Source organism: Actinoplanes sp. NPDC049681 (genome assembly GCF_044465265.1).
Taxonomy (GTDB): domain Bacteria; phylum Actinomycetota; class Actinomycetes; order Mycobacteriales; family Micromonosporaceae; genus Actinoplanes.
This window is the reverse complement of sequence record NZ_JBITLP010000001.1, coordinates 1-55,160: the sequence shown is the minus strand read 5'-3', so window position 1 is coordinate 55,160 and position 55,160 is coordinate 1. Positions and strand designations below refer to the sequence as shown.

The 55,160-nt window shown below is 70.7% G+C and carries 54 protein-coding genes, 3 tRNA genes and 2 pseudogenes (1 of these 59 running past the window's edge); 32 read left to right on the top strand and 27 right to left on the bottom strand.

The window, feature by feature from the left end; all coding sequences use genetic code 11:
• Positions 1-440, top strand: partial view of an ADP-ribosylglycohydrolase family protein gene (locus tag ACIBO8_RS00295; RefSeq protein WP_396112918.1) — the 3' portion only. 592 nt of this gene lie to the left of the window's left edge; the window shows 440 of its 1,032 coding nt (coding positions 593-1,032); the start codon falls outside the window, past its left edge; it ends in the stop codon at positions 438-440.
• Between the two features lie 16 nt (positions 441-456).
• The gene (locus ACIBO8_RS00290; RefSeq protein WP_396112917.1) at positions 457-879 is read left to right on the top strand and encodes a DUF3151 domain-containing protein; all 423 of its coding nucleotides are present in this window, start codon (positions 457-459) and stop codon (positions 877-879) included.
• 66 nt (positions 880-945) lie between these two features.
• On the opposite strand, the gene ACIBO8_RS00285 is transcribed toward ACIBO8_RS00290, so the two are convergent.
• The gene (locus ACIBO8_RS00285; RefSeq protein ID WP_396113838.1) at positions 946-2,793 is read right to left on the bottom strand and encodes a chromosome partitioning protein; all 1,848 of its coding nucleotides are present in this window, start codon (positions 2,791-2,793) and stop codon (positions 946-948) included.
• Between the two features lie 130 nt (positions 2,794-2,923).
• Here ACIBO8_RS00285 and ACIBO8_RS00280 point away from each other — a divergent pair, with 130 nt between their 5' ends.
• Entirely contained in the window at positions 2,924-3,229 is a 306-nt protein-coding gene (locus tag ACIBO8_RS00280; RefSeq protein WP_396113902.1) for a hypothetical protein, read from the top strand.
• 313 nt (positions 3,230-3,542) lie between these two features.
• On the opposite strand, the gene ACIBO8_RS00275 is transcribed toward ACIBO8_RS00280, so the two are convergent.
• Positions 3,543-4,616, bottom strand: coding sequence for a diacylglycerol kinase family protein (locus ACIBO8_RS00275; RefSeq protein ID WP_396112916.1), 1,074 nt, complete (start codon positions 4,614-4,616; stop codon positions 3,543-3,545).
• The gene (locus tag ACIBO8_RS00270) at positions 4,616-5,908 is read right to left on the bottom strand and encodes an adenylosuccinate synthase (RefSeq protein WP_396112915.1); all 1,293 of its coding nucleotides are present in this window, start codon (positions 5,906-5,908) and stop codon (positions 4,616-4,618) included. Before ACIBO8_RS00270 ends, ACIBO8_RS00275 begins: the two co-directional genes overlap by 1 nt.
• Before the next feature lie 227 nt (positions 5,909-6,135).
• Here ACIBO8_RS00270 and purD point away from each other — a divergent pair, with 227 nt between their 5' ends.
• Positions 6,136-7,377, top strand: a complete 1,242-nt coding sequence (purD, locus tag ACIBO8_RS00265; protein WP_396112914.1) for a phosphoribosylamine--glycine ligase — start codon at positions 6,136-6,138, stop codon at positions 7,375-7,377.
• Positions 7,378-7,490: 113 nt separating this feature from the next.
• On the opposite strand, the gene ACIBO8_RS00260 is transcribed toward purD, so the two are convergent.
• A complete protein-coding gene (locus ACIBO8_RS00260; RefSeq protein WP_396112913.1) occupies positions 7,491-7,943 on the bottom strand; it encodes an SCP2 sterol-binding domain-containing protein in 453 nt (150 codons plus the stop codon).
• Between the two features lie 130 nt (positions 7,944-8,073).
• Between ACIBO8_RS00260 and ACIBO8_RS00255 the strand changes: the two genes are divergently transcribed.
• From ACIBO8_RS00255 to purB, 3 genes are read left to right on the top strand one after another with little or no spacing between them, the layout of a single operon-like run.
• Positions 8,074-8,577 (top strand): ArsR/SmtB family transcription factor, encoded by a 504-nt coding sequence (locus ACIBO8_RS00255; protein WP_396112912.1) that lies wholly within the window; start codon positions 8,074-8,076, stop codon positions 8,575-8,577.
• A complete protein-coding gene (locus tag ACIBO8_RS00250; protein ID WP_396112911.1) occupies positions 8,574-9,803 on the top strand; it encodes an MFS transporter in 1,230 nt (409 codons plus the stop codon). The genes ACIBO8_RS00255 and ACIBO8_RS00250 overlap by 4 nt, the downstream gene beginning before the upstream one ends.
• Entirely contained in the window at positions 9,800-11,221 is a 1,422-nt protein-coding gene (gene purB, locus ACIBO8_RS00245) for an adenylosuccinate lyase (protein WP_396112910.1), read from the top strand. Before ACIBO8_RS00250 ends, purB begins: the two co-directional genes overlap by 4 nt.
• A gap of 56 nt (positions 11,222-11,277) precedes the next feature.
• Here purB and ACIBO8_RS00240 read toward each other — a convergent pair whose 3' ends face one another.
• Positions 11,278-11,961, bottom strand: a complete 684-nt coding sequence (locus ACIBO8_RS00240) for a S1 family peptidase (protein WP_396112909.1) — start codon at positions 11,959-11,961, stop codon at positions 11,278-11,280.
• Positions 11,962-12,284: 323 nt separating this feature from the next.
• Between ACIBO8_RS00240 and purS the strand changes: the two genes are divergently transcribed.
• The 3 genes and pseudogenes from purS to purL all read left to right on the top strand — a co-directional run.
• A complete protein-coding gene (purS, locus tag ACIBO8_RS00235) occupies positions 12,285-12,551 on the top strand; it encodes a phosphoribosylformylglycinamidine synthase subunit PurS (protein WP_396112908.1) in 267 nt (88 codons plus the stop codon).
• Positions 12,548-13,261, top strand: a complete 714-nt coding sequence (gene purQ, locus ACIBO8_RS00230; protein ID WP_396112907.1) for a phosphoribosylformylglycinamidine synthase subunit PurQ — start codon at positions 12,548-12,550, stop codon at positions 13,259-13,261. The genes purS and purQ overlap by 4 nt, the downstream gene beginning before the upstream one ends.
• A pseudogene (gene purL, locus ACIBO8_RS00225) lies at positions 13,258-15,699 on the top strand (phosphoribosylformylglycinamidine synthase subunit PurL); the annotation flags it as partial. The gene purQ and the pseudogene purL, both read left to right, overlap by 4 nt.
• Positions 15,700-16,751: 1,052 nt before the next feature.
• Here the strand turns inward: purL and ACIBO8_RS00220 are convergent.
• On the bottom strand, positions 16,752-19,025 hold the full coding sequence (locus ACIBO8_RS00220; RefSeq protein WP_396112906.1) for a carboxypeptidase-like regulatory domain-containing protein: 2,274 nt from the start codon (positions 19,023-19,025) through the stop codon (positions 16,752-16,754).
• Between the two features lie 160 nt (positions 19,026-19,185).
• Between ACIBO8_RS00220 and ACIBO8_RS00215 the strand changes: the two genes are divergently transcribed.
• From ACIBO8_RS00215 to amcA, 5 genes are all read left to right on the top strand, one after another.
• A complete protein-coding gene (locus tag ACIBO8_RS00215; protein WP_396112905.1) occupies positions 19,186-19,548 on the top strand; it encodes a sterol carrier family protein in 363 nt (120 codons plus the stop codon).
• Positions 19,549-19,643: 95 nt separating this feature from the next.
• Entirely contained in the window at positions 19,644-21,254 is a 1,611-nt protein-coding gene (gene purF / locus ACIBO8_RS00210; RefSeq protein WP_396112904.1) for an amidophosphoribosyltransferase, read from the top strand.
• Positions 21,255-21,332: 78 nt separating this feature from the next.
• Complete coding sequence (gene purM, locus ACIBO8_RS00205; RefSeq protein ID WP_396112903.1) at positions 21,333-22,484, top strand: phosphoribosylformylglycinamidine cyclo-ligase; 1,152 nt, start codon at positions 21,333-21,335, stop codon at positions 22,482-22,484.
• A gap of 212 nt (positions 22,485-22,696) precedes the next feature.
• Positions 22,697-23,800: a cyclophane-forming radical SAM peptide maturase AmcB gene (gene amcB, locus ACIBO8_RS00200; protein WP_396113837.1), complete on the top strand. Its 1,104-nt coding sequence runs from the start codon at positions 22,697-22,699 to the stop codon at positions 23,798-23,800.
• On the top strand, positions 23,769-23,993 hold the full coding sequence (gene amcA, locus ACIBO8_RS00195) for a multiple cyclophane-containing RiPP AmcA (RefSeq protein WP_396112902.1): 225 nt from the start codon (positions 23,769-23,771) through the stop codon (positions 23,991-23,993). The genes amcB and amcA overlap by 32 nt, the downstream gene beginning before the upstream one ends.
• Before the next feature lie 701 nt (positions 23,994-24,694).
• On the opposite strand, the gene ACIBO8_RS00190 is transcribed toward amcA, so the two are convergent.
• Both ACIBO8_RS00190 and ACIBO8_RS00185 read right to left on the bottom strand, forming a co-directional pair.
• On the bottom strand, positions 24,695-24,910 hold the full coding sequence (locus ACIBO8_RS00190; RefSeq protein ID WP_396112901.1) for a DUF3073 domain-containing protein: 216 nt from the start codon (positions 24,908-24,910) through the stop codon (positions 24,695-24,697).
• A gap of 179 nt (positions 24,911-25,089) precedes the next feature.
• Positions 25,090-26,172, bottom strand: a complete 1,083-nt coding sequence (locus ACIBO8_RS00185) for a Glu/Leu/Phe/Val dehydrogenase (RefSeq protein WP_396112900.1) — start codon at positions 26,170-26,172, stop codon at positions 25,090-25,092.
• 212 nt (positions 26,173-26,384) lie between these two features.
• Between ACIBO8_RS00185 and ACIBO8_RS00180 the strand changes: the two genes are divergently transcribed.
• Positions 26,385-27,224 carry a hypothetical protein gene (locus ACIBO8_RS00180; RefSeq protein ID WP_396112899.1) on the top strand — a complete coding sequence of 280 codons (840 nt, stop codon included), beginning with the start codon at positions 26,385-26,387 and terminating at the stop codon, positions 27,222-27,224.
• Between the two features lie 303 nt (positions 27,225-27,527).
• Positions 27,528-27,737, top strand: a complete 210-nt coding sequence (locus ACIBO8_RS00175; protein ID WP_014687221.1) for a BldC family transcriptional regulator — start codon at positions 27,528-27,530, stop codon at positions 27,735-27,737.
• Positions 27,738-27,810: 73 nt separating this feature from the next.
• Here the strand turns inward: ACIBO8_RS00175 and ACIBO8_RS00170 are convergent, their stop codons facing one another.
• Complete coding sequence (locus ACIBO8_RS00170) at positions 27,811-28,182, bottom strand: PPOX class F420-dependent oxidoreductase (RefSeq protein WP_396112898.1); 372 nt, start codon at positions 28,180-28,182, stop codon at positions 27,811-27,813.
• A 19-nt stretch (positions 28,183-28,201) separates the two neighbouring features.
• Here ACIBO8_RS00170 and ACIBO8_RS00165 point away from each other — a divergent pair, with 19 nt between their 5' ends.
• The 4 genes from ACIBO8_RS00165 to ACIBO8_RS00150 are packed head-to-tail and all read left to right on the top strand — an operon-like array spanning position 28,202 to position 31,453.
• Positions 28,202-28,978, top strand: a complete 777-nt coding sequence (locus ACIBO8_RS00165; protein ID WP_396112897.1) for a class I SAM-dependent methyltransferase — start codon at positions 28,202-28,204, stop codon at positions 28,976-28,978.
• Entirely contained in the window at positions 28,975-29,535 is a 561-nt protein-coding gene (locus tag ACIBO8_RS00160) for an RNA 2'-phosphotransferase (protein WP_396112896.1), read from the top strand. The genes ACIBO8_RS00165 and ACIBO8_RS00160 overlap by 4 nt, the downstream gene beginning before the upstream one ends.
• A 56-nt stretch (positions 29,536-29,591) precedes the next feature.
• The gene (locus tag ACIBO8_RS00155; protein WP_396112895.1) at positions 29,592-30,161 is read left to right on the top strand and encodes a hypothetical protein; all 570 of its coding nucleotides are present in this window, start codon (positions 29,592-29,594) and stop codon (positions 30,159-30,161) included.
• Positions 30,158-31,453 carry a PrsW family intramembrane metalloprotease gene (locus ACIBO8_RS00150; RefSeq protein ID WP_396112894.1) on the top strand — a complete coding sequence of 432 codons (1,296 nt, stop codon included), beginning with the start codon at positions 30,158-30,160 and terminating at the stop codon, positions 31,451-31,453. The genes ACIBO8_RS00155 and ACIBO8_RS00150 overlap by 4 nt, the downstream gene beginning before the upstream one ends.
• A gap of 10 nt (positions 31,454-31,463) precedes the next feature.
• Here ACIBO8_RS00150 and ACIBO8_RS00145 read toward each other — a convergent pair whose 3' ends face one another.
• Positions 31,464-31,712, bottom strand: a complete 249-nt coding sequence (locus tag ACIBO8_RS00145) for a hypothetical protein (RefSeq protein ID WP_396112893.1) — start codon at positions 31,710-31,712, stop codon at positions 31,464-31,466.
• Between the two features lie 99 nt (positions 31,713-31,811).
• On the opposite strand from ACIBO8_RS00145, the gene ACIBO8_RS00140 reads away from it, so the two are divergent.
• Genes ACIBO8_RS00140 through ACIBO8_RS00130 form a run of 3 tightly spaced genes read left to right on the top strand, consistent with a single transcriptional unit; the run spans position 31,812 to position 33,375 of the window.
• Entirely contained in the window at positions 31,812-32,210 is a 399-nt protein-coding gene (locus tag ACIBO8_RS00140; RefSeq protein WP_396113836.1) for a hotdog fold thioesterase, read from the top strand.
• Positions 32,211-32,247: 37 nt separating this feature from the next.
• Entirely contained in the window at positions 32,248-32,640 is a 393-nt protein-coding gene (locus ACIBO8_RS00135) for a hypothetical protein (protein WP_396112892.1), read from the top strand.
• A 54-nt stretch (positions 32,641-32,694) separates the two neighbouring features.
• The gene (locus ACIBO8_RS00130; RefSeq protein WP_396112891.1) at positions 32,695-33,375 is read left to right on the top strand and encodes a DUF2786 domain-containing protein; all 681 of its coding nucleotides are present in this window, start codon (positions 32,695-32,697) and stop codon (positions 33,373-33,375) included.
• Here the strand turns inward: ACIBO8_RS00130 and ACIBO8_RS00125 are convergent.
• Positions 33,353-33,667: a hypothetical protein gene (locus ACIBO8_RS00125; RefSeq protein ID WP_396112890.1), complete on the bottom strand. Its 315-nt coding sequence runs from the start codon at positions 33,665-33,667 to the stop codon at positions 33,353-33,355. The two genes, ACIBO8_RS00130 and ACIBO8_RS00125, sit on opposite strands and share 23 nt — an antisense overlap.
• A 134-nt stretch (positions 33,668-33,801) precedes the next feature.
• On the opposite strand from ACIBO8_RS00125, the gene ACIBO8_RS00120 reads away from it, so the two are divergent.
• Positions 33,802-34,230: an ATP-binding protein gene (locus ACIBO8_RS00120; protein ID WP_396112889.1), complete on the top strand. Its 429-nt coding sequence runs from the start codon at positions 33,802-33,804 to the stop codon at positions 34,228-34,230.
• A 15-nt stretch (positions 34,231-34,245) separates the two neighbouring features.
• Complete coding sequence (locus ACIBO8_RS00115) at positions 34,246-34,554, top strand: anti-sigma factor antagonist (protein WP_396112888.1); 309 nt, start codon at positions 34,246-34,248, stop codon at positions 34,552-34,554.
• Here ACIBO8_RS00115 and ACIBO8_RS00110 read toward each other — a convergent pair.
• The 3 genes from ACIBO8_RS00110 to ACIBO8_RS00100 all read right to left on the bottom strand — a co-directional run bounded on the left by ACIBO8_RS00110 (position 34,551) and on the right by ACIBO8_RS00100 (position 37,293).
• Positions 34,551-35,588, bottom strand: a complete 1,038-nt coding sequence (locus ACIBO8_RS00110; protein WP_396112887.1) for an SGNH/GDSL hydrolase family protein — start codon at positions 35,586-35,588, stop codon at positions 34,551-34,553. The genes ACIBO8_RS00115 and ACIBO8_RS00110 overlap by 4 nt on opposite strands.
• A gap of 140 nt (positions 35,589-35,728) precedes the next feature.
• On the bottom strand, positions 35,729-36,934 hold the full coding sequence (locus ACIBO8_RS00105) for an RNA polymerase sigma factor (protein WP_396112886.1): 1,206 nt from the start codon (positions 36,932-36,934) through the stop codon (positions 35,729-35,731).
• On the bottom strand, positions 36,922-37,293 hold the full coding sequence (locus tag ACIBO8_RS00100; protein WP_396112885.1) for a YciI family protein: 372 nt from the start codon (positions 37,291-37,293) through the stop codon (positions 36,922-36,924). The genes ACIBO8_RS00105 and ACIBO8_RS00100 overlap by 13 nt, the downstream gene beginning before the upstream one ends.
• 98 nt (positions 37,294-37,391) lie before the next feature.
• On the opposite strand from ACIBO8_RS00100, the gene ACIBO8_RS00095 reads away from it, so the two are divergent.
• Entirely contained in the window at positions 37,392-37,808 is a 417-nt protein-coding gene (locus tag ACIBO8_RS00095; protein ID WP_396112884.1) for a YybH family protein, read from the top strand.
• A 259-nt stretch (positions 37,809-38,067) separates the two neighbouring features.
• Here ACIBO8_RS00095 and ACIBO8_RS00090 read toward each other — a convergent pair whose 3' ends face one another.
• Positions 38,068-40,305, bottom strand: coding sequence for an ATP-binding protein (locus tag ACIBO8_RS00090; protein WP_396112883.1), 2,238 nt, complete (start codon positions 40,303-40,305; stop codon positions 38,068-38,070).
• A gap of 72 nt (positions 40,306-40,377) precedes the next feature.
• Between ACIBO8_RS00090 and ACIBO8_RS00085 the strand changes: the two genes are divergently transcribed.
• Entirely contained in the window at positions 40,378-40,557 is a 180-nt protein-coding gene (locus ACIBO8_RS00085) for a hypothetical protein (RefSeq protein WP_396112882.1), read from the top strand.
• A gap of 574 nt (positions 40,558-41,131) precedes the next feature.
• Here the strand turns inward: ACIBO8_RS00085 and ACIBO8_RS00080 are convergent.
• The 8 genes and pseudogenes from ACIBO8_RS00080 to ACIBO8_RS00045 form a co-directional block, all read right to left on the bottom strand.
• Positions 41,132-41,208 (bottom strand) — tRNA-Phe (locus ACIBO8_RS00080).
• Between the two features lie 31 nt (positions 41,209-41,239).
• Positions 41,240-41,316, bottom strand: a tRNA-Asp gene (locus tag ACIBO8_RS00075).
• Between the two features lie 49 nt (positions 41,317-41,365).
• Positions 41,366-41,438: transfer RNA gene (locus ACIBO8_RS00070), tRNA-Glu, on the bottom strand.
• Positions 41,439-41,704: 266 nt separating this feature from the next.
• Positions 41,705-42,448: a B12-binding domain-containing protein gene (locus ACIBO8_RS00065; RefSeq protein WP_396113835.1), complete on the bottom strand. Its 744-nt coding sequence runs from the start codon at positions 42,446-42,448 to the stop codon at positions 41,705-41,707.
• A 459-nt stretch (positions 42,449-42,907) separates the two neighbouring features.
• A pseudogene (locus ACIBO8_RS00060) lies at positions 42,908-43,075 on the bottom strand (MerR family transcriptional regulator); the annotation flags it as partial.
• 19 nt (positions 43,076-43,094) lie between these two features.
• Complete coding sequence (gene idi, locus ACIBO8_RS00055; RefSeq protein WP_396112881.1) at positions 43,095-43,670, bottom strand: isopentenyl-diphosphate Delta-isomerase; 576 nt, start codon at positions 43,668-43,670, stop codon at positions 43,095-43,097.
• Between the two features lie 19 nt (positions 43,671-43,689).
• Positions 43,690-45,201 carry a phytoene desaturase family protein gene (gene crtI / locus ACIBO8_RS00050; protein ID WP_396112880.1) on the bottom strand — a complete coding sequence of 504 codons (1,512 nt, stop codon included), beginning with the start codon at positions 45,199-45,201 and terminating at the stop codon, positions 43,690-43,692.
• A gap of 56 nt (positions 45,202-45,257) precedes the next feature.
• Positions 45,258-46,493 carry a polyprenyl synthetase family protein gene (locus ACIBO8_RS00045; RefSeq protein WP_396112879.1) on the bottom strand — a complete coding sequence of 412 codons (1,236 nt, stop codon included), beginning with the start codon at positions 46,491-46,493 and terminating at the stop codon, positions 45,258-45,260.
• Positions 46,494-46,561: 68 nt separating this feature from the next.
• Between ACIBO8_RS00045 and ACIBO8_RS00040 the strand changes: the two genes are divergently transcribed.
• Positions 46,562-47,467 carry a phytoene/squalene synthase family protein gene (locus ACIBO8_RS00040; RefSeq protein ID WP_396112878.1) on the top strand — a complete coding sequence of 302 codons (906 nt, stop codon included), beginning with the start codon at positions 46,562-46,564 and terminating at the stop codon, positions 47,465-47,467.
• Position 47,468: 1 nt separating this feature from the next.
• Positions 47,469-48,803, top strand: coding sequence for a cryptochrome/photolyase family protein (locus ACIBO8_RS00035; protein ID WP_396112877.1), 1,335 nt, complete (start codon positions 47,469-47,471; stop codon positions 48,801-48,803).
• Positions 48,804-48,916: 113 nt separating this feature from the next.
• Here the strand turns inward: ACIBO8_RS00035 and ACIBO8_RS00030 are convergent, their stop codons facing one another.
• Both ACIBO8_RS00030 and ACIBO8_RS00025 read right to left on the bottom strand, forming a co-directional pair.
• The gene (locus ACIBO8_RS00030) at positions 48,917-49,750 is read right to left on the bottom strand and encodes a hypothetical protein (protein WP_396112876.1); all 834 of its coding nucleotides are present in this window, start codon (positions 49,748-49,750) and stop codon (positions 48,917-48,919) included.
• Positions 49,751-49,838: 88 nt separating this feature from the next.
• Positions 49,839-50,936, bottom strand: coding sequence for a serine hydrolase domain-containing protein (locus ACIBO8_RS00025; protein WP_396112874.1), 1,098 nt, complete (start codon positions 50,934-50,936; stop codon positions 49,839-49,841).
• Positions 50,937-50,976: 40 nt separating this feature from the next.
• On the opposite strand from ACIBO8_RS00025, the gene ACIBO8_RS00020 reads away from it, so the two are divergent.
• Entirely contained in the window at positions 50,977-52,338 is a 1,362-nt protein-coding gene (locus tag ACIBO8_RS00020; protein ID WP_396112873.1) for a dihydrolipoyl dehydrogenase family protein, read from the top strand.
• Position 52,339: 1 nt separating this feature from the next.
• Here the strand turns inward: ACIBO8_RS00020 and ACIBO8_RS00015 are convergent, their stop codons facing one another.
• Positions 52,340-52,828 carry an ATP-binding protein gene (locus ACIBO8_RS00015; RefSeq protein WP_396112872.1) on the bottom strand — a complete coding sequence of 163 codons (489 nt, stop codon included), beginning with the start codon at positions 52,826-52,828 and terminating at the stop codon, positions 52,340-52,342.
• The gene (locus tag ACIBO8_RS00010) at positions 52,815-53,621 is read right to left on the bottom strand and encodes an MEDS domain-containing protein (RefSeq protein WP_396112871.1); all 807 of its coding nucleotides are present in this window, start codon (positions 53,619-53,621) and stop codon (positions 52,815-52,817) included. Before ACIBO8_RS00010 ends, ACIBO8_RS00015 begins: the two co-directional genes overlap by 14 nt.
• Positions 53,622-53,765: 144 nt before the next feature.
• On the opposite strand from ACIBO8_RS00010, the gene ACIBO8_RS00005 reads away from it, so the two are divergent.
• Entirely contained in the window at positions 53,766-54,620 is an 855-nt protein-coding gene (locus tag ACIBO8_RS00005; protein WP_396112870.1) for a Rieske 2Fe-2S domain-containing protein, read from the top strand.
• The last annotated feature ends 540 nt before the right edge of the window (positions 54,621-55,160 follow it).

The window sequence follows — 55,160 nt, the reverse complement described above, 5'->3', positions numbered from 1 at the left end:
CGTTGCGTGATCGGTGCGCCTCCCAGCGAGGGACATATCGCCAGGAGTGGCTCGGTGATCTATGGCAGCGGCCGGCCGTCGACAGCCCGTCGCAATTCATCGCTCGCGGCTGGGACGAAACCGACGCCGCCCTGGCCCGGGTCGAGCAGGCATTGCGTCGGGGCGACGTCGCAGGCGATCCCTGCCTGGTCACGGGAGCGGGCTGGATCGCGGAGGAAGCGCTGGCCACGGCCCTGTACTGCTACCTGATCTCGCCGGACGACCCGGTCGCGGTCCTCGGCCGGGGAGCGGCCTCGTCCGGTGACTCCGACTCGATCGCCTGCCTCGCCGGGGCGTTCGCGGGAGCGGCGCTGGGCATGGCGGCGTGGCCGGCCGAATGGCAGGAGCGGATCGAGTACGCACCGCGCCTGCGTGCCCTGGGCGACGCGTGGGATCTCTGAGGGGTTGAATGGCACCATGCAGAATCTCCTCCCCGAGCCCCCGGCGACGCGCCTGCCCGCCGACGAGGCGGCCGATGCGGCGCTGACCGAGGCGGCGAAGACCGGCACCGACGACGCGTACAAGGAGGTGGCGGCTCGGTTCCCGGCGTACAGCGGCGGCTGGGCGGCGCTCGCCGAGAACGCGCTGGCCGACAAGCAGCCGGTCACCGCGTACGCGTACGCCCGCACCGGTTACCACCGCGGCCTGGACGCACTGCGCCGCAACGGCTGGAAGGGACACGGCCCGGTGCCGTGGTCGCACGCGCCGAACCAGGGCTTCCTGCGCTGCCTGCACACCCTGTCGCTGGCCGCGGCGGAGATCGGCGAGGCGGACGAGGCCGCCCGCTGCGCCCAGTTCCTGCGCGACAGCGACCCGGCCGCCGCCGACGCCCTGTCCTGACGTTCCGAGGGCCAGGCCCGGCCTGGCCCTTCATACCCTCCTGCCCGGGCCAGGCGCGTCGGGCCTTTACAGCCCTTCCGCCACCGCCGCGGCGATCTTCAGCCACGAGTCGCGGGTGCCGTTCGAGAGCTGCCCGTACCGGAGCGGCTCGCCCGAGTCGATGAGCTTCTCGTACGGCGCCAGCAGCACCGCCCGGGTCCGGGCCGCGAAGTGGCGCTGGATCGCCGGCAGATCGATGTCCTTGCGGGTAGGCGGCATGGTGACCACGCTCACGGCCTGCCGCACCAGCCGCTGCCGTCCGCTCTGCTCCAGATGGTCGAGCATCCGCGCGGCCGTCTCGGCGGAGTCGTTCCGCGCCGACATTGTGATCACCAGCTGGTCGGTGGCATCCATCGCCGCCTGCCAGTTCTGCGCCCGCACGTTGTTACCGGTATCCACGAAGATCAGCTTGTAGAACCGGCTGACGATCTCCCGGATCTCCGCGAACGCGCTCGCCGTCAGCATCTCACCGGCGGTCGCGGACTCGTCGGACGCGAGCACGTCGAACATGCCCTCGCCCTGCGCCCGCACGTACTGCGACAGGTCCCCGACCCGCCCGTGCGACCCCCGGAACAGGTGCAGATCCCGCATCATGTCCCGCACCGTACGGGCGTGAAAGTCCTGCTGGGCCCGCATGCCGAGGGTGCCCTGGGTCTCGTTGTTGTCCCAGGCCAGCACATAGCCACCGCGCTTCTGCCCGAACGTCATGGCCAGCAGCAGCACGGCGACGGTCTTGCCGGCCCCGCCCTTCGGGTTGACCACGGTCACCTGCCGCAGCCCGCCGAAGTTGCGCCGGACCATCTCGACGTCCTGCTTGTACTCCTGCTCCCGCTTGCCGGGCGCGAGCCGGACCAGGCCCATCGTGCCCTTCTGCAGCATCGCCCGCGCGCCCATGGTCGCCACCGGCTCGGCCGGCTTCGCCAGCCGCCGTCGCGCGAACTCCTCGGCGGTCGGGGTGCCGTCGGAGACCCAGGGCAGCTGCTGGTACGGGTCGGCCGGCGGCGGATGGGGTCCGGGCGGCTGCTGAGCCTGATGCGGAGGGACGACAGCCGGCGGGTACGGGCCGGGCACCGGCGGGGTGGGCTGCCCGTTGGCGCTCCAGGGCGGCGGGGGGCCTGGCTGGGGCGCCACCGGGCGGGCCTGATGCGGCAGGGCGTGCTGTCCCGGGGATGCGGCCTGGTGTGGACCGGGCTGCGGTCCAGGAGGTGTGGCCTGGTGCGGCAGGGGCTGGGGTCCCGGGGTTGTGGCCTGGTGTGGACCGGGCTGCGGTCCAGGAGGTGCGGCCTGGTGTGCGCCGGGGAGTGTGGCCGGGTGTGCACCGGGCTGCGGTGCCGGCGGCGTGACCGGGTATGGGGCGGTTTGCGGTCCCGGGGCTGGGACGTAGTGTGCGCCGCCCTGCGGTCCCGGGGGCGTGACGTGGGGTGCGCTCGGTGGGGCAGCCGAGTGCGGCCCGAGCTGAACCGACTGAGGGTCCAAGGGTTCGGTCGGCGGGTTGGCAGCCTGGTGCCGGCCGGGAGTCTGCGCAGCCGGCCGGTACACCAGTCCTTGGCTGTTCGCCTCCGGGACGGTGTCGCTTTCGGAGCTCTGCCTCGGCGGTGGCGTCGCGTAGTAAGTAGGTGCGCCGGACACCGCGCTGGTGCTGGACAGAGGTGCGACTCTGCCCGGTCCCGGTGCGGAAGTCACCTCCACTCCGAACGTGGCGCCCGCTCCGGACGTCGGTGCGGTGCCCGGCAGGGAAGCAGCGCCGGAAACCGGCGTGGCGCCGGATCGGAGCCTCGTGGAACCGGATTCCGCTGCGCCGGGGCGCTGCGGTGGCTTGGCCCACGGGGAGTCGCCGCTCTGCGGCTGCCCGGCGTCCTCCCGTGTGCCGGGCATCGCGGAATCTTGACCCCGGTTTACTGAGCGAGCTGCTGCGTTCGGATCGACCGGGCTCCCACTCACCGGCGCTGTGGCCGGGCCGACGATGCCGCCGTCGCGGGCGGAAAGCGCGGAGAAGGGGCCAGGGTTGCCCGAAACGGGCGTGCTGGGCGAGAAGTGGCCGGGCTCGCCGGACACCGGCGCCGATGCGGAGAAGTGGCCGGGGGCCTCGGACATCGGCGTGGAGTGGCCGGGCTCGCCGGACACCGGCGTGGATGCGGAGAAGTGGCCGGGCTCGCCCGACACCGGTGCCGATGCCGAAAAGTGCGCGGATTCGCCGGACACCGGTGCGGCTTGCGGCCACGGCCGGCCGGAGTTGTCCGGGCCCGGCGGTTGGGCCGGCACGCGCGGTGCGGTGCTCGCGGAACCACCGAACGGCGGCGCCGCCGGCTGAGCGGTCGGCGGTGTCGTGGGGAGCGGCGCAACGCGGTCGGCCGGGCGGTACAGGCCCGGGTCACCCTGGTGCGGCGCCGGGGACGGAACCGGCGAAAGCGGGAATGCCGGCGGTGCCTGGTGCGGCACCGGTTTGCCGCCGTGCACCGGAGCGTTCAGCTCCTCCGGCGGCCAGAACGGCTCGACGTCCCGGTCGGGTGGTGAGCCGTTCGTGCCCGGGACGTAGACGCGGTCGGCGTTCTCGTCCTCCACGGATGCGACCTCCCCATACTGCGATTTCGTACCTGCGTACTACCTCAGACTGGCACAAGCGGTCATGGTGCGTACACCGCCCAGGCGCCCGGCTCGGTCCACCACGAGCGCTTGCGGGTCATGGTGCCCGCCACGCCGTCGTCGAGGAACTGGAGCTCGCCGTCGCGGGGGAGGACCGAGGTTGCGCGACCGCGGGCTCGGCGCACCTCTATACGTACCCTCGGCTTCTTGAAACGCTGCTTGACCACGACCGGGACCGCCACTGCCACCTCGACCCGGCCGTCGGTGGGGTCGCCGTCGGCGAGCAGCTGGAGGCCGTCGAACTCCGCGTAGCCGGCACCGTTGCCGATCGCGCAGGCCAGAACGCCCTCGCTGCCGTCGGACAACACGGTGTCGTCGACCTCGATGCGTCCCCGCCATGGCACCGCCCGGCCGGCGTCGTCGACGCCTCCCACCAGAGCACCGTCCACAGTCACCGAGCCGCCGTCGTTACGCAGTAGGTCGAGGCGGCGCACGTTGCCGGCGAGCACGGCCGCGGCCACCTCGGCGGGATCGCGTGGGAGACCCAGCTGGGCGGCCAGATCATCACGATTGCCGGGATCCAGCGGAAGAATCGCCACCGGCGGGAGATCGGGAACAGTACGGTCGTCCGCCAGGTCACCGGGGCGCTTGCTGGGCGGGGGCGCGTACCGCCGGACCAGCCGGCGCATGACGGCCCGCAGCTGACCATCGGTGGCTGTCGCAACGATCAGGCGCACCTTGCTGTCGGCATCGGGCCAGCTCAGCCCATCGGGACGCGGGGCGGCGTCGAACCGTGCGATGACGGCGTCGATGTCGGCGTCGGAGTGGGCTACGACGGTGTCGACCCTTGCGCCGGCTTCCGTGAGGGCTTCCGCGCATTTGAGCACCGGCACTCGGGGTTTGTCGCAGATGTCGCTCTCATCGGCACCACAGGCGCCGTCGCCCACTGGAGTCTCCGCCTGCGGCGGTGCGGTCACGTAGCTATCCGCGGCGCCCGAAGTGCCGGCCGTGCCCGGAACGGCGGCGGCCGAGCCGCAGCCTCCGCAGGCCGCGCCGCAGGCGCCGGCAGCCGAGCCGCCGCCCTCGGCGAGGCTGAGGACGATCACGTCGTACATCAGGCCTCGCTCAGCACCGAGTGCCGCTCGATGACCTCTTCGCGCCCCGGGCCGACGCCGACGACGGAGATGCGGGCGCCGATGCGGCTCTCCACGAACTCGACGAAGCGCTGCGCGTTCTCCGGCAGCTCCTCGAAGTGACGGCAGCCGCTGATGTCCTTCTTCCAGCCCGGGAGCGTCTCGTAGACCGGTACGGCGTGGTGGAAGTCGGACTGGCTCACCGGCATCTCGTCGTGGCGCACCCCGTTCACCTCGTACGCGACGCAGACCGGAATCTCGTCCAACCCGTCGTAATTGTCCAGTTTGGTCAGGACGAAGTCGGTCACGCCGTTGATGCGCTGGGCGTAGCGGCCCATGACGAGGTCGAGCCAGCCGATGCGGCGGGGGCGGCCGGTCGTGGTGCCGTACTCGTGACCGACCTCACGCAGGTAGTCGCCGGTCTCGTCGTGCAGCTCGGTGGGGAACGGACCCTCGCCGACCCGGCTGGTGAACGCCTTGAGGACCGCGACGACCCGGTCGACCCGCGTCGGCGGGATGCCCGAGCCGGTGCAGGCGCCGCCGGCGGTGGCGTTGGAGCTGGTCACGAACGGGTACGTGCCGTGGTCGACGTCCAGCAGCGTCGCCTGTCCGGCCTCGCAGAGCACGACCTTGCCCGCATCGAGAGCCTGGGACAGCTCCAGCGCGGTGTCGCCGACCATCGGGCGCAGCCGCTCCGTGTACGACAGCAGCTCCGCGATCACCTCGTCGGGCTTGATGGCGCTCCGGTTGTAGATCTTCGACAGCACCTGGTTCTTGAACGACAGCGCCGCCTCGACCTTCTGGCGCAGGATCGACTCGTCGAACAGGTCCTGGATGCGGACGCCGAGGCGGTTCATCTTGTCGGCGTACGTGGGGCCGATGCCGCGACCGGTCGTGCCGATTCGCCGGGCGCCGAGGAAACGCTCGCTCACCTTGTCGAGGGAGCGGTTGTACGACGCGATCACGTGGGCGTTGGCGCTGATCCGTAGCCGGGAGGTGTCGATGCCGCGCGCCTCGAGCACGTCGAGCTCCTGGAACAGCACGGCGAGGTCGACGACGACGCCGTTGCCGATCACGGGGGTGACGCCCGGGGTGAGGATGCCGCTCGGGAGCAGGTGCAGGGCGTACTTCTCGCCCTTGATCACCACGGTGTGGCCGGCGTTGTTGCCGCCGTTGAACTTGACCACGTAGTCCAGCCGGTCGCCCAGCAGGTCCGTCGCCTTGCCCTTGCCCTCGTCGCCCCACTGGGCGCCGACCAACACGATCACCGGCACTTGACTGACGCCTTCCGTTGAAACACGTCGTACACGGAGAGGCCCGGGTACTGCCGAAGTTTACGCGACCGCACCCCTGGCTGCTGCCGGGTTGTCCACAGGTCGGATCGGTTATCCACAGGCTCCGCGAGTTATCCACAGGGTGTCATGCCGCGGTCGCTGCACGTGCATTGTGGACCTGTGGACGACCGTGAGCGAGATCCTCGGCGGCCCGTAGGATCTGCCGAGTGCGCGTACTTCTGATCGGATCCGGTGGGCGTGAGCACGCCCTCGCCGTAGGCCTGGCCGCAGACCCTTCGGTGGAAGAGCTCATCGCGGCTCCGGGCAATCCCGGCATCGCGTCCGTCGCGACGCTTCGTGACGTTACAGCTACGGACCCGGCCGCGGTTGCCGCGCTGGCCGTCGAGGTCGGCGCGGACCTGGTCGTGGTCGGCCCGGAAGCCCCCCTGGTGGCGGGCGTGGCGGACGCCGTGCGCGCGAAGGGCATCGCCTGCTTCGGCCCCACCGCGGCCGCAGCCCAGCTGGAGGGCTCGAAAGCCTTCGCCAAGGACGTCATGACCGCGGCCGGCGTGCCGACAGGGCGCTCCTACACATGTACGTCCACCGCCGAAGTGACCGCCGCCCTCGAGGAGTTCGGCCCGCCGTACGTGGTCAAGAACGACGGTCTCGCCGCTGGCAAGGGTGTCGTGGTCACCGATTCGCTGGACGCCGCGCGGCAGCACGCGGCGGAGTGTGGCCGAGTCGTCATCGAGGAGTTCCTCGACGGTCCCGAGGTGTCGCTGTTCGTGGTCACCGACGGCACGGCGGCGGTGCCCCTGATGCCGGCGCAGGACTTCAAGCGCGTGGGCGACGGCGACGCCGGGCCGAACACGGGCGGGATGGGGGCCTACGCGCCCCTGCCCTGGGCGCCGGCCGACCTGGTCGAACGCGTGATGGCGGAGACTGTCGAGCCGACGCTGGCCGAGATGCGCAAGCGTGGCACCCCGTTCGCGGGCCTGCTCTACGTGGGGCTGGCGCTGACCGGCAAGGGCCCGCGGGTCATCGAGTTCAATGCGCGCTTCGGCGACCCCGAGACGCAGGTGGTGCTCGCGCTGCTGGCGTCGCCCCTGGGCGAACTGCTGCACGCCGCCTCGACCGGCACGCTCGCCGACTTCCCGCCGCTGCGCTGGCACGACGGCGCCGCGGTGACCGTGGTCGTGGCCGGCCACAACTATCCGGATACGCCGCGCACCGGCGACGTCATCGAGGGTGGCGAGCGGCCCGGCGTCATCCACGCCGGCACGGCCCGGCGGGAGGACGGCGCGCTGGTGTCGTCAGGAGGTCGCGTGCTGAGCGTCACCGCGACCGGGGCGGACCTCGCGGCGGCGCGCGCGGCGGCCTACGAGCTGGTCAAGGGCGTGCATCTCGACGGCTCCCACCACCGCACGGACATCGCCCTGGCCGCGGTCGAGGGCCGCATCACCGTCTGAGGAAGACGCCCTCGGCGGAAGCCCCGGCGGCGACGCCGTTTGAGGAAGACGGAGAAAGCGCAACGCCGGCCCGAGCCAGGAGGCCCGGACCGGCGTCAGCGACCGTCGGTCGGTCAGCCCTTGGGGATGTCGAAGAGCTTCGCCACCTGAGCCGCCAGGCCCAGGTCACCCTTCGCCTTGATCTTGCCGGTCATGAACATCATCATCGGGTTGCCGTCGCCGGAGACGACCTTCAGGAAGGTCACCGGGTCCATCGTCATGGCGAGCTTCGGCTCCCGTGCGGGCTGGTTGGTCACCGTGCAGGCGCCGTTCTCGATCACCGTCTCGTAGGTGTCGGTGCCTCCGCCGGGCCCACCGGTGATGTTCCAGTGGATGACCGCCTGGGTGGAACCGGCCCGGTCCGCCCGGAAGAGCGTGGGCATCCGGTTGAAGACCTCGTCCAGGACCTTGCTGCGGCTGTCGGAACCCATGACCTCCGCGATCTTGGAATCCGGGGTGGACTTCACCAGCGCGGCGAACTCCTTCGGACCGATAGCGGCGAGCGACTCAGGGTTGAATTCAGTCATCGGTGGACCTTTCGGAATGTGCGCCAGACCTACTCGCGAGTAACCCTAGCGATAACCGCGTCACTTGGCAGTCTCTCAACCGCCAAACAACTGTTGGACAGTGAGCCCCGTCTCTCGTAACTTTCGCACCATGCCTTCGGGAGATCGTCGCCAGGCCGTGTTCCGGGCGATGGCCCATCCCGTACGGCTGCAGATCCTCTCTCGGCTCGCGGGCGCCTCGCTGACCGCCGCGGATGTGGCCCGGGAGCTTCGCCTCACCCACGCCAACGCGAGCTACCACCTGCGCAACCTGCTCACCGCCGGCCTTGTCGTGCAGGACGGCGAGGAGCGGATCCGCGGCGGCGTGGCGAAGCGCTACCGCTACGACGCCGCCGGGGCGTTCCCGCACACCCGGCAAGCCCTGTTCGTGGCGGTCGCCAACGAGCTGATCCGGCGTACCGCGGAGGCCGACTGGTCCGTCGCCGGCACCGTGACCGACGCCGAGCTGTGGGTGGACCCCGCCGTCTTCCGCGAGGTCCGCGACCGCATCGCCCGGGCGAGCCGGGAGCTGCAAGAGGCGGCCCAGGCGCCGCGTACGCCCGGCACCGTGCGCACCAGCACGACCGTAGCGATGTTCCGGATGGCCGCGGAATGAGTGTTGCCTTCCGTTTCCTGCTCGCGGGCCGCACTGTCGCCGCGTTCGGCAACGCGATCGCCCCGGTCGCGCTCGCCTTCGCCGTCCTGGACCTGACCGGTTCGGCCGGCGACCTGGGCCTCGTCGTGGGCGCGCGGATGACCGCGAAGGTGCTGTTCCTCCTCTTCGGCGGCGCCTTCGCCGACCGCGTGCCGAAACACCTGCTCATGGTCGGGTCCGGGTTGGCCGCGGCGGTCACCCAGGGTGCGATCGCCGCTCTGGTTCTGACGGGTACGGCCACGGTGCCGCTGCTGATCACCCTGTCCGCGGTCAACGGCATGGTGGCGGCGCTGGCGCTGCCGGCGTCCTCGGCGATCCTGCCGCAGCTCGTGCCGGCGGAGCAGCGGCAGCGGGCGAACGCTCTCAACCGCCTGGTGTTCAACGGCGCCTACATCGTCGGCGCTCCCGTCGGCGGCGTCCTCGTGGCGACCGCCGGGCCGGGCTGGGGCATCGCGATCGACGCGTCGACCTTCCTGCTGTCCGCGGCCTGCTTCGCCGCCGTGGGGTCCGTGGCGACGCCGAGGAGCGGGAAGGCGGGCATCCTCACCGACCTGCGGGCCGGGTGGACCGAGTTCCGGTCGCGTACCTGGATCTGGGTGGTGGTGTCCGCCTTCGCGCTGATGAACGCGAGCCTGAGCGGCGGGTTCAACGTGCTCGGCCCGCTGGTAGCGCAACATTCGGTGGGCCGCCAGGCATGGGGCTTCGTGCTGGGCGCGCAGACCGCCGGCATGGTTCTCGGCGCCGTCGTCGCCATGCGGATCCGCGCGAGAAGGCTGCTGTTCGTCGGCGTGCTGTGCACCGGTTTCCAGGTTCTGCCGCTGCTTACTCTCGGCGTCGCCCCACGCCTGGGGTTGTTGCTGGCTGCGGCGTTCCTCGCCGGCTTCACGGTCGAGCAGTTCATCGTCGCCTGGGAGACGAGCATGCAGGAGCACGTTCCCGCCGACAAGCTCGCGCGCGTGTACTCGTACGACATGGTCGGGTCCTTCATCGCCATCCCCGTCGGTCAGGTCCTTGCCGGGCCGATCGCGGAGGCCGTCGGCGTCGAGCCGACGCTGATCGGCGCGGCCGGCCTCGTCGCTCTCGCGGTGCTCGGCATGCTCGCCAGCCGGGACGTGCGTCACCTGCGGCACAGGCGGCCCGACGGCGAAAAGGCCGACCTGCAGCCCATGGAAGAATTGGCCGCGTGAGCATCCCGAACGTCCTCGCCAGCCGTTACGCCTCCGCCGAACTCGCCGGGCTGTGGTCGCCCGAGGAGAAGATCCGGATGGAGCGCCGGTTGTGGCTCGCCGTCCTGCGCGCCCAGCGCGACCTCGGTGTCGCGGTGCCCGACGGGGTGGTGGAGGCGTACGAGCGGGTGGTCGACGACGTCGACCTGGCGAGCATCGCCGAGCGTGAGCGGGTGACCCGGCACGACGTCAAGGCGCGCATCGAAGAGTTCAGCGCCCTTGCCGGGCACGAGCACATTCACAAAGGCATGACGTCGCGCGACCTCACCGAGAACGTCGAGCAGCTTCAGGTACGCGCGTCGCTGGAGCTGATCCGTGGCCGCGTCGTCGCCACGCTCGCCCGGCTGACCGAGCGCGCGGTGGAGCACACCGACCTCGTCATGACCGGTCGCTCGCACAACGTCGCGGCGCAGGCCACCACGCTGGGCAAGCGGTTCGCGAGTGCGGCCGAGGAGCTGCTGATCGCGTACGAGCGGCTGGACGATCTCATCGGCCGCTACCCCCTGCGCGGCATCAAGGGACCGGTCGGTACGGCCGCGGACCAGCTCGACCTGCTCGACGGCGACGCGGAGAAGCTGGCTCAGCTGGAGGAGAAGGTCGCGCGGCACCTCGGGTTCGAGCGGGTGCTGACCAGCGTCGGCCAGGTCTACCCGCGCTCGCTGGACTTCGACGTGGTGTCGGCGCTTGCGCAGGTGGTCGCGGCGCCGTCGTCGCTGGCGACCACGATCCGGCTGATGGTGGGCCAGGAGCTGGTGACCGAGGGGTTCAAGCCGGGTCAGGTGGGCTCGTCGGCGATGCCGCACAAGATGAACACCCGCTCGTCGGAGCGGGTCAACGGGCTCGCCGTCATCGTCCGCGGCTACCTGTCGATGGTCGGTGAGCTGGCCGGCGACCAGTGGAACGAGGGCGACGTCTCCTGCTCGGTGGTGCGCCGGGTCGCCCTGCCGGACGCGTTCTTCGCCACCGACGGGCTGTTCCAGACGTTCCTGACCGTGCTCGACGAGTTCGGCGCGTACCCGGCGGTGATCGCCCGCGAGCTCGACCGCTTCCTGCCGTTCCTGGCGACCACGAAGATCCTGGTCGCGGCCGTCCGCAAGGGCGTGGGGCGCGAGGTGGCGCACGAGGTCATCAAGGAACACGCCGTGGGCGTGGCGCTCGCGATGCGCGAGAAGGGCGTCGCCGAGAACGACCTTTTCGACCGACTGGCCGCGGACGGGCGGCTGGGCCTGTCCCGCGCCGAGATCGATGCTCTGGTCGCGGACCGCGCCGCGTTCGTCGGCGCTGCTCCGGCCCAGGTGCGGGCGGTCGCCGACCGGGTCGCGCGGATCGTCGCGGCGCACCCGGAGGCCGCGGGCTACGCGCCCGCGCCGATCCTCTAGCAAGGCCCACCGGGGGTGGCGGAGCAGATCTCACGCCACCCCCGAGGGAATCTTCATCAGACGCCGGCGACGGACGTGATCCACGACCGGTTGTACGCGACGCTCGCGTAGTACTGGCGGCTCGTGCCGTCGGCGGTGGAGGCCACGCCGACCTGGGCGCCGTTGTAGACCTCCGGACCACCGGAGTCGCCGCGCCAGGCGTTGCCGTTGATCCCGGTGCTGCCGATCGCGCGGCCGCCGTACGCGTCGGTCTGGTTGGTCGACGTGACGCGGACGCTCGCGGTCTTGAGGACCGTGGACGCGTCGCAGTCGCTGTAACAGGTCATGCCCCAGCCGTAGAGCGAGTTCGTCGAGCCCACCGGCGGGTAGGAGCTGGACAGCGGCATGTAGGACGTGGAGACCGAGCTGCTCAGGCGCATCAGCGCGAGGTCGTTGCGGGTCGAGGTGGAGGTGACCGTACGGGTCACGCCGCCCGACGTACGGTTCACGCTGCCGACGCGTACCGACATCGAGCCGCTGATGCAGTGGCGGGCCGTGAGCACGTAGTTCGCGGAGATGATCGTGCCGGAGCAGGTGAAGTTGCCGTTGCTGAACACCGCGGCGGCCCACGGGGCCGAGGAGACGGTGCTGCCGCCGATGATGTGCTGCGGACCGTCGTCGGCGGCGTTGGCGGCGGCGGGCACGGCCAGCACGCCGGTCAGGGCGGTGGCCAGAGAGGCGACAGCGATGCGGATGCGCACGCCGGGCTCCTTCCGATTCCGTCGATGCGGGGACGGCATCGAGCTTGATCGACTGACCGTAGGGTGGCCCGCTGCCTGCGACAACACTCCAATTGACACCTATCACGGTGTGATGGCAGCGATGTCGCGGCAGGTCACCGCGCGGTTGCGGTGAGTTCCTACCTCCGTGGTGGAGATCACGGTCGAGATTGCCTGCTCAGCGCGCTATGCGTCAGCCTGCCGACACCGGCCGATGGGTCGATCGGCGGCCGTACAGGGTAGGCTTTGCCCGCTCGCCCCTTAGAGGGCCACCCAACTGCGCGCCTACACAGTCAGGAGTGCCCGTGGCTCGCGTCGTCGTCGACGTCATGCTCAAGCCGGAGATCCTCGATCCGCAGGGCCAGGCGGTCGCCAACGCGCTGCCGCGGCTCGGCGTCAGCGAGGTCTCCTCCGTACGCATCGGACGCCGGATCGAGATCGAGTTCGCCGGAGAACCGGATCTCGACACCGCCCGCGAGATCGCCGACAAGCTGCTCGCCAACCCCGTCATCGAGGACTTCACGATCCGCGTCGAGGAGCCGGCCGGTGACGCCGCGCAGGTGACCGCGTGAGCATGCGGATCGGAGTCGTCACCTTCCCGGGTTCGCTCGACGACGGGGACGCGGCCCGCGCGGTCCGGATCGCCGGTGGGGAGGCCGTGCGTCTCTGGCACGGCGACGAGAAGCTGCACGGCGTCGACGCCGTGGTCCTGCCCGGCGGATTCTCGTACGGCGACGCCCTGCGCTGCGGCGCGATCGCCCGGTTCGCCGCCGTGATGGAGACCGTCGCCGACGCCGCCCGCGGTGGCCTGCCGGTGCTCGGCATCTGCAACGGCTTCCAGATCCTCTGCGAGGCGCACCTGCTGCCCGGCGCTCTGACGCGCAACCAGCACCTGCACTTCCGCAACCGCGACCAGTACCTGCGCGTCGAGAGCACCTCGACGGCATGGACCAACACCTTCACCGCCGACCAGGAGATCCTGATCCCGGTGAAGAACGGCGAAGGCTGCTACGTGGCCGACCGGCGCACCCTCGACGAGCTGGAGGGGGAGGGCCGGATCGTCGCACGCTACATCCGCGGCAACCCGAACGGCTCGCAGCGCGACATCGCCGCGATCACCAACGCGGCCGGCAACGTGGTCGGCATCATGCCGCATCCGGAACACGCGGTGGAGGCGCTGACCGGCCCGTCCCTCGACGGCCTCGGCTTCTTCACCTCCGCCCTGCGGCACCTGGCCGGGACGGCCGCGGGCGGGCAGCTCACAGGGGGAGCCCACCGATGACCACCCAGCCCGACACCGCGACCGGCGGTGCGGCGGCCTCCCGCGGCGTGCCGAACCAGCAGCCCGCGGCCGCCCAGCCGGGGAAGCCCAGCGGTTTCGCCGCCACCGACGTGCTGGTCAACCAGTTCGACGGCGGACCCGACACCGTCGAGCGCGCCCGGAACACCCCCGAGGAGCTCCAGCCCCACACCGAGCTGGGCCTCAAGGACGACGAGTACGACCGCATCCGGCAGATCCTCGGGCGCCGCCCGACGGCGTCGGAGCTCGCGATGTATTCGATCATGTGGAGCGAGCACTGCTCGTACAAGTCGAGCAAGGTGCACCTGCGTCAGTTCGGCGAGAAGGCTCCCAAGAACACGCGGATGCTCGCGGGCATCGGTGAGAACGCCGGCGTGGTGCAGATCTCCGACGAGCTCGCCGTGACGTTCAAGGTCGAGTCGCACAACCACCCGAGCTACGTCGAGCCGTATCAGGGCGCGGCGACCGGTGTGGGCGGCATCGTCCGCGACATCCTCGCCATGGGCGCGCGCCCGATCGCGGTGATGGACCCGCTGCGCTTCGGCGCGGCGGACCACCCCGACACGGCCCGGGTCCTGCCCGGCGTCGTGGCCGGCATCGGCGGGTACGGCAACTGCCTCGGCCTGCCCAACATCGGCGGCGAGATCGTCTTCGACCCGTGCTACCAGGGCAACCCCTTGGTGAACGCGCTCTCCATCGGCGTGCTGCCGGTCGAACGGCTGCAGCGCAAGGAAGCGGCCGGCGTCGGCAACGTGGTCGTGCTGCTCGGTGCGCGTACGGGCCGGGACGGCATCGGCGGCGTGTCCGTGCTGGCGTCCGCGACCTTCGACGAGGGCGCCGAGCAGCGCCGGCCGTCGGTGCAGGTCGGCGACCCGTTCATGGAGAAGCTGCTCATCGAGAGCTGCCTCGAGCTCTACGACGCCGGCCTGGTCGTCGGCATCCAGGACCTCGGCGGTGCGGGCCTCACCTGCGCCCTCACCGAGACGGCCGCCGCGGCCGGCACCGGCATGCGGGTCTGGCTGGAGCGGGTGCCGCTGCGCGAGGCCTCGATGTCGCCGACCGAGATCCTGGCCAGCGAGTCGCAGGAGCGCATGCTGCTGATCGTCGCGCCGGAGAAGCTCGACCAGGTGCTCGCCGTCGCCGAGAAGTGGGGCGTCTGGGCCACCGCGATCGGCGAGGTGACGCCCCGCGACGCCGAGGGCCGCCCCGGCCGCCTCGTCATCAGCTGGAACGACCACATCGTCGTCGACGTGCCGCCCGGCTCGCTCGCCGACGACGGCCCGGTCTACGCCCGCCCGATAAGGGAACCGGCCGACCTCATCCTGCTGCAGGCCGACCGCGCCGAGACGCTGCCGCGTCCGGCCACTCCGGACGAACTGCGCGAAACCGTCCTGCGCATGATCGCGTCGCCGAACCTGTGCGACAAGACGTGGGTCACCGAGCAGTACGACCGGTACGTCCTGGGCAACACCGTCCTGGCCCAGCCCGAGGACTCGGGTGTGCTGCGCATCGACGAGCGCACCGGCCTGGGCGTCGCGCTCTCCGTCGACGGCAACGGACGGTATGCACGTCTCGACCCGTACGAGGGTGCGCGGCTGGGCCTGGCAGAGGCGTACCGGAACGTTGCGGTGACCGGCGCCGAGCCGATCGCCGTCACCGACTGCCTGAACTTCGGCTCCCCCGAGGACCCGGCAGTGATGTGGCAGTTCGCGGAGGCCGTCCGCGGCCTCGCCGACGGCTGCCAGGAGCTCGGCATCCCGGTCACCGGCGGCAACGTCAGCTTCTACAACCAGACCGGCGCCGCCGCCATCCACCCCACCCCGGTGGTGGGCGTGCTCGGCATCCTCGAGGACGTCGCCCGTCGGGTGCCGATGGGCTTCCCGCCGCCCCCAAGCGCGGACGGCGACCTGCTCTTCCTGCTCGGCAGCACATCCTGCGAGCTCTCCGGCTCCGAATGGGCGTGGGTCACCCACGGCCACCTCGGCGGCCGCCCGCCCAAGGTGGACCTGGCCCACGAGCAGCGGCTCGGCCGGCTCCTGGCCCAGGCAGCCGAGCGCGAGCACGTGGTGGCGGCACACGACCTCTCGGACGGCGGCCTCTCGCAGGTGCTGGTCGAATCCTGCCTCCGCCGCAACGTCGGCGCCCGCATCACGCTCCCGGAGCAGGACGCGACCACGACACCGTTCGTCTGGCTCTTCAGCGAGTCCGCCGGCCGGGTTCTCGTCGCAGTCCCGCGCGGCCACGACAAGGCCTTCATGGCCCTGGCGTCGGAGCACGGCGTGCCGTGCACCGCGATCGGTGTCACGTCGCGGGAACCGGTGCTCGAGATCCAGGACCAGTTCTCGATCGGCCTGGAGGAGCTGCGCGAGGCCTTCACGTCGACGATGCGCAACCTCTTCGGCAGCCCGGCGGAGCTGGGCCCGCGCCCGGCAGCCGTGTCCCCGGTGGCGGAGCCCGCGGCGGCCTCGTCCCTGGTGGCTCAGCCCGCCGACAATCCCTCGGCAACGTCGCCCGCCGCTTCCGCGGCAGGTTCGTCGGCCGGTTCCGCCGCGGCCTCGGCCGCCGGTTCCTCGGTAGCCTCGTCGGCGAGTTCCTCGTCGGCGAGTTCCTTGGAGGCCGAGCCGCCGGTCGGCGAGTCGGATGAGCGGCAGAGCTCCGGGGCGGCGCAGACCTCTGACCAGGCGCAGGCCTTCGGGGAATTGCAAGCCTCGGGCGCGGCGCAGGCCTTCGAAGCGGAGTCGACGGGATCCACCGGCGCGACGGCTTCCTCCAACGAGGCTCCGGCGCAGAGTGCGACAGGCGACGAAGCGCGGTCGGTGACGCTCGAGATCAGCGACCCGCAGGCCGCGGGACCGGCGGCGGAGATCGCCGAGGTGCCCGCAGCGGACGAGGAACCAGCCGACCGGACAGAGCCGGCCGCATCGCATCCCGGCGGTCCGGTCGACGCGGCCCCGGCGGAGGCGCCGGCGCCCGCGGCGAAGGCCGACGACGCCGAGTCCGGTGAGCCGGAGACGAAGCCCTGACCCTCAGCGCAATGTGAGAACGCCACGGCAGCTTCTGCCGTGGCGTTCTGCTTTGCGTCCCTGCACCGAAACGGCTCGCGGGCGCCGGGACGCGGTTTCCCATACCGACCGGTTCCCCTGGGCAACGAGGCGCGGTTTCTCACACCGAAGCGGCTCCCCGGTTGCCGAGACGCGGTTTCTCACACCGAAGCGGCTCCCCGGTTGCCGAGACGCGGCTTCTCACACCGAAACGGCTCCCCGGTTGGCAAGACGCGGCTTCACACACCGAAGTGGCTTCCACGCGCCGGGACGCGGTTTCCGACCCTGAGACGGGGGCGTCGGGCGCCGGGACGCGGCTTCCGAGCCCCGACGCCCCTTCCGACGCTGCCACGGGGCTCGCGGCGCCCCGAGCGCGACAACGGGACAAAAAGAAGAGCCGGCCCAGCGGGCCGGCTCTTCTCACAGGTACTTCAGTCGTCCATCCAGTCCAGCGACCGGCGCTGACCCGGATGCGAACCCTCCGGCTGTTGCCGTGGCGCGCCGCCGTAGGTACCGCCGCGCTGGTCATAGCCGTCCTGCTCGCCGCCGTAGCCGCCACCGGCCGGCCCGCCGCCGTAGGTACCGCCGCCCTGCGGGCCACCGCCCTGCGGGCCACCGCCCTGCGGGCCACCGCCCTGCGGGCCACCGCCCTGCGGGCCACCGCCCTGCGGGCCACCCGGCCCGGCGCCGCCCCGCACGCCGCCGCCGTAGGTGCCGCCACCCGGCGCACCCCCGCCCTGCGGACCCCGCGGGGGACCGCTCGGGCCGCCCGGAGCGCCGCCGTAGGTGGCACCGCCCTGCGGACCGCCGTACGCACCGCCGCCGCCGTACGTGCCACCGCGCTGGTCACCGCCGCCGTAGCCGCCACGCTGGTCGTAGCCGCCCTGGTCCGCGTAGCCGTCCTGCTCGCCGCCGTAGCCGCCACCGGCCGGAGCGCCATACGTGCCGGCCGGCGCACCGCCGCCGTACGTCCCGCCGCCCTGGCCGCCACCGTACGCACCACCGCCGCCGGCCGTGCCACCGTAGGCGTCGCCCTGCGCAGCGCCGTACGCGCCGCCGCCCTGCGCGCCGCCGTACGTGCCGCCGCCGTAGCCGTTCCCGGCGCCCTGCGGGCCGTACGCGTTGCCGCTGTCGATGCCGCCGCCGGGACCGTCCCAGCCGCCGTAGCCCTGGTCGCCCTGCTCCTGGCCATAGCCGCCCGCCGGGTAGGCGCCGCCGTAACCGTCGTCGTAGCCGCCCTGGTCGGCGTACCCGGCGCGATCGTCGAAGGCTTCCTGGTCCGGGTGGTACATGCCGGTAGGCTCGTCGTAGCGCTGCGGTGCCGCTTGCTCTTCGTAGCCGCCGCGGTCGTCGTACGCCCCGTAGCCGTTGGCGTCGTCGTAGCCGGCGCTCTGGGCCGGCACCACCGGCGCGCCACCGAACTGGGTCGCCGTGCCGTATGCGCCCGCCGCTCCCGCGGCAGCGCCGGCAGCGGGCCAGGCCGCAGGTGCGTTGTACGTGCCGTTCTGCGGCAGAGGCGCACCGTACGGGTCCGGGAACTCGTCGACCGGCTCCGCCAGCGGCGCGCGCTGGATCATCGTCGGAGCGTCCCCGATGGACGGTGCGCCGGACCGTGGCGCGATCATCGTCGCGTCGTTGGTGCGGGCGGCGACCGGCGTTCCCGCGAGGCGCGTCTGGTCCGCTCCGGCGTAGGCGCCGGCGGCCGGCGGCACGACGGCGCCCTTGGCGTCCGCGTCCTCGAAGTCGTCCGGGTTGCTCTTGCGGCGCATCATGACCAGCACGATCGCGCCGATGCCGGCGGCGACCAGGAGGCCGCCGAGGATGATGAACAGCAGGGAGCCGGAGCCCTCGTCCTCGCCCGACGTCTTGGTGGCCGCCGGTGCGGCGGCCGCGCTCTGCTCGTCGGCCGGGGCCTGCGACGTGTCGTCCGCCGCTTCCTCGCTCGGCGTGGCGCTCGGGCTGACCGAGGTCGACGGGGTGGGTGACGTGGTGGCCGCGAGGGCCTTGATCGTCAGCGGGACGTTGATGGACTTGTCGGCGCCGCCCTGCGCGGTGACCGGGTCACCCTTGTAGCCCTGCTTGCCGGCGATGACGAGCAGCGAGCCCACCGCGATGGGCGCGCCGTCGGTCGACCGGAACGAGTAGCCGCCGTCGTTGCCCGAGGTGGCGTTGAACGTGCGCCCCGCGCTGTCGCGCAGGGCCACCGACGCACCGGGTACGGCCTTGCCGTCCTGGTCCTTCACCTTGCCGCTGACCTGGCGTACGGCCTGGGGCTTGTCCGGACCGCGCACCGTGATGTTGCGGGCGGCGTTGCCGGTCTCGTCCCCGATCTTCGCCGTGATCTGGACCTGGATGGTCTTGGTCTGTCCCGCGTCGACGGTGCCGGCGGTCAGCACGGCCTCGAACGGCTTGCTCTGCCCGGCCGGGATGGTGTCGTCGAAGTTGCAGTTGCTGCAGCTCATCCCGTCGGCCTTGATGACCACCGTGACGCCGGTCTCGGCGTTCGGGGCGGGCACATTCCGGTTCGTGATGGTGTACTTCAGCGTGGTCTTGCCCCCGGAGGGAAGGTCTCCCGAGGACAGGCTGGTGATCGAAACCTGTGGTTCCGCCGCCAGAGCCGCCGAGGGGACGGCGGCGAGGACGCCACCGATCACCGCCAGGAACGCACCGGCCTGGACAGCCCGGGCTCGTAGGTGCGTTGTCACGTCCACCGCCTTCCGGTCGCGCGGTCCCCGGGGTGCCTTGGAGTTACCCCCTGGATTCCGCGACGAGTACACACCGTCGGCCACTATGCCCTGTCGGATGACGTCTGCGCGAGTCAGGGCCGCCGAGTTCTGTTCATTTGCCGGGTCGTATTGTCCCGACGTGTCTTCTGCGCACAATAAATCCGAGTCGGTCGGCGTGGCGTTGGACGCGCTGGACGCGGGTGACGAACCGGACCGTTCCGTGCTCCGTGACGCTGTGCGAGCGCTGCTGGCCGAGCTCGCCCGTACCGCTCCGGGCCGATCGGTGGAGGTCCGTATTCCACCTTTCGGTGCGATTCAGTGTGTCGCCGGCCCCCGGCACACCCGCGGCACACCGCCCAATGTGGTCGAGACCGATCCGATGACCTGGCTCCTCGTCGCAACGGGCCGCTTGAACTGGGCCGATGCGGTCAATTCCGGGCGCGTAAGGGCCAGCGGGATACGCACCGATCTCGCTCCGTACCTCCCTGTGCACCCGAGCTGAAGATCCGCTTCCTCGCGTACACTGGTCGGTCGGTACAGACCTGCAAGTCCGAGCAGCCTGCAAGTCCGAGCAGATCAGCATGAGGGAGCAAGCGAGTGCCCCGAGGCGACGGCCTGTTGACCGACGATCTCGACCCCCAGGACCGCGGACCCCAGGATGCCTGCGGCGTCTTCGGCGTCTGGGCCCCCGAGGAAGAGGTCGCCAAACTTACCTACTTCGGCCTCTTCGCCCTGCAGCACCGCGGCCAGGAGGCGGCCGGCATCGCCGTGAGTGACGGCTCCGGTGTCGTCGTCTACAAGGATCTCGGCCTGGTCTCCCAGGTCTTCGACGAGCCGACGCTGGCCAGCCTGCGCGGCCATCTCGCCATCGGTCACACCCGTTACTCCACCACCGGTGGTTCCAACTGGGAGAACGCCCAGCCCACGATCCGCGCCACCACGGCGGGCACGACGATCGCGCTGGCGCACAACGGCAACCTCGTCAACACCGCCGAGCTCGCCCGGGAAGTCGCCGAGCGCGGCCTCGAGGCCGACGCCGCCACCTCCGACACCGCCCTGGTGACGACCCTGCTCGCCAGCCGCCCGGATCTGTCCGTCGAGGCCGCGGCCATGGAGGTGCTCCCGCGCCTGCGGGGCGCGTTCAGCTTCGTCTTCATGGACGAGGGCACCCTGTACGCGGCCCGCGACGCCCAGGGGGTGCGCCCGCTGGTGCTCGGCCGCATGGAGCGCGGCTGGGCCGTGGCCAGTGAGACCGCGGCCCTGGACATCGTCGGCGCGAGCTTCGTCCGTGAGGTGGAGCCGGGCGAGATCCTCGCGATCGACGAGCACGGCCTGCGTTCGACGCGGTTCGCGGTGCCGGAGCCTAAGGGCTGTCTTTTCGAGTACGTGTACCTTGCGCGCCCCGACACCACGATCGCCGGCCGCAACATCTACGCCGCCCGCGTCGAGGTCGGCCGCCGCCTGGCCAAGGAGCATCCGGTCGAGGCGGACCTGGTGATCGGCGTTCCGGAGTCCGGCATCCCGGCGGCCATCGGATATGCGGAAGAGTCCGGCATTCCGTACAGCGCGGGCTTCATGAAGAACGCGTACGTGGGCCGCACCTTCATCCAGCCCTCGCAGACGATCCGGCAGCTGGGCATCCGGCTGAAGCTGAACCCGCTGCGGGAGGTGGTCCGCGGCAAGCGCATCGTGGTCATCGACGACTCGATCGTGCGCGGCAACACCCAGCGCGCGCAGATCCGCATGCTGCGCGAGGCCGGCGCGCTCGAGGTGCACGTCCGCATCTCCTCGCCGCCGGTCAAGTGGCCGTGTTTCTACGGCATCGACTTCGCGACCCGGGCCGAGCTGATCGCCAACGGCCTGGAGATCGACGGCATCCGCCGCTCGATCGGTGCCGACTCCCTGGGGTACGTTTCGCTGGACGGCCTGGTCCAGGCGACCGAGCAGCCGAAGACACGGCTCTGCATGGCCTGCTTCGATGGGCAGTACCCGATCGAGCTGCCGGCCGGTCACCTGATCGGCAAGCACCTGCTCGAGAGCGTCGGCAAGCGGGCATCGATGCCCGACGCCTCGCCGGAGGCGGCCACCGCAGCGGTGGCCGAACTCGAGCAGGAGTACGAGGATGAGCAGTACGCCGAGGGCGAACGCGAGCGGTCACAGCCGCTGGTCGGCAGCCCAGGCGGCACGGACGCCCTGCACCGCCCGTAACCTGCGGAACCACCGAGTACCTTCCGACGTCGAAGCAAGCGGCACAGCCGAGCAGCACCACCACCAAAGGGGAGAACCGTGACGCACGTGTCCGAGCGCAACAGTGCCGGATCCAACGGCGCCGAGGGTGCCGACCGCCAGCCGTGGTCGGCCGGGGCCGGCCGCAGCGTTCGGAAGCGCACCGTGACGTACGCCGACGCCGGCGTCTCCATCCACGCCGGCGAGCGCGCGGTCGAGCTGCTCAAGAGCAAGGTCAAGAAGACCACGCGCCCCGAGGTGATGGGTGATCTCGGTGGCTTCGCCGGCCTCTTCAAGCTGAACACCCAGAAGTACAAGAGCCCGATCCTCGCCTCGTCGACGGACGGCGTGGGCACCAAGCTGGTGATCGCGCAGCAGCTCGACATCCACGACACGATCGGCATCGACCTCGTCGCCATGGTGGTGGACGACCTGGTCGCCTGCGGTGCGGAGCCGCTGTTCCTGCTCGACTACATCGCCTGCGGCGAGGTGGTGCCGGACAAGGTCGCCGAGATCGGCGCCGGCATCGCGGACGGCTGCCGGTACGCGGGCTGCGCGCTCCTCGGCGGCGAGACGGCGGAGCACCCCGGCGTGCTGCGCCCCGACGAGTACGACGTGTCGGCGACCGGTGTCGGTGTGGTGGAGGAGAGCGAGATCCTCGGCGCGCACCGCGTGGAGATCGGCGACGCGGTCATCGCGATGCGCTCGTCCGGCCTGCACTCGAACGGCTATTCGCTGGTCCGCCACGTCCTCCTCGGTGCGGGCCGCATGCGGCTCGACACCGTCGTGGAGGACTTCGGCAAGCAGCGCACCCTGGGCGAGGAGCTGCTCACGCCCACCAAGATCTACGCCAAGGACTGCCTCGGGCTGATCGAGGAGACCGAGGTACGCGCCTTCTGCCACGTCACGGGCGGCGGCATCCCGGGCAACCTGGTCCGCATCCTCCCGGAGCACGTCGACGCGGTGGTCGACCGCTCGTCCTGGCGCCCTCAGTCGATCTTCGACCTGATCCAGGCGAAGGGCCGCATCGAGGACACCGAGATGGAAGCCACGTTCAACATGGGCGTCGGCATGTTCGCGATCGTGTCCGCCGACGACGCCGACCGCGCGATGGCCTACCTGACCGGCCGCGGCGTGGAGGCGTGGCAGGTGGGCGAGGTCATCGAGGGCAGCGGCCAGGTGCAGATGATGGGCCAGTACACCCGCGGTTGATCCGCCGGCCGGGATCTTGCGGGCTTACGACTTCGGCGCTTTCTCGCGCTTCGTATGAAATGATCCGCGTGTGTCGATGGGATGGCACACGCGGATCTTTTGGTCATAGATGGGAGCAGCGAGGCACACTCGGGTGGACGTCGGTTCTTAGCCTGGCCTGAGCCGACGACGACGCGGACGGGGAGGTGGCGGTGGGAGATCGCTGGAGCGGTATGCGCGGCATCGCCACGGTACCCACCTACGTGGTCATGCAGCCCACCACGCTCTGCAACCTCGACTGCTCCTACTGCTACCTTCCGTTGCGGCGTGCGGACCGGAAGATGCCCGTCGAGGTCGCCGGCGCCGTCGCTGCTTCTGTGAACGCCTGGGCCCGTACGGGAAGATTCTCGGTCGTCTGGCACGGGGGTGAGCCGCTCGCAGCGGGACGGGCCCACCTGGCCGACCTGATGCGGCCCTTCGCCGAAGGCGTCGAGCACCACATTCAGACGAACGCGACGCTGATCGACGACGCATGGTGCGAGTTCTTCGCCGAGCGCGGCATCCGCGTCAGCGTGAGCGTCGACGGCCCCGAAGCGCGTAACGGCGATCGGGTCACCGCGGGTGACAAGCCGGCGTACACGCGGATCGTGCGCGGCATCGAGGCGCTCAAGCGGCACGAGATCCCGTTCTCCGCCCTGTGCGTGGTCGGCCGGCCGCTGCCGGGGCTGGCCACCGAGCTGTACGACTACTTCCTCGACCTCGGCTGCGACGTGCTGGGGATCAACGTCGAGGAGCTGGAGGGCGTGAACGTCCGCGCGAACCGGCACCCGGAGGAGGACGTGACCGCCTTCTGGGCCGAGCTGGTCGGCGCCTGGCGGCGCGATCCGCGGATCCACCTGCGCGAAATCGAATGGTCGCTGCGCTACACGGCGGCGGTCCTCGACGGTACGGCGGACGACGTGCTGCCCCGGCGCCTCGATCCGATCCCGACCGTGGCGCACGACGGCAGCGTGGTCCTGCTCTCGCCCGAGCTCGCCGGCTTCTCCGACGCCCGGTACGGCGACTTCAGCAGCGGTAACGTGCTCGCCACCCCGCTCGCGGAGATCCTCGCCGCGGCGACGGGGACGCCGTGGATCCGCGAGTTCCTGAACGGTGTGGAGGCGTGCCGGGCCCAGTGCCCCTATTTCGGTTTCTGCGGGGGCGCCCACGCGGCCAACCGCTATTTCGAGCGCGGCCGGTTCGATGTCACGATCACGGACCACTGCCGCAACAGCAAGATTCGCCTACTGGAGGGAGTGCTGGACCATGCCCGAGATCACGAGCCCACGGCCGTCTGACCGCGTGGAGACGGATCCCGTGACGGCGCGGGTGCGCGACACCCGTACGGGTCTGGCCGCCCTCATCCAGGAGGCGGACGAGGCGCGGCGGCAGCGCGAGGAGACGGCGGCCGGGGAAGGGTCGGCGGTCTGCGCCTGGAACCACTTCGAGAACATCCCGACGTTCTACAACTGGAACAACCGGCCCCGCTGAGCGGGCCCGGCGGCGACGGCGGCCGGGGGCGGGCGCCGTCGCTGACCGAATCTGGACATGCGAGAGCCGCCACCCGCGCCCGGGATCGGAGGCGCCATCGTGCGGCCGAGGCCGGACATGCCTGAAGGCGCTGTCGGCGGCCGAATCACCACCGTGATGCCGCCCGGGATGACCAGCTGCGCCGCAGAGGAGCAAGGGTCGTCAGGGCATGCCATGGCAGCTCAGGCCCCGACCGGTGCCCGCGATGGCGGCCGGCATCCAGGCGCCCGCGATGGCGGCCGGCATCCAGGCGCCCGCGATGGCGGCCGCACCCACGCGCCCGCGATGGCGGCCCGCACCCAGGCGCCCGCGATGGCGGCCCGCACCCACAAAGTGGCGCCAGCATCCACGAAGCGCGGCCCGCACCAGCCAGGGCCATCCCGGCCTCGCGTTCCAGCGTCCTACGAAGCGCGGCCCGCACCCAAGAGAGCACCGGGCCCGCGATAGGGCGCCGCGACCACGGGGGACACCCGCGCTCGCGAAAGGCACCCGGGGCCTGCGAAGGGCATCCGGAGGGCCACGCCGTCGGCGCGGTGGAGGGGTGAAGGACTACGAGCAGAACATGATGCCCGCGCGATCACGCTGCGTGGGCATCATGAACTGCCGGAACGACCGCGACACACGGAAGCACGCGGGAAGCCGCGTGCTCTGTGCAATACGGGTCAGCGCCTCGAAGGCGACCAACGGTCGGGCTCGTCGTCCAGATCGTCGTCATCCTCGTCGTCGACGAAGTTGTCGTCGTCGTCGTCGAAGTGATGGTCGGACTTACCAGCACCCGCCAGTTCGCGCTGCAAGGCGGTGAGGTCGGTGTTCGGGGAGTGGTACTTCAACTCCCGGGCCACCTTTGTCTGCTTGGCCTTAGCACGGCCGCGCCCCATGGCTCGACCCCCTCGCACAGAATTCGGGGCAGCCCGAAGGCGGGCCCCGATGACGTCAGGCATCTCTCGTGGGTCTTACGGTACATGGACGATGCCGCCTTCGGCACCTCGGGTTACGTGTACCACCGTCGCGCGTCGCGACTCGTCGGGGACGCGACGCACGACGGTGTACAAAAGCCTCAACCCAGGTAGATGCTGCGGAGCCGTCCGACTTCGGCCATCCGGCGCTCGGCGAGACGGTCGGCGGCCACCGCCGGCGGCACGCCCTCGTCGTCGGCGAGACGCAGGATCTGGCTCGTGGTGTCGAAGATCTTGGTGGCACGGAGCTTGGCGCGCTCGAAGTTGAAGCCCTCGATCTCGTCGGCCACCTGGATGACGCCGCCGGCGTTCACCACGTAGTCCGGCGTGTAGAGGATGCCGCGCTCCTCGAGCAGCTTCTCGATGCCGGGGTGGGCGAGCTGGTTGTTCGCCCCGCCGGTCACGATCTTGGCGCGCAGCGCCGGCACCGTGTCGTCGTCGAGGGCACCGCCCAGCGCGCACGGGGCGTACACGTCGATGTCGCTGGTGATCAGGGTCTGGGTGTCCGCGACGAGATCGATCTGCGGGTACGTCGTGCGGGCCCACTCGAGCGCGGCAGGGCTGACGTCAGTGGCGACCACGGCAGCGCCGTCCTCGATCAGGTGACCCGCGAGGTACTTGCCGACCTTGCCGAGGCCCGCAATGCCGACCCGGCGCCCGGCCAGCGTCGGGCTGCCCCAGGTGTGCTCGGCGGCCGCGCGCATGCCCTGGAAGACACCCCAGGCGGTCAGCACCGAGGAGTCACCGGCGCCGCCGTGCTGGACGCTGCGGCCGGTCACGTAGCGGGTCTCGCGCGCGATGACGTCCATGTCCGGCACGTACGTGCCGACGTCACAGGCGGTGTAGTAACGGCCGCGGAGCGACTCCACGAAGCGTCCGTACGCCCGCAGCAGCCCCTCCGACTTGTCCTGCACCGGGTCGCCCCAGATCACTGCCTTGCCGCCGCCGAGGTCGAGGCCGGCCAGGGCGTTCTTGTACGCCATGCCGCGCGAAAGGTTCAGCACGTCGGTGACGGCCGCCTCCTCGCTCTCGTACGGGTAGAACCGGGTGCCGCCCAGCGCGGGCCCGAGGGCCGTGGAGTAGATACCGATGATCGCCTTCAGACCGGTGTGCCGGTCCTGGCAGAAGACGACCTGCTCGTGCCCGGCGGCGTCGGTGCCGTCGCTGCTTACGAACACGCCCATGACTGCTCTCTCCTGAGTGTGTGCGGTGTACGCCCTTGTGGGGCGCGCTGCCTGCTCCGGCGGGGTGTGCCGGACATGAGCGAGCTTAGGCCCTCCGGGGTCGCTTCATGACGGCTCACGACGAGCCGCGCCCACGACAGGCGTGCCCCGAGCCACCCGATTGGCTGCGCGCGGAGGGGCAATCGACCGCGGTTTCGTGAAAGGATCGCGCCGTGCCGTCACTGTTCGCGTCGTACCTGCGCGTTTACGAGCCGCTGACCGCCTTCGACCGGGACCGTCAGGTTTTCTGGCGCCGTTATGCCCGGGAGGGGCGGGCCCTGGGCCCCGCCGAGGGGCCGGTCCGGCAGCGCACCGCCGTGCTCGAGGCGCTCGGTGCGGGCTGGACCCGGCTGCCCGACCTGCCCGACGAGGCCTACGTCCTGGAGTGGGGCGACACCCTGCTCGTCTGCCCGTGGAACCTGCGGCTGCGCGTCGCCGAGGCGGCGCTGAACGCCCGGGACGGGGTGCCGAGCGTGCTCGCCGACGCGTTCGTGCCGCCGGTGCTCGCCGGGCAGGCCAAGGCGATCGTGGAGGACTGGCGCAGCGGCGCCAAGGTGCTGGAGCGCGGCGTGCCCCGGGTGCACGAGCAGATCGCCACCTGGGGTGTGCCACTGCGCTGGTTCGTCTTCGTGGATCTGGACGAGCGGGAGATCGACCTCACCGGCGAGCGGCGTACTTTGCGCTACCGCACGGAGATCTCCAAAGCTCGCCGCCGGGCGCACCGCGGCGTCTCGGTGCTGCGCAAGTCGCTGGGGGACGCCCCGATCACCGAGGCGGTCGAGGAGGGCACGCGCTGGCTGGAGGAGTTCCACCCGCGCTCGATCGTCGAGCTGGACTACGGCGGCCTCACCGGTCTTCTTCCGGACGACGCCCTGCAGGGTGACGATTCACCCGGACTGGTGGCGGCCGGCCTGACGGCACTCTCCCGGGGTGACGCCGACGCGGCCACGGAGGCGTACGAGAAGCTCGTCGCGCGCTGGCGGGCGGTGCAGTTGCTCGAGCGCTGCAATTGATCGACACTGGTGACGCTGTTGACCAGCGAAAATAGGACGAACGGGCACGGATCGGCACCTCGGGAACCGCTTCCAAGGCGAATACTCTTCGTAATCAGCGACTGCCGAAGCGTGATTTTCGGTCCAAACAAGACACTTTCTGGCGTATAAAACCGGGATAAATCGGGCATGCTTCAACCGTCTATCTAGGGACGTTCGGCCGTTCGGCCCATGTCGGACATCGGGGACTAGCCGGACCATGAGAGACGCACCGGCCGGCGGGACCCCGGCCGTTGTCTTTAGGTACCTGTGGAGGAGTGACCGATGGCATCGCGTACGCACGATCCTGAGCCGCTACTAACACCGGCCGAGGTGGCGTCGATGTTCCGTGTCGACCCGAAGACCGTCACCCGGTGGGCCAAGGCGGGCAAGCTCAGCGCAATTCGCACCCTGGGCGGGCACCGTCGCTACCGGGAGTCGGAGGTTCGCGCCCTGCTGCAGGGACAGATTCCCACGCAGCGGCAGGGCGACTGAACGAACCGCAGTCGACCGAAAGATCGAATGAAGGGGCGAGCGCCGGGGAAGGCGATCGCCCCTTTTTCGTCTCTCAGGACACCAGGATCGTCGTCGTGCCGTGCTCACCCCGGCGGATCCGGCTGCCGATGAGCGAGAGGCGGCCGATCAGGCCGTACTTGCGTTTGAGCAGCTCTCCGACCCGTACCCGATCGGCCTCGGCACCGATGCGCGCGGTCGCCTCGATCGCCTCGCCCTTCACGTTGCCGCGGACATCGCAGGCCGCGACCGTGACCCGGCCGCTGTTGCGGATGCGCTTCAGCTTGCCCGTGCCCTTCGGCGTCCAGAACGCCAGGCCCGCACCGTCGGGCACGACCCACAGCGGGGTCGGCACGGCGCGCCCGTCCTTCCGGAACGTCGTCAGCAGGACGTATTTCTCGGCACCGAGTTGCTCGAGCGTCGGCATGTCCTCAAGAGTAGTGACAATGGATCAGCCACCCATCGGCGACGTGTTCGGCGAGTTGATCCGGGACGCGTACGCCGTGCGGACCGGAATCGGCCCGCGCCCCCTGGCGGGCGGCCGGGTGCCGCGTCCGGTCATCGAGATCATCGAGCGCGACGACGGCCTGATCAACGGCGCTCCCGCCGACCACTACCTCGCCGAGCCCGCCGAATGGCAGCCGCACGACGTACGCGCTCTGCGACTCTGCCGGGGTGCCGTGCTCGACGTCGGGTGCGGGGCCGGGCGTACGGCGCTCGAGCTGCAGCGCCGGGGCATGGCCGTGACCGGGCTGGACATCTCACCCGGCGCAGTCCAAATCGCACGCGAGCGGGGGCTGCGGGACACCGTCATCGCCACCGTCGACGATTACGCCCGTACGACCACCCGCTACGACACGTTCCTGCTGCTCGGCAACAACCTCGGCCTGCTCGAAGGGCCGGAGCGCGCCCCGGGATTCCTCGCGGCGCTCGCGGCCCTGGCCCGGCCGGGCGCGCGAATCGTGGCGCAGGGCTCGGACCCGTACGGGACGACGGACCCGGTGCACGTGGCCTATCACCGGCGCAATCGCGAGCGAGGCCGGCTCGGCGGCCAGCTGCGCCTGCGCCTGCGGTATCGCCTGCTGGCGACGGAGTGGTTCGACTACCTGAACTGCTCGGTGGACGAGCTGGAGAAGCTGCTCGAGGGCACCCCGTGGCGTCTGAAATCCGTCGACACCCAGGACCGGCCTTACTACCTTGCGGTCATGGAGTTGCATCCGTGAGCGAGCTGACCCGGGATCAGGTACGCCTCAGCAGGCGCATGTCGCTCGTGCTGCGGCACCGGCCCGAGGTCGCCGGCCTGGCCCTGGACCCCGCCGGCTGGGTCCCCGTCACCGACCTGCTCGCCGCCCTCGAGATCACCCGGGCCGAGCTCGACGTCGTCGTCGCCGGTAACGACAAGTCCCGTTTCGCGGTCGCCACCGGCGCCGACGGGGTGGACCGCATCCGCGCCAGCCAGGGGCATTCCCGGCGCGTGAACGTCGACCTCGACCTGCCGCCGGCGGATCCGCCCGCGACCCTGTATCACGGCACCCCGCGCGCCAACCTGCCCTCGATCATGCGCGAGGGCCTCCGGCCGCGGAGCCGTCACCATGTCCATCTCTCGCCGGACGTGCTCACGGCCCTGCGCGTCGGTCGCCGCCGGTCCGCGGACGTCGCGGTTCTCGAGGTGGATGCCGCCGCCATGACCGCGTCCGGGCACGTCTTCCACCTCAGCGCCAACGGCGTGTGGCTCACCGCCGTCGTGCCGCCGGGACATTTCCGCGAACGTTCCGAGTAAACGGACAAAACACTCTCCATCCGAAGCCCGTCGGCGCGGACCGTTAGCGTATGGGGATGGGGAGGGTTACCGGGAGTCAGCGAACGAATCTCCTGGGTGCGATCGCCCTCGTCGCGGCCCTCGGTGGCCTCGCCTTCGGGCTGCCGGCGATCAACCGGATGCTGCCCGCCGATCGCGCGGTACGCATGGACCGCCCGTACGAAATCGGTGGTGGGGTGACCGTCGTGCCGCCGCCCGGCGCGCGGATCGACGTCACGGAGACCAGGCCCGCCGAGGACGCGGGAACCGTGCTGTTCCGGCTCGGGCCCGTTCGCTACCTCGTCACCGTCCAGCCCTTCGACGGCACCCTGCAGACGGCCGTCCTGCGGCTGCGCCAGCGCATCACCGGCACGTCCGGCTACCAGGTCACCGGCACCGAGCTGACCGTCGCGACGGCCGGCGGCCTGGCCGGTGTCCAGGGCGGCTACAGCGCCCCCGGTCGCGGCGGGCGGTACGCGGTCTTCGTCGCCGACGGCCACACCATCGAGGTCACGGTCAGCGGCGACGACCTGGACCTGGGCCGCACCCTGCCGGCCATCGACGCCAGCACCAGAACCCTCCGGTACGCGCCGGAGCGGACCGGATGACGGCGGAGCCCCGGTTGCGCAGCGCCCGGTCCGCGCCCGTACAACCGGGCCCCGACCCCGACCTCGGGCTGGTGCGCCGCCCCGCGTTCTGGATCGTGCTCGCCGTGCTCCTCGCCGGCGCCTGGCGGATGACGACGATCACGGCGCAGTTCGCCGCTGCGTACCCCTGGGCGCTGGTCACGGCGACCACCCTTTTCGCCGTGCTGGCCGTGCCGTTCTGGTTCGTGGTCTCGGAGCTCGACTTCCTCGAGCGGGAACCGCCCGCCCTGATGGTCCTGGCGTTCGCCTGGGGCGGCCTGGTGGCCACGACCGTCTCCATCCCCGGCAGCGCGGCACTCGACGACATCATCGCCAAGCTCGGATCGCCGCACCTGGCCGCCGACTGGGGCGCCGCGCTAGCCGGCCCGACCGTCGAGGAGGTCGCCAAGACGCTCGGCGTGGTCGCCGTCGTGCTGATCGCCCGCGAGCAGGTCAACAGCGTGCTCGACGGCGTCGTCTACGGCGCGATGGTCGGCCTGGGCTTCCAGATCGTCGAGGACATCGTGTACGCGATGGGCGCCGTCGCGCTGGCCGGACGCGGCGACCACGTCGAGCCGGTCATCACCACGTTCCTGCTCCGCGGGTTCCTGTCCGGGGTGTGGAGCCACACCCTGTTCGGCGCGCTCGCCGGGGCCGGGATCGGATATCTGGTCGTGCGCGGTGACCGTACGCTGCGCACCCGGCTCGGCGTCGCCATGCTCGCCGTCCTGGGCGCCTGGGCGTCCCACGTGCTGTGGAACTCACCGTTGCTGCGCGACGGGCTCGGCAACGGCGCCGTCGCGCTGCTGGCCGTCCTCGTCCTCAAGGGGCTACCGCCGCTGCTGCTGATCTGGCTGCTCGTGCGGGCGGCGCACGACCGCGAGGCCGACTACTACACCGCGCAGCTCGCGACGCTCGACGACCCGGAGCTGGTCACGCCGGCCGAGCTCGAAGCACTGAAATTCGGGTCGCGCCGGGCCAGCGCCCGCTGGCACGCCCGGGTCCGGGCGGGATTCCGCGCCCGGGCAGCGGTACGCCGGCTGCAACGCGCGCAGGCCCGGCTGGCGGTCGAGATCAGCCGCGGTACGCCGGACCTGAGCCGCTGGTGTCACGAGGTACGCCGGCAGCGCCGCACCCTCACCCGGCTCGGGCACCCGGAGGCGGTCGTGCCCGACGGCAAGGGGCCGTGGCGGCGTACCGCCTCGGCGGCCTTCTCCACGGCCCTCGCCGTCGCGGTGCTCTGGGCGGCGATCAGCGCGCTCGGCGGCGGCTGACCCGCGGGCGTCAGACGGCCGGCGGCAGCCCTCCGTCGCCGTCGACGATGGTGTCCGGGGTGCCGTCCTGGTCCAGGTCGACCATCGTGATGTCGACCTTGCCGTCGTTGTCGGTGTCGAACTGGAACAGGTCGGCCTTGCCGTCACCGTCGGTGTCCGAGACCCAGACGTCCGGCCTTCCGTCGCCGTTGGTGTCGGAGGCGAGCAGGTCGACGCGGTCGTCCCCGCGGGTCTCCACGATCTCCTGGGGCTCGCTCATGGTTGTCTCCTCGCTGAGCTGCGGACGTGATCCGTTCAACGTAGGACCCCGGTCAACCCCCCGGTAACGTTGCCCGACGTGAGTACAGCGGCGGACGGCATGCAGGCCCTCCTCGGCAGCGGGGGCGCGGGCGCCCTCGGCGAGCGGATGGGCATCGAGATCACCGAGGCGACCCCGGAACGCGTGGTCGCCACGATGCCCGTGGAGGGCAACACCCAGCCGTACGGCCTGCTGCACGGCGGCGCCTCGTGCGTGCTCGCGGAAACCCTCGGTTCGGTGGGTGCGGTGATGCACGGCGCGACCGTCGACCGTCCGTTCGCCGTCGGGGTGGACATCAACGCCACCCACCACAAGGCCGTCCGGTCGGGAGTCGTCACCGGTGTCGCGACCCCGGTGCACCGCGGCCGCACGGCGGTCACCTACGAGGTCGTCATCACCGACGAAGACGGCGACCGGGTCTGCACCGCGCGGCTCACGTGCCTCCTGCGGGGCGCTTGAGCGGCGTCGGTTGACGAATCCGCGTACCTTTCTTGACGTGACCGACGTACCACAGCACGCACTGGACGACGCGGCGCAGGTGCTCCACTGCGCGCTCAGCGGCGACAGCGACGCTGTGGTCGGCACGTTCGACGCGGTCGTGGACCGGTCGGGTGTCGTGGGGGCGTACGACGTGGCGTGGTGCCTCGCCGCGACCATGGTGGGACGGAACGTACCGACCGGCGGCGCGTGGACCCTCGACTTCCCCGGGATCGACGACGCGCGCTACGACAAGCGCTGGGTGGCCCGGTTCGTGAGCGCGTACGTGAACGGTGACATCCCGACCGGCGAGGCGCTCTTCGGCGCCGCCATCGCCGACGGCCAGCTTCCCGACTGCCTGCTCGCCCTCGCCGGTTCGACGATCGCCACCCTGCGGCATCGGGCGGCATGACCGACCGCACCGCGGCGAAGCAGGGCCAGGAGGGCGTGCCCTTGGCGGCTCAGCATGACGGAAGATCCGCTGCTCGCCCGCGTTCGTAAGCTGCTCGCCAAGGCCGAGGACCCCGCCTGCACGCCGCCCGAGGCCGAGGCGTTCATGGCGAAGGCCGCCGAGCTCATCGCCAAGTACGGCATCGACCAGGCGTTGCTCGCCGGCGCCGATCCCGCCCTGGACCCGGTCGGTGATCGCGTGCTGACCGTCGAGCCGCCGTACTCCCGCGACAAGGCCTCGTTGCTCGGCGCCGTCGCCATCGCGCTGCGCTGCAAGGTCGTGCACCTCGACCGGCGCGGCACCGCCCGGGTGCATCTCTTCGGGCACGGCGCCGACCTGGAACGCGTGGAGCTGCTCTTCACCTCGCTGCTGATCCAGGCGGCGCACGGCCTGGCCGCGGCCGCGGTGCCCAGCTACGACCATCCGGCCGCGTTCCGCCGGTCCTGGCTGGCCGGCTTCACCGAGGCCATCCGGGCCCGCCTCACCGCCGCGGAGCAGGAAGCGGCCGCCGCGGCCCCGGGTGCGGAGCTCGTCCTCGTGGACCGCACCGAGCTGGTCGAGCGCCGGCGCGACGAGACGTACCCGAAGCTGACCCGCCTCGGCCCCCGCCGGCTGGCGGGGACCGGCCGTCGCCACGGTTACGCGGCCGGCCGTGCCGCGGACCTGGGTGGCGCTAGAGGTCTTCGCAATTCTTGAGGTAGAGCGCCTTCGCGTACTGGGCGGCGGCCGCCTCGTTGTACATGGTCGCCTGCGACATGTACCAGCCGTTGTCGGCTAGCGCCTTCTTGGCCTGCGTCATCCCCGACCAGCGGATGTCGGCGTCCACCTCGGACAGCCCCCGGGCCTTGAAGTTGCGCCGCATCTGCATCTTGCCGAGGCGGAAGTTCTCGGCGGCCTGCTCCGCCTCCCGCATGCACCCCATCCCCTTCTCACTGAGCGCCTCGGCGAGCTTCCAGGCGGCCTGCTCCTCGGCGTTGGTGAATTTCAACGTCGTTCCTCCCGCGAACTTGGTTCCCGGATAGAGGTACGGAAGACATGCCGGTTGCGCTAGGTCCCTGCAAGAAAGGTCAAACCGTCCGGCGCGCGTACATGATCGGCGTACGCGGCGGGCATTAACCCTGCATGGCCAACATCAGCGCGCAGAGTCCGCCGAGCATGACCGAGCTGCAGCACTGGGTGCTGGACAGTCCTCGGCAGCTGAAGATCTTGAGGGCGAACCTGCACCGCGCCCTCACCGGCGAGGTGCTGGCGGAGGGCGCCGCCCTGGACGAGGTGCCCGAGAAGGTCGTCCTGGTCGCGACCGAACTGGCCACCAACGCGTTGCGGCACGGCCTGCCGCCGACGATCGTGCGTCTCGGGCGGGCCGGCGACCGGTTCTACCTCGACGTCGCCGACCACTCGCCGGATTCGGTGCCCGAGTACGCCGAGGGCCGGCCGCTCGGCCAGGGCGGGCTGGGACTGCAGCTGGCCCAGAAGTTCTCGCTGGAGATGGGCTGGTACGTGGAGGGCAACACCAAGCACGTCTGGGCGGAGTTTCCCGTACCCGGCTGACCTATGATCACGTCGATGACCAACGCCTACCATCGGATCACCCGGAACGCCGGTGTCGTCCGCCTGTCCGGGGACTTCGACATCAACGCCCGGGACGAGCTGCGCTCCGTGCTGGTGGCGGCGATCGAGCAGGACGGCTCCGGGGGGATCGTCGTCGACTTCGACCAGGTCGAGTTCCTGGACAGCGAGGCCCTGGGAGCGCTGATCGACGGGTACGTCGCCGCGCGCGCTGCCGGCGTGAAGCTGTCCGTCGTCAACGCGCGCGGGATCGTCCTGCGGGTTCTCGAGGTGTCCGGCGTCCTCGAAATGGTGTCGGACGGTTAGACGTTCAGCAGGTTTCCGGCGCCGGTCCAGCGCCGGACGATGCGGCCGTTCTCCTTGTACTCCCGAAGCGTCTGCCAGACGCGAACCTGGCGGTTGACGCCGTCGACCTTGACCGTCGCGGTGCGCAGCGTCCAGGCGCGGCACTCCGTGCGGTGGTGCGGCGCACCGTTGACGGTGACCTTGGTAGCCAGGCAGCGGACGGTGTTCCGCATCAGGTACGGGTTGAGGCCGGTGTCGCCCGAGGTGCCGAACACCCGAGACATGGCCTGGTACCAGTTCCACGCCATCTTCGAGTAGCCGAAGTCGTTCGGGTGGTGCAGGTCGTGCAGGTCGATGCCGGCGACCGAGGACTGGTCGACCACCGTGATCCGGGCGTCGTTCTTCTTCGCGACGAGCTGGGGGATCAGCCGGTTGTAGACGCGGTCCCGGGCGGCCTCCACCGGCACCCGCGACGTGATGATCTTCGCGACGAAGATGTACGCCTCCGGCCGCGCCGTGCGGATCTGGTCGATCATCGCCGACAGCTTGCGGGCCGTGGCGGACGGGCTGTCGCCCTGGGTGATGTTGTTCGTGCCGGCGTGCACCAGCACGACGTCCGGGCGGTACGCCGCGAGCCAGCCGTCCAGCTCGGCGGAGAGCTCGTCGATGGTCCAGCCGCCGTGGCCCTCGTGACTGGTGTCCGAGCCGGTGCCGTTGTTCTGCGACCCCACGTAGTTGATCTGCATCCCGCCCTTGAGCAGGCGCTCGGCGAGGGCCATTCGGTAGGAGCTCACGGTCGGGGAACCGGTGCCGCGGGTGATCGAGTCACCCAGGGGCATGACCCGGGTGGCCTCGAACGACTGGATCCGCGGCGCCGCGCCCTGCACCACGGCGGGAGCGGGGGCGGCGGGGGTTTCCGCGGAGGCGATCCGAGGTGCGCCGAAGCCCACCACCAGGCCCGCGGCGAGCACACCGGTCATGGTCTTGATGCCCAGCCGGCGCGCGCCGGTCCACCGCTGCCCGGAAATCCCCACGACGTACCCCCCGATCGCCATCTGCTCAGACGTCTGGAAGATCGGCCGGGGCCGCCGCGACACGATTTCCGCCCGGTAGCCGTGAGTTGTGATAGAGGTGCATGTCACCAGGAGAACAGCGAGCCGGGCCGGCGTGGAGGACAGGAAGTCCGACCCCGGCCTCAACCGAGCGCGGCCGCCCGGGCCGTCAGATAGCGTTGCTCGGGTGCGCTCAGGGTGCGGCGGGCCGCCTCCAGGTAGGCGGCCCGCGCCGCGACCCGATCGCCCGACTTCTCCAGCAGGTGGGCGCGCACCGCTGCCACCCGGTGATGGGCGCGCAGCGCCGGCTCGCCGGCCACGGTGGTGAGCTGCTCCAGCGCCGTCCCGGGCCCGTGCACCTCGGCTACGGCGACGAGCCGGTTCAGCGTGACCATCGGCCCCGGTGCCAGGGCCTCGAGGATCTCGTACAGGCGCAGGATCTGCGGCCAGTCGGTGTCCTCGGCCCGCGGGGCCTCGTCGTGGATCGCCGCGATGGCGGCCTGGATCTGGTACGGCCCGATCGGCGCCCGCGCCAGCGTCTCCGTGATCAGAGAGACGCCCTCGGCGATCGCGGCGTGGTCCCACACCGACCGGTCCTGCTCGGCGAGCGGCACGAGGGCACCGTCCGGTCGGCTCCGCGCCGGCCGCCGCGCATCCGTCAGAAGCATCAACGCGAGCAACCCGGCCGTCTCACCGTCGTCGGGAAGCCGGGCCCGCAACTGCCGGGTCAACCGTACGGCCTCAGCGGTCAGCTCGACCCGCTGCAGCCGGGCCCCGGAGCTGGCGGTGTATCCCTCGTTGAAAATCAGATACAGCACCTGCCGTACGGCGACCAGCCGCGCTTCGCGCTCCTCCGGAGGCGGGAGGCGGAACGTGGCCCCGGCGTCCCGGATCCGCTGCTTGGCCCGGCTGATCCGCTGCCCGACGGTGGCCTCGGGCACCAGCAACGCCCGGGCGATCTCCCCGGTCGTGAGCCCGCCGACGGCCCGCAACGTCAGCGCGACCTGCGAGGCGACGGTCAACGCCGGATGGCAGCACAACAGCAGCAGCGTCAGCGAGTCGTCGACGGACGACACCGGCGCGGCGGGCGGCTCGTACCGCACGGCGTCCTCCCGCCGCCGCCGCGCGACCTCGCTCCGCACGACCTCGACCCGCCGCCGCGCCGCAACAGTGATCAGCCAATTCTTCGGCCGCTCCGGCACCCCCTCGACCGGCCACTGCTGGGCGGCGGCGAGCAGCGCCTCCTGCACGGCGTCCTCACAAGCGTCGAAGTCCCCGTACCGCCGCACCACAGCGGCCAGCACCTGCGGCGCGCACTCGCGCAGCAGGTCCTCGATCAGAACTCCCACCCGCTCATGTCGAGCACGGGCCGCACCTCCACCTGCGTGTACGCGGCATCCGGCACCTTGGCAGCCCACCCGACGGCCTCGTCCTGCTCGGCGCAATCGATCAGATAGAACCCGGCCAGATGCTCCTTGACCTCGGCAAACGGCCCGTCGGAAGCGACCGTACGCCCGTCCCGCACGGAAACCCACTTGGCGAGCGAGGGATCGGCGAGCCCCTCGGACGCGACGAGCACCCCGGCCTCGGCCATCTCCTCGGTCAGCTTCAGATGCCCGACCCCGAAGTCGGTGCGCTGCTGATCGGTGAGCGTCTCCCACACGGCGAGGGACCGCTCGTTCGACTGGATCAGGATCAGGTACTTCATGACGCCTCCTCGGCTTCCGGTCATCTTTCCCCGACACGTCGAAACCACGAACCCGGCTTCGACATCCTGAACGACAAACACTTCCTCAAGGAGGAACCATGGAAGAGATCCGCAGCCTCGTCCTGAACCGCGCCGCGGCCGTGGCAGCCAAGGACCCCGAGGCGATGCTGAAGGACAACGCCCCGGACATCGTCGAATACTCGCTGGCGCCGCCGCTGCGCCAGTCGGCCAGCACGACCGAGGGGGTCACGGCATGGCTGGGGACGTTCCAGGGGCCGATGAGCATGGAGGTCACGGACCTGGCGATCACGGTGGGCGGGGATGTCGCGTACTGCACCAGTCTCAACTGCCTGACGGCTACGCCGGCGGGGCAGGCGGAGAGCTTCAGTCTGTGGTTCCGGGCGACGCTGGGGTTGTGCAAGCGGGAGGGCCGGTGGCTGGTGACCCACGAGCACCTGTCGGTGCCGTTCGAGATGGACGGCTCGTTCCGGGCATCGATCGACCTGAAGCCGTAACGGCCGGCCGATCGGGTCCTCCCGCCGGAGCGGCCGTGGTCACCCCGCGGCTTGCGGCCCAGGCGCACCTCCTCGGCCAGCCGCGTGGTTCAGGTGAAGCCGTGCAGGCCGCCTATGCCCCGGACGAGCGGCTCCAGCGCCAGCCGCGCGGGATCCCAGGCGCCGGCGTCGACGCGGCCAGGCGGGGTTCCGGCGGCCCCCGCTCGCTGGTGTCGCCTCGACCCCAATGGGGGCGCGCCTCGGGGCGGTGACCCGCCTGTTACGTGGTCTGTCTTTGGTGCGGTGTGGGATCGGCATGGGCGATGTGGGGTAGGCGCATGGTGACGCTCGTGCCGGTGGGTGGGTTCGGTTTGACGGTGAGGGTGCCGTGGTGGCGGTCGATGATGGCACGGCTGAGGGTGAGACCGAGACCGGAGCCGGGAATGCCTTGGTGTCGGGCGTTGCTGCCGCGGTACAGCCGACGTAGCAGATGGTCGTGCTCGTCGGTGGGTGCGCCCGGATTGGTGATGGCGAGGACTGCCGCGTTGTCGCGGCTGTGGAGGGTGACACTGACGGTTGCCCCGTCGGGGCTGTACTTGATGGCGTTGTCGAGCAGGTGGTCCAGGACCTGACGCAACCGGGTGTCGTCGCCGGGCACGGTGAGCTGGTCCGGCAGGTCGGTACGGAGGGTGATGTGGCGGGCGTCCCCGGCTGGTCGGGTGGCGCTGACGGCGTCGGTGACAATGGCGACGAGGTCGACGGGGGCGCTGGTGAGTCGAGCGTGGCCGGATTCCAGTGCGACCAGGTCCAGGAGTTGGTCTACCAGGGTCAGCAGTTCGGCGCTGTTGCGTACGACGACGTCGAGCAGGTTGCGCAGGTCGCCAAGCGTCGTGTCGTCAGGTTCCTGGCAGATCAGGTCGGTGCAGGCGGTGATGGATGTCAGCGGGGTGCGCAGCTCGTGGCCGACCAACGCGACATACTCGTCGATGCTGGCGGCCAGTTGGTGTGCCAGCTCCTCGGCGCGGCGGCGTTCCAGGTGGGCGCCGAGATGTCCGGTGATGCCGGTCAGCAGAACGGTCAGGGCGGGTTCGGGCTCCTGCCGGTCATGCGAGAAGTACGTCAGGACGCCGATGACTTGGGCGCCGCTCCGGACCGGTATCGCCCCGGCGGCTTGGTAGGGCGCCGCCCGGGCGACCTCGGGCAGTATCGGGGAGTCGGGGGCGTGGACGTCGGGTACCCAGATCGGTTCACCGCGCTGCCAGCAGCTGCCGGCGAGGCTGTGACCACGGGTGATGCTGGCCGGGATAGGCAGCGGCGTGGCCCCGGGGGCGGTGAAGGTTGCCGCTGGTAGCAGCCGGTCGCTGACCGGGTCGGCCAGCCACAACCGCACGTACGGCCACTGCAGCCAGGTGCCCATGGCGTGCAGCGCGGCAGTGGCGGCGCCGGTCGCATCGGCGGCGGTCGTCAGGGCTTCGAGAACCGCGTTCTTGCACCGTTGGTAGCGCTGGGTCTGATGTTCGGTGCTCACGTCGTGCACCGCGGCGACCGCGCCGATCGGCTCTCCGGCGCTGTCGTGGATGGGCTCAGCGTTGACCAGCAGCCAGTGGGGCCGCTGGTGCTGGTCGTAGGCCAGCAGGTCGGCGCCGGTGACGGTTTCACCGGCCAGGGCGCGTACCAGCGGGAGGGCCTCGGCGCTCAACGGTGTGCCATCGTGGTGGCGCAGGACGAAATGGTGCGGCCAGTCGGCCAGCGCGACGCCTGCACTGTCCTCGCCGAAGAACGTACGCAGCTTGTTGTTGAGCAGCACCAGCCGGCCCTGCCGGTCGCAGACGGCTATCCCGATGTCGATGCTGTGCAACAAGGCGCTGACAAGATCCGGGCTGCTGAGCAGCCCGGCAGAGTCCTCACCGCTCGCGGCCGGTGCGTCGGCCGACGCACCCGCACCAGCGCCCTGAGGGTCAGCACGGCAGGTATCGAGGCAGCGCTGCACCGCCTCGGCCAACTGCTGCACACCGAACGGCTTACGCAGGAGCATCGTCGCGCCCGCCGTCTCCAGCTCCGGGTCGCTGGGCGGGAGATAGGCGGTGACCAGCAGCACAGGAAGCCCGGCCAGCTCCGGATCACGCCGGATCGCCCGGCACAACTGCACCCCGTCGAGCCGCGGCATGTCGACGTCGGCGATCACCAAGTCCGGTCGCCGCACGGCGATAGCGGCCAATGCCGCTCGACCATCGGGCACCATGACCGTTTCGTGGTGAAGGCGATGAAGGATCTCGGTGATGACCCGCTGATGTTGCGGGTTGTCCTCCGCCATTACCACGTATGCCATGGTCGCAGAATACGTCAAATAGACATAAATGGTGCACACGGTGACTGGATCATGTGTCGCTTTCGGAAGCTCCCGCCACAGCGCGCCGGTCCGGACCTTCCACAGGATCCGGTTGATCACCTGATGGTGATGACGCCACCGGTCGCACCTGCGATCCGGCGCCGGCAGCAGCAGCTCGATCACCGCCATGCCTTGTCCCTCAGCTCAACTCGCCCGAGATCCGACGCCCGGCACATCAGCCAGTACTGGTCCATTGATGGCATGACACGGCCCGACCATGAGGGCCCGGTGCCCGCCGAGGCTGACGATCAGAGGGTGGTGGCCGACGGGTCGTTCCCCCTAATGGTCCTGATGGTCGACCAGCTCCCGGATCTCCACGAGCTGATGCTCGTCTCCGATGGTCAACACGATCCGGTTCGCGTGCCGCTGCCGGCGCGGTGAAAGTTCCTAGGGCTGCTGCAGAACGGCAAGCGAGGCCCGAGTCTTTGGTGACTTTGCCGAACGGCTGATCAGGCTGGCGTGATGGAGTGGAGTACTTCAAAGTGGACGAGAGCGGTGCCGCTCGCCGTGCCGCGCCACGCAACAGGTGGAACGTCAGTTCTTCGGCATCGACTACCGGGATCACGGCCTGGTGTTCTGCCGTCCGGACGGCATCCCGCTCCGGGCCAGGCCGTGTGACAGTCAGTTCGAGCAGCACGTGGCCGCTGCGGCCTGCCGCCGTGCCGGCCGCGTGACGCCCGGCGCGGCGCGCGCTCGCTCATGCTGGCCGGCGTTGTCCCGATGGAGATCGTGCAGATGATCCTCGGGTATTCCTCGCCGGAGGTCACCCGACCGGGTCCACGCCCCTGATGCGCTCGCAGACTGCCGCTCAGGTCGGAGGAGGCGGCCAAGCCTCTGACGCATCATCGACCGGCTCGAAGAGTCGCTGTGAGCAATCCGTGAGGTCGCATGGCTCTGAGCGGGGAATAAGCGAGAGCCCCGACTGGCGTTTCCGCTGGTCGGGGCTCATCTTCGCTGGTGGCCAGGGGCGGGGTCGAACCGCCGACCTTCCGATTTTCAGTCGGACGCTCGTACCAACTGAGCTACCTGGCCGTGCCGCATGAAACTCCGCGCGGCTGGGCACTGGCGGTCCTGACGGGACTTGAACCCGCGACCTCCGCCTTGACAGGGCGGCGAGCACTCCAACTGCTCCACAGGACCTTGCTGATGTTGCTCATTCTTACCACGTGCTCTGACCGAGGTCGGTCCGTACCCCCAACGGGATTCGAACCCGTGCTACCGCCTTGAAAGGGCGGCGTCCTAGGCCACTAGACGATGAGGGCAACTCCGCCATCATTGCACATTCGCAATTCCTGCGGTGTGGGCCCCAACCGGCCCCGCTTGAGGCTTGGAAAGCATACGTGATGCCGTGCCCGTCATCCAAACCGGTATCCCCTCCTCGCGGCGTTGGTCCTGACCAGCCAAAACAACGGTGAGCTGAGGCGATCGGGGCGACGGTGTGCCGAGCGCCACTCCCTGCGTCGCCTTCTTAGGGCCGTGACAGTCCCGGCTCGGCGCTTCGCCTTTCGTGGTTGCGCCCTTACGGAGCTCAGGTGCGTCGATGCGCTTCTTCCGCTTGTGCCGGGTCGGGCGTGTCCGGGCTGACCGCCATCGCCAGGAGATGGACCGCCTCGCGCAGGCTGCCGAGCCGCACGACTCCCTCCGGCAGACGCTCGGCAGGCCATCCCGGCCCGGCAGCCCCGGCAAGCAGCGGCGCATGCCCGGAGGACAACAACCGCACCCACTGCACCGGGTCCCCGGTGTCGGGCAGCTGCGACCACAGCACCACCGCGATCGGCCCGGTACGCGCCACCGCGTCGTTCAAAGCCTGCGGCGGCACCCGTGCGCCGAGCAGACGGCTGGGCACCCCGCTCTCGGCCAACGCCGCGGCCAAAGCCTCGAGAGGCAGGGTGTGCTGCTCCTCGTCGGCGGCGGCAAGCAGGACCCGCGGGGTGCGGCTGCTCGGCGGCCGGGGCACCGAACCCAGCACCTCCGTCACGCAACGCGAGATCAGGTGCTCCACCTCGATGAAGCGCCTGGTGGCCTCGTACCGCTCACCGATTCCGATCAGCACCGGCATGATCACTTCGTCCCATGCACCCATGACGCCGCGACTGACCACGGTCATCTCGAGCAGGTCGCGCACGGCCGGCCCGTCGAGACGCATGGCGGCGCGGGCAAGGCCTCGGGCCGCGGGTCCGGCCCTGCCGGTACGGATGGTGTGCCCGCCGCCGTCCCGCATGGTCACCCGGAGGCGGCCGGTGACCTCCGGCCACGCGGTGTCGATCGTCATCCCGCGTCCCGAGCTCGCCGGCCGTCCGAATTCCGCCTCGCCGCCGGAACCGGGCTCGGGATCCAGGCTCGCTTCGCGTTCGGCGTGCCACTCGTTCGGGTGAGGGCTCTCGAGCGGGGTCTCTGCGGCAGTCACCGATGAGGAGGCGCTGGGTGAGCCGGATCCGGGGGAGACGAATTCCCCAGGTGCGTCGGTTCCACCGGCCGACCCCGGCCCACCGGTCGGTCCTGGCTCACCGGCCGGCCGCGGCCCGCCGGCCGACCCCGACTCACTGGCTGGGTTCGATTCGCCGGTCGCGCTTGTTCCGCCAGGGGAGCCCACTCCGGCGGCCGAGGACGACTGCGGTCCACCGGTCGCTTCGACTAGCCCCGGCGACTGGCCGGACACAGCCTCTGTCCCGGCAGCAGGCCGCGGCACGTCGATCGGCACAGGCACGCGCCGCGCCCACGCCGCCGCCTCGGCCGGTGCCACGCCCTGCGCCGTCAGCCGGCGCATGACCTGCAGCCGCTCCATATCTTCCGGCGTGTACCGCCGGTGCTGTCCGGGCACGTGGTGGCTCGGCCCCAGCCCGTACCGCTGGTGCCACGTACGCAGAGTGGTGACGGCCACCCCCAGACGGCGCGCCACCGCCCCGGCCGTCAGGGCCTCATCGGCCACCTGACCGCTCCGTAGTGTCGTCGGGGTGGAGGTGCTCGTGGAGGCGACCCGCGACACCGGACAGCCACGGCGCGTACGCCCGCGGCTCCTGCGAAACGGCGAGCCGGAGCTCGTCGAGCGACACCCAGCGCACGTCGGCCACCTCGTCCGGGTCGGGGAGGAGGGCCGCGTCAGCATCCAGGCGGCCCACCAGTACGTGGTCGTACTCATACTCCACGCGCCCGGTCGCGGGGTCTTCCGCGTAGTAGGAATACACCCCCACCTCGTGCAGTTCGACGCCGTCCACGCCGATCTCCTCGACCAGCCGGCGCTTGGCGGCAACGTCGAGGGGCTCGCCGGGCACGGGGTGACCGCAGCAGGTGTTGGCCCAGCGCAGCGGGAAGCGGGTCTTGACGGCTGCGCGCTGTTGCAGCAGCACCCGGCCGGACGAGTCCTGCAGGAACACGGAGAAGGCGCGGTGCAGCAGGCCCGGCGCGCGGTGGGCCTCGTCGACCGTGACCTCGCCCACGGCCGCCCCGTCGGGGTCGACCAGCTCGACGAGGTGCGCTTCGCGGGAGCCCGTCATGTCGGCTTGCCTTTCTGCGTCATTCATGGCGTACGCCCACCAGCTCTCCCTCGGCCGTTGCCGCGGTGATGCGGCCGGCCGCCAGCTTCCCCGAGATCAACACCATCGGGACTCCGACGCCGGGCTGTGTGCCCGAGCCGGTGAAAACCACGTTGGGTAGCGACGGATGCAGATTTCCCGGCCGGAACGGTCCCGTCTGCGCGAACGTGTGCGACGACGCGAACGGCGTGCCGGCGGCCATGCCCTGCGCCGACCAGTCGTCCGGCGTGATGATCCGTTCGACCTCGACGCCGTCTCGGAATCCTACGTATCCGCGCTGCTCCAGCACGCGTAGCAGTTCGTCCGCGTACCGCCGGCCCAGCCCGCCCTGCCAGGCGAACGGCGCGGTGTCGAGGTTCGGCGTGGGCGCCAGCACGTAGTAGGTCTGCCGGCCGGCCGGCGCCACCCCAGGGTCGCTGCGGCTGGGGTTGGTCACCAGCAGTGACGGGTCGCTCATCAGCAGACCTTGCCGGATGACCTCGTCGAACGTGCCCCGCCACGCGGCACCGAAGTGGATGTTGTGGTGCGCGATCTTGGAATATGTGCGGTCGGAGCCGATGTGCAGCACCACGCACGAGGGCGAATACCGCAGCTTCCGGGGTCGCCGCGGCGGCAGCAGATCGCGGTAGGCGACCGGAAGGTCCGGGTTCAGGACGACGACGTCGGCGGCGATGCGCTCACCCGTGTCGGTGATGACGCCGGTTGCGCGGCCGTGGCGCGTCTCGACCCCGGTGACCGTGGTCTCGTAACGGAACTGGACGCCGTGCTTCTCGGCGGCGCCGGCCAGCGCCTTCGGCACGGCATGCATGCCGCCGCGAGGGAAGAAGACCCCGGCGACCGAGTCGAGATACGCGATCACTGCGTAGATGGCGAGAGCGTCGTGCGGCGCCAGGCCCGCATACATGGCCTGGAAGGAGAAGATCCTTTGGGTACGGGGATCACGGAAGTATTCGTTGATCTTCGGCTGGAGCCGGCGGAACCCGCCCATCGCCAGCAGCTTCACCAGGTTGAGGTTGAGCAGGTCGATCGGGCTGTCGAGATTGCGATCGATGAAGTGGTCGCGCTCGAGCCGCCACAGTCCGCGGGCGAAGTCCACGAACCGCAGGTAGCCGTCCGCCTCGCGAGGCCCGCAGACCCGGGAGATCTCGCCCGCCATGCGGACCGTGTCGGTCAGCACGTCCAGTGTGGAGCCGTCGGGGTAGTACGCCCGGTAGGCCGGGTCGAGCGGCGTGAGCTCCAGCCAGTCGGACAACTTCTCACCGACGGCGGCGAGCGGCTCGGCGATGAGCTCCGGCATGGTGAGCACGGTCGGACCGGTGTCGAACTCGTATCCGTCGACGGAAAGGCGTCCCGCCCGGCCGCCGGGCACCGGCTCGCGCTCCACGACCGTCACCTGACGCCCGGCCGCCGCGAGGTGCAGCGCACAGGCCAGGCCGCCCAGCCCGGCACCGACGACCACCACATGGTCGGTCGGTCCTGTCACTGTCCGCACGTCACCAGCTCCAAACGGTTGGGGGGGCGGCCGCAACGCCTCGGATCGGCGTCCCATCATGCTGGCCGGTGGGTGGCGGTGACCGCCAGGTCTATGAGCGCGGCGCGCGCGTCGGGGTGGATGGGTGCGTCGCGCAGAGCGGCGACTGCGGTGTCGACGCGCTGCCGGATCATCGCCTCGACCTCGGCCACCGCCCCGGTCTCCGCGATGATTTCCGCCTGCCGGGCAATCTGTGCCTCCGACGGCGTAAGCCGCAGGGGCGCGCGCTGTGGAGTCGCGACGTCTCCGGCATCACCGTTGGGTGACGGAAGAGCCGAGGAGAAAAGCCCGCCGGAGCCGTCGGCGGGGATGACGGCTCCGGCGGGAGTCTGTGCCAGCTCGGCGCGCTGGGCGGGGGTCGCGAGCCGATGGGCCAGCATCAGCAGGGCGGTCGGCTTGCCGGTGCGCAGGTCGTCGCTCGCCGGCTTGCCGGTGATCTCCGGGTCTCCGTAGACCCCGAGGAGGTCGTCGCACAGCTGGAAGGCTTCGCCGATCGCGAGGCCGTAGGTCTGATAGGCGTCGTTGATGGCGGGTGCGGCGCCGCGCATCGGCCCGGCCAAGGCCAGCCCGAACTGGAGCGGACGCTGCACCGTGTAGCTTGCCGTCTTGTGGCGGGCGACCACCAGCGCCCGGTCGAGCGACCACTCCTGCGGCTGGGTCTCGCCCAGCACGTCGAGATACTGGCCCGCGACGGTCTCGACCCGCATCCGGTCGTAGCACGCGCGGACTCCGAAGAGCGTCGCCGTGGTAACCGCCGTCTGCGCGATCAGTTGATCGGCCCAGACGAGACAGAGGTCACCGACGAGGATCGCCGACGTCTCGCCGAACTGGCCGGGGTCCCCGAGCCGGCCGGCGCCGGCGTGCTCGGCGGCGAAGAGACGGTGGGCGGTGGGACGGCCGCGGCGGGTCGCGGAACCGTCCATCACGTCGTCGTGCACCAGCGCGAAGGTGTGCATGAGCTCGAGTGCCGCCAGGGCCGGCAGGACGGAGTCGACCGGCTCACGACCTCCGATCACGCCACGCCAACCCCAGTAGGCGAAGGTGGGCCTGAGTCGTTTGCCGCCGGCCAGCACCAGGTCGCGGGTGATGCGGGCGAAGCGGCCGAGGGCCGGGTCGACGGCGTCGAAGGCGGCAATCTGGCCGGCCAGGAACTCGGCCAGCGTCCCCTCGACGGCGTTGACCAGGCCGTCCGAGGGGATCGGCTGGTAGGGGACCCCGCAGCGGCGGGTTCCCACGAGGATGTCGTTGGCCACGAGGAGGAGATTACCGTAGGCTGCGTGTTGCGTCGATTCGTGAGTCGATTTATTTCCAGGAGGCTCGGGTGGAGACAGATCTGGCAGCGGCCTACGAACGCTGCCGCGAGCTGCATCGGCGCCACGGCCGCACCTATTACCTGGCGACACGGCTACTACCCGCGTGGAAGCGCAGGCATGTCCACGCTCTCTACGGGTTCACCCGCTACGCCGACGAGATCGTCGACCGCACCGATGACCTTCCACCGGCGGAGCGGGCCGAGCGGCTGACGGAGTGGTCCGATCACTTCCTCGCGGGCCTCCGGGGCGAACACGTCGAGGACCCGCTGCTCCCGGCGATCCTCCACACGATCGCGGTCTTCGACCTGGACGTGGACGACTTCGACGCGTTCCTGCGCAGCATGGCGATGGACCTCACCGTCACCTCGTACGCGACCTACGACGACCTCCTCGGCTACATGGAGGGTTCGGCCGCCGTCATCGGCACGATGATGTTGCCGATCCTCGGTTCCCGCGACCCGGCCGCCGCCCGAGAACCGGCACGTCAGCTCGGGCTCGCCTTCCAGCTGACCAACTTCATCCGAGACGTCGGCGAGGACCTCGACCGGGGGCGCACCTATCTCCCCGACGCGCACCTCGCCGAGTTCGGCGTGACCCGTGAAGACCTGCTGCAGGCACGTGCCGTCGCCCGGTCGACGCCGGCCATCAAGGCGCTCATCCGCGCCGAGGTGGCCCGGGCCGACGAGCACTACGCCGCCGCGGCCCCCGGCATCCCCTTGCTGCTGCCCGGCTCTCAGGCCTGCATGCGGACCGCCTACCGCCTGTATGCCGGAATCCTCGACGAGGTGGTCGCCGCCGACTATGACGTCTTCATGCGTCGCGCGACCGTCCCCAACCAGCGCCGGGCCCGGGTCGCGCTCGAATCCCTGTTGACCCGCGCCGGCACGCCGGTTCCGGCTCTTGTGCGCGGCTGACATGCGTACGGTCATCGTCCTTTTCACCCGCGACCTGCGGGTGCACGACAACCCAGCGCTCGCGGCGGCTTGTGTCAACGCCGAACGGATCGTGCCGCTCTTCGTCCTGGACCCCCACTTGCTGGCGCTGTCTCCCAACCGCGCACGCTTCCTGCATCAGAGCCTCGGGGATCTGGCCGCGAGCCTTCGCCGGCTCGGCGGCGACCTGGTCATCCGCGAGGGCGACCCGGTGGCCGAGACCCTCAAGCTGGCCCGCGAGGTGGAGGCCGACGGCATTGCGCTCACGCAGGACGTCAGCGGATACGCGCAGCGCCGGGAGCGCCGCCTGGCTCAGGAATGCGAAGGGCACCGCATATCGCTCCGACTCTTCCCGGGCACCACGGTCGTGCCGCCGGGAGACGTGAGCCCCGGCGGTGGTGGAGCGCATTACCGGGTCTTCTCGCCCTATTACCGCGCGTGGGAGTCGGCGAAGTGGCGGGACGAGGTCGCGGCGCCGACCAGAATCACGTTGCCGGAGGGGCTCGACGTCGGCCGCTTGCCCGAGCTTCCGGCGGGGGAGTCGGCGGCGGCACTGGACGGCGGCGAGGCCGAGGGGCAGCGGCGCCTCAAGACCTGGCTGCGCCATGTCGGGCCGTACGACGACCTCCACGACGACATGGCTGCTGACGGCACCTCGCGGCTCAGTGCGTACCTTCGCTTCGGTTGTCTTTCGCCGTTGACCGTGGCGAACGCGGCGCGAGCGTTGGACGGCGCCGGACCGGCGGCCTTTCTCCGCCAGCTCGGCTGGCGGGACTTCTACTACCAGGTCGCCCACGCGTTCCCGAAGATCTCGACTGAGGCCTACCGTGCGGCGGGCGACAGCGAATGGCGTGCCGACGCGGACGCGCTGCAGCACTGGCAGGACGGACTCACCGGCGTGCCCGTCGTCGACGCCGGTATGCGCCAGCTACGGGCCGAGGGCTACATGCACAACAGGGCGCGCCTGATCACCGCCGCGTTCCTGACCAAGCACCTCGGCCTCGACTGGCGCGACGGGGTGAAGTGGTTCTTCCGCTGGCTCAACGACGGCGACGTCGCCAACAACTCCGGCAACTGGCAGTGGGTGGCGGGCACCGGGAACGACACCAAGCCGTATCGGCGCTTCAATCCGATCCGCCAGGCCGAGCGCTTCGATCCCGACGGCGTGTACGTTCGTCGTTACGTACCGGAATTGACATCGATCTCCGGCAAGGCCGTGCACCAACCATGGCGCTTGCCGGATACGGTGCGTGCAGGCCTCGACTATCCGGCGCCGCTGGAGTCGCACCGCGACGAAGCGGTCTGGTTGCGGCCATGAGGTTTCCACGCGGTTCGCCGGGTGGAAAGCGGGTCCTGCCGGCCCGTTGCGTTCGTCCGTTGAAGGCCGGCAGGACCCGCGACAACCTGCCCCCGGATCCTGGGCCGGAAACCTCAGTCGGGCAGCGCTTGCCACGCGCTGTAGTGGTGCACCGCGATGCCGGCGAAGGCCGCCGTCGTACGCGTCGCGGCGTCCACTTCGGTCATCGCCTCCTGGAGGCGTGTCTCGCCTTCCTCGGCAAATGTGCAGTAGGCGCAGTCCGCCAACGGGCCGGTCTCCGCCCCGAGACGCACCCGCTTGCCCGCCGCCTTGCCACGCGCCAGCCAGTCCTGACTGATCGCCAGCATGGAGTTCGGCCCGGTGCCGGTGTCGCGGTAGCTCATGACGGTCACGGCGGTGACGCGACGCAGCACCTCGTCCGCCAGATTCGTGCGCCCGACCCGGTATTCGCCGAACCAGAACGGCACGTCGACCTCGAGCGGCAGCGTGCTGCCGAGACGCAGCTTGTCGAGCAGCTTCAAGTAGGACGTCTCGGTGGACTGGAGGCTCGACGTCCAGCCGGGGGTGAGGTAAGGCTCGACGTCGGCGTGGATCCCGGAGAAGAGCCCGGTGGACACGACCGCCCGCTGCCAGGCGAGGGCCGCCGCATGGTTGGTGACCCAGGTGGGATCGCCGCCGAGCGCGCGCAGCTTGATGTTCAGTGGAGCGGCCAGCTCGTGCATCTCCTGCAGCCGGGCCAGGTCACCGTTGGTCAGCACGGACGGCGACACGTAGACGAAGATCTCCGACACGTGCTTGCGGGACGCCCAGTCCACCACCTCGTCGGCGGGGTCGTCGCCCCACAGCCACATCGCCCTGGTGCCGGCGGGCGCGGCGGTGAGGCCGGCGCTGCCCGCGGACGATGCCGCGGGCAGCGCCAGAGCGGCGGTCGCGAGGATGACAGACACCAGCCCGGCCTGCCATCGCCCCCTCACGACCGCCCCCCTTCTCGGTGATTCCTCTTCCGCGGGGGTTCAGGATCGGTTGCGGCGAGGGCTAGTTGAGAGGTTCGACCGACGAGATCGCGGCCTCGATCGCGTTGACCCGGTCGAAGTCCCCGAGCTGCCGGGTGACATAGGCGATGGCGTGCCCGCGTGCGGGATCGGCCCAACCGGCATTGCCGCCGAGTCCGCCCATGCCCCACGTGCCGTCGCTCTCGAGCTGCACACCGAGGCCCCACGTCGTCTCGCGACCGATGAACCGATCCATACCGGTGAACTGGGCGGCGGTCAGTTCCTCGACCAGCGACCGGCTGAGCAGGCGGTGGCCGTCGAGGTCACCACCCGCGAGAAGACCGGCATAAAAGCGCGCGATCCCCTCGGCGGTCGAGTGCAGGTTCACGGCCGGCACCACGGCGGTGCGCCACCGGTCGCTGTTGACGACCGCGAGGTCGCGGGCGCCGGCGGGATTCGAGACGGCACGAGCGTGGACCGAACCCGGCTCGCCGAGCATGAGTTCCGGCCGGTCCGGGCGGTCGAACTCCAGGTCGGCGCACCGCGCGAGGTCGGCTGGATCCACACCGAAGAAGAGATCGAGGCCCCAGGGCCGCGCTATCTCCTCGGCGACGAAGGCGCCCGGCTCCCGCCCGGTCACCCGCCGCACGATCTCGCCGAGAAGATGTCCGTAGGTGAGCGCGTGCTCCGCTGCCACCGTGCCCGGCGGCCATTCCGGCTCGGCCTCGGCCAGATCGCCGCAGAGCAACTCCCAGTCCGCCCACGTGGACGAATCGCGCGGGACCGGAAAGCTCGGCAGGCCCGACGTGTGGGTCAGCACCTGGCGTACGGAGGCATCCGTCCGGAATCCGGGCCAGTGCCGGGCGACCGGATCGTCGAGCCGGACCAATCCCCGCGCGACCAGCATCAGGACCGCCACGGCGATGATCGGCTTGCCGACCGAATAGACGTTGACCAGCGTTTTCGCGTCCCACGGCCGGGTGCGTCCGGCGTCGCGCCAACCCTCGACCAGATTCACGACCACCTCGCCGTGGCGCAGCACACACAATGCCGATCCACCGCTCAGGTGCTGCACGAACGCCTCGCGCGCCGCCTCGTATCCGGGGGCGATCTTCCCAGTTATCCACAGCTCGTCAGCCACGCCGCGCACCGTACCCGCGAAAAGTGGAAGGCTGACCCGTATGGCTGAGAGACAGCAGGTTGATGTGATCGTCATCGGGCTCGGCGTGGGGGGCGAGGAGGCCGCGGGCCGGCTTGCCGAGGCGGGCCTGTCGGTGGTCGGCGTGGAGCACACGCTGGTCGGCGGCGAATGCCCCTACTGGGGATGCATCCCGACAAAAATGATGATCCGCGCGGGCAACGCGCTCGCGGAAGCCAGGCGCATCCCGGGGCTGGCCGGAGCCTCGCAGGTCCAACCCGACTGGTCGCCGGTCGCTCGCCGGATCCGCGAGGAGGCGACCGACACCTGGGACGACAAGGTCGCTGTGGACCGATTCGTCGGCAAGGGCGGCCGGTTCGTCCGGGGCCGGGCCATGATCACCGGACCGGGCCGCGTGCGCGTGGGCGATGAGGAATTCGTGGCCGGCCGCGGCATCGTCATCGCCACCGGGACCGCTGCCGTGATTCCGCCGATCCCCGGGCTGGCCGGCACGCCGTACTGGACGAACCGTGAGGCCGTCGAGACCGAGAGCCTGCCCGCCACGCTCGTCGTTCTCGGCGGGGGTGCCATCGGGGTGGAACTCTCCCAGGTCATGGCCCGTTTCGGCGTCGCCGTCACGATCATCGAAGGCAGCGACCGCCTCCTCGCGATGGAGGAGCCGGAAAGCTCCGACACGGTCGCCGCCGCCCTCGCAAAAGACGGGATCAAAACCCATACCGGGGTACGGGCACAGCAGGTCGAGCACTCAGGCGACCTGTTCACGGTCACGCTTTCCGACGGCTCGACGGTCACGGGCGAACGCATGCTCGTCGCCACCGGCCGCGCCGCCCGGCTCGACGGCCTGGGACTCGAGAACGTCGGACTCGACCCGGCAGCTCGATTCCTCACGACGGACGACCGGATGCGCGCGGGCGACAACATCTGGGCCGCCGGTGACGTGACCGGCAACGGCGCCTTCACCCACATGGCCATGTACGAGGCCGACGTGGTCGTCCGGGACATCCTCGGCCAGGGCGGACCCGCCGCGGATTACCACGCGCGGCCCAGGGTCACCTTCACCGATCCGGAGATCGGCGCCGTAGGACTCACCGAGAAGCAGGCCCGGGACGCGGGCATCGATGTGCAGGTGGGGTTCTCGAGCCTGCCGTCGTCGTCTCGCGGTTTCATCCACGGACCGGGCAATGACGGGTTCATCAAGGTGGTCGCCGACCGTTCCCGCGGTGTGCTCGTCGGGGCGACCAGCGCCGGCCCGTCCGGCGGGGAGGTGCTGGGGGCCCTGTCGGTGGCGGTCAAGGCTGCCGTGCCGATCGCCACCCTCCAGGCCACGATCTGGGCCTACCCGACGTTCCACCGGGCGATCGGAGACGCGATGCGGCAGCTTTGAGTCAAGCCTGGCTGAGGGCGACGACCGCAGTCACCGTCGTGCCGGAGGCGTCGGTCGAGATGTGCAGATCCGACATCTTCCGGGCGATCCACAGGCCGCGCCCACCGGAGTTGGCCGGCGTCGGCAGGTGGTGGCCCGCGTCGCCCGGGTCGGTGATGCCCGGGCCGTTGTCGCTGAGCTCGCAATGCAGGCTGCCCGCGGCGACCCACAGGCGGAGCCGCCCCGTTCCGCCGCCGTGCCGCACGCAGTTGCTGGAGAGCTCGTGCGCGATGAGCATCACCACCTCGGCGGTCTGCTCGTCCGTCACGGCGGCGGCCTGTGCGGCCACTGCCAGGCGGAGGGCGGTCAGGCCGGTCCGCTCGAACGTCTGGTCGAGCAGGATGCGAGTCGCATCAGCTTTGGGGCGGCGAACATCCCGGGAGGCGACCCGCGGAGGTCTGTTCCGAAGGCCGCGGCTCGGGGCCGAGCCCGCCAGGTCAGCGCTCACCATGGCGAACCAGCATCCGCAATGCCGGGACGCCTGCCGCCCCCGCGGTCGTCAAGGCCTGCTCGATCGGTTCCCCGCAAACCACGACCATCCTGCGGCCGGTCGGCAGGTTCGCCGCGGTGCGCAGGATGACCGCCGCGGCGGCCGCGTCGAGGAAGTGCAGCTGATTCAGGTTCAGGTGGATGTCGGGATCCAGGCGTACGGCTTCGGCGAGGGCGTCGCTCAGCACATCGGCGCGCGTGTGGTCGAGCTCGCCCGCTACGCGTACGCCCGGGGGCACGTGCTGGCGGCAGATCCGCAGGACCGGATCCTCGTGGTAGACCGTCGCCGCGACCGTACGCCGGTGAACCCGTGCCGCGTAGCCGAGTGTCACCGGGTCGAAGCTCTCACGGTCGTACTCACAGACGGCGGTAAGCCGGCCGTCGGCGAACAGGCGGCCGATCTCCGACTCGAACACGAGCAGCTGCTCGGCGTTGGCCTGCGGCCGCGCCGCCCAGCACATGTCGGCCGTGATCCGTAGCCCGCTGCGCCCCTCCGCCTCGGCCTGCCGCACCTCGCGCGCCAGCAGCTCGACCATGGTGGCCGCCTCCGGTGCCGCCACTCCGCCCCACAGCCGGTCGACGGGAACCACGCTGATGTCGGGTCCCGGGTCGAGGCCCCGCTCGAGGAGATCGGCCGTGAGCTCGTCGACGCTCAGCGCGTCCGTGAAGCACACCACCTTGTCCCCCCGGTCCCGGCCGGCCGCGGCGAAGGCGGCCAGGATGTCAAGCCGCTCCTGCGGATCGGAGAAGGTCAAGCACGCGTGATCGCCGGGACGCAACCGGTCTACCGGCGTCGTGGCGGCCATATGTCCTCCCGTGTCGAGGGCCCGCTGAGTACCCGTCAGGTTCGAGCTTCATGCGCCGGCATGGGGACGCCGCATCCGGGGTACCTCGTACGCATGTTGCGGCAGATGATCTCCCGGCTCGAGAAGGCCACGGCCCTGGACCCGATCAGCGAGCGCCTTCAGGGCGCCGTCCAGAGCGTCGCCAAGCCCAAGCGGTTGCGTGACCTGCTGCACGGAACCTGGCTCGGGCACCCTCTGCACCCGGTCCTGGTCCAGGTCCCGGTGGGCGCATTCATGAGTGCCGCCGTCCTGGACGCTCTGCCCGGCCAGCGCAAGGCTGCCACCACCCTCATCGCGGTCGGGACAGCCGCCACGGCGCCGGCCATCGCGGCGGGCTGGGTCGACTGGTCGTCGCTGGCCAAGGATCAGCGCCGGGTCGGCCTCGTGCACGCGACGGCCAACGCCGTCGCACTCGGGCTGTATGTGGGGTCGCTCGTCGCCCGCTCCTCCGGGCGTTACGGGATGGGGCGCCTTCTCGCGTACGCCGGTCTGTCGGTCGCCGGCGGCGGGGCCTACCTGGGCGGGCACCTCTCGTACGAGCAGGGCGCCGGCATGAATGTCGCCTCCCCGGAGCTGTTCCGCCTGCCCGAGGACTGGGCCGAGGTGGGGGAGGTCGCTTCGCTCCCGGAAGGCCGTCCGACGGTACGCACGATCGACGGCGTTCGGGTTCTCCTGTACCGCCTGGGTGACGACGTGACAGCCATGGTCGAGCAGTGCGGGCACCAGGGCGGTCCCCTGGGAGAGGGAGAGGTTGAAGGCTCCGGGCGGGACGCGTGTGTGGTCTGCCCGTGGCACGGAAGCACCTTCCGGTTGCGCGACGGCGTGGTCATGCACGGTCCCGCGGCGGGTGATCAGCCGACGTTGCGTACGCGTATCCGGGACGGCGTGCTGTCCATCGCCACTCCCTGACACCCGTTCGCCCAGCTCAAGCCCCCTGTGGTGCGGCACACGGGGGGCCGATTTGGCGCTGCGGGAACGCTCGGGTAATGTTTTCCGAGCCGGCAGGGAAACGGGCGAGGCAAGCGGAACGGCCTGAGGGACTGGGAGACCAGTAACCAGGAAGACCGCGGACCGGCCGTCCTGCCAAATCCTTCGAACTTCGGGATCGTAGCGATGCTGCCCTGTGCAGTGCCGCCCCGGGCCCGGTACGAAGGGTGCGCTAGGAACGAACGGCACGAACCGGGAAATACCGGTTGACAGGGCCTGAAGGACCTAGTAAAGTTGAACGAGTGCCCCGGGGGCGGGCCGCTGAGTGAGGCGGCAAGTTTCTCGGTGTGTGGTTGTTCTTTGAGAACTCAACAGGGTGCTTGATAAGCCAGTGCCAATTTGATTTACCCCGGCCAGATGCTTTGTGTGTCTGGTGGGATTCCTTTGGCAGCATTTTTTGTTGCCGGGATGGATTCACAACAAAGGTTTTTGTTGGAGAGTTTGATCCTGGCTCAGGACGAA

Bases quoted from the DNA above. Each gene is read 5' to 3' on its own strand.
- ACIBO8_RS00140 (WP_396113836.1), top strand. From the start codon at position 31,812: ATGCAGGCCCTCCTCGGCAGCGGGGGCGCGGGCGCCCTCGGCGAGCGG.
- ACIBO8_RS00110 (WP_396112887.1), bottom strand. From the start codon at position 35,588: ATGGCGATCGGGGGGTACGTCGTGGGGATTTCCGGGCAGCGGTGGACC.
- ACIBO8_RS00150 (WP_396112894.1), top strand. From the start codon at position 30,158: ATGACGGCGGAGCCCCGGTTGCGCAGCGCCCGGTCCGCGCCCGTACAA.
- amcA (WP_396112902.1), top strand. From the start codon at position 23,769: ATGCCCGAGATCACGAGCCCACGGCCGTCTGACCGCGTGGAGACGGAT.
- ACIBO8_RS00285 (WP_396113838.1), bottom strand. From the start codon at position 2,793: ATGCCCGGCACACGGGAGGACGCCGGGCAGCCGCAGAGCGGCGACTCC.
- ACIBO8_RS00085 (WP_396112882.1), top strand. From the start codon at position 40,378: ATGACACGGCCCGACCATGAGGGCCCGGTGCCCGCCGAGGCTGACGAT.
- ACIBO8_RS00290 (WP_396112917.1), top strand. From the start codon at position 457: ATGCAGAATCTCCTCCCCGAGCCCCCGGCGACGCGCCTGCCCGCCGAC.
- ACIBO8_RS00035 (WP_396112877.1), top strand. From the start codon at position 47,469: ATGCGTACGGTCATCGTCCTTTTCACCCGCGACCTGCGGGTGCACGAC.
- ACIBO8_RS00255 (WP_396112912.1), top strand. From the start codon at position 8,074: ATGCCTTCGGGAGATCGTCGCCAGGCCGTGTTCCGGGCGATGGCCCAT.
- ACIBO8_RS00015 (WP_396112872.1), bottom strand. From the start codon at position 52,828: ATGGTGAGCGCTGACCTGGCGGGCTCGGCCCCGAGCCGCGGCCTTCGG.
- ACIBO8_RS00065 (WP_396113835.1), bottom strand. From the start codon at position 42,448: ATGACGATCGACACCGCGTGGCCGGAGGTCACCGGCCGCCTCCGGGTG.
- ACIBO8_RS00260 (WP_396112913.1), bottom strand. From the start codon at position 7,943: ATGACTGAATTCAACCCTGAGTCGCTCGCCGCTATCGGTCCGAAGGAG.
- ACIBO8_RS00005 (WP_396112870.1), top strand. From the start codon at position 53,766: ATGTTGCGGCAGATGATCTCCCGGCTCGAGAAGGCCACGGCCCTGGAC.
- ACIBO8_RS00145 (WP_396112893.1), bottom strand. From the start codon at position 31,712: ATGAGCGAGCCCCAGGAGATCGTGGAGACCCGCGGGGACGACCGCGTC.
- ACIBO8_RS00100 (WP_396112885.1), bottom strand. From the start codon at position 37,293: ATGAAGTACCTGATCCTGATCCAGTCGAACGAGCGGTCCCTCGCCGTG.
- ACIBO8_RS00120 (WP_396112889.1), top strand. From the start codon at position 33,802: ATGGCCAACATCAGCGCGCAGAGTCCGCCGAGCATGACCGAGCTGCAG.
- ACIBO8_RS00130 (WP_396112891.1), top strand. From the start codon at position 32,695: ATGACGGAAGATCCGCTGCTCGCCCGCGTTCGTAAGCTGCTCGCCAAG.
- ACIBO8_RS00275 (WP_396112916.1), bottom strand. From the start codon at position 4,616: ATGTACGACGTGATCGTCCTCAGCCTCGCCGAGGGCGGCGGCTCGGCT.
- ACIBO8_RS00155 (WP_396112895.1), top strand. From the start codon at position 29,592: ATGGGGAGGGTTACCGGGAGTCAGCGAACGAATCTCCTGGGTGCGATC.
- ACIBO8_RS00170 (WP_396112898.1), bottom strand. From the start codon at position 28,182: ATGCCGACGCTCGAGCAACTCGGTGCCGAGAAATACGTCCTGCTGACG.
- ACIBO8_RS00020 (WP_396112873.1), top strand. From the start codon at position 50,977: ATGGCTGAGAGACAGCAGGTTGATGTGATCGTCATCGGGCTCGGCGTG.
- ACIBO8_RS00175 (WP_014687221.1), top strand. From the start codon at position 27,528: ATGGCATCGCGTACGCACGATCCTGAGCCGCTACTAACACCGGCCGAG.
- ACIBO8_RS00250 (WP_396112911.1), top strand. From the start codon at position 8,574: ATGAGTGTTGCCTTCCGTTTCCTGCTCGCGGGCCGCACTGTCGCCGCG.
- ACIBO8_RS00165 (WP_396112897.1), top strand. From the start codon at position 28,202: ATGGATCAGCCACCCATCGGCGACGTGTTCGGCGAGTTGATCCGGGAC.
- amcB (WP_396113837.1), top strand. From the start codon at position 22,697: ATGCGCGGCATCGCCACGGTACCCACCTACGTGGTCATGCAGCCCACC.
- ACIBO8_RS00095 (WP_396112884.1), top strand. From the start codon at position 37,392: ATGGAAGAGATCCGCAGCCTCGTCCTGAACCGCGCCGCGGCCGTGGCA.
- ACIBO8_RS00115 (WP_396112888.1), top strand. From the start codon at position 34,246: ATGACCAACGCCTACCATCGGATCACCCGGAACGCCGGTGTCGTCCGC.
- ACIBO8_RS00090 (WP_396112883.1), bottom strand. From the start codon at position 40,305: ATGGCGGTGATCGAGCTGCTGCTGCCGGCGCCGGATCGCAGGTGCGAC.
- ACIBO8_RS00185 (WP_396112900.1), bottom strand. From the start codon at position 26,172: ATGGGCGTGTTCGTAAGCAGCGACGGCACCGACGCCGCCGGGCACGAG.
- idi (WP_396112881.1), bottom strand. From the start codon at position 43,670: ATGACGGGCTCCCGCGAAGCGCACCTCGTCGAGCTGGTCGACCCCGAC.
- ACIBO8_RS00190 (WP_396112901.1), bottom strand. From the start codon at position 24,910: ATGGGGCGCGGCCGTGCTAAGGCCAAGCAGACAAAGGTGGCCCGGGAG.